The sequence below is a fragment of the Arthrobacter sp. 05N429 genome, from assembly GCF_056397045.1.
The window spans coordinates 1-57,533 of the sequence record NZ_JBFTMQ010000014.1 but is presented as its reverse complement, the minus strand read 5'-3'; the positions used below and the strand labels follow the sequence as shown (position 1 = coordinate 57,533).

49 protein-coding genes, 1 tRNA gene and 2 pseudogenes (1 of these 52 running past the window's edge) are annotated in these 57,533 nt (G+C 66.3%); 17 read left to right on the top strand and 35 right to left on the bottom strand.

All coding sequences use genetic code 11. The features are described from left to right. The 11 genes and pseudogenes from ftsW to dinB all read right to left on the bottom strand — a co-directional run. Window positions 1-853 (bottom strand): annotated as a pseudogene (gene ftsW, locus AC1DF4_RS17335) (putative lipid II flippase FtsW) (its annotated part extends 473 nt beyond the left edge of the window); the annotation flags it as partial. A 2-nt stretch (window positions 854-855) separates the two neighbouring features. Then, window positions 856-2,457, bottom strand: a complete 1,602-nt coding sequence (gene murD / locus AC1DF4_RS17330) for a UDP-N-acetylmuramoyl-L-alanine--D-glutamate ligase (protein ID WP_476914039.1) — start codon at window positions 2,455-2,457, stop codon at window positions 856-858. Then, window positions 2,439-3,548, bottom strand: a complete 1,110-nt coding sequence (gene mraY / locus AC1DF4_RS17325; RefSeq protein WP_476914038.1) for a phospho-N-acetylmuramoyl-pentapeptide-transferase — start codon at window positions 3,546-3,548, stop codon at window positions 2,439-2,441. The genes murD and mraY overlap by 19 nt, the downstream gene beginning before the upstream one ends. Further along, the gene (locus tag AC1DF4_RS17320) at window positions 3,545-5,023 is read right to left on the bottom strand and encodes a UDP-N-acetylmuramoyl-tripeptide--D-alanyl-D-alanine ligase (RefSeq protein WP_476914037.1); all 1,479 of its coding nucleotides are present in this window, start codon (window positions 5,021-5,023) and stop codon (window positions 3,545-3,547) included. Before AC1DF4_RS17320 ends, mraY begins: the two co-directional genes overlap by 4 nt. Window positions 5,024-5,029: 6 nt before the next feature. Then, complete coding sequence (locus tag AC1DF4_RS17315) at window positions 5,030-6,688, bottom strand: UDP-N-acetylmuramoyl-L-alanyl-D-glutamate--2,6-diaminopimelate ligase (protein ID WP_476914036.1); 1,659 nt, start codon at window positions 6,686-6,688, stop codon at window positions 5,030-5,032. A gap of 124 nt (window positions 6,689-6,812) precedes the next feature. Continuing rightward, on the bottom strand, window positions 6,813-8,609 hold the full coding sequence (locus AC1DF4_RS17310; protein ID WP_476914035.1) for a peptidoglycan D,D-transpeptidase FtsI family protein: 1,797 nt from the start codon (window positions 8,607-8,609) through the stop codon (window positions 6,813-6,815). A gap of 41 nt (window positions 8,610-8,650) precedes the next feature. After that, window positions 8,651-9,358, bottom strand: coding sequence for a cell division protein FtsL (ftsL, locus tag AC1DF4_RS17305; RefSeq protein WP_476914034.1), 708 nt, complete (start codon window positions 9,356-9,358; stop codon window positions 8,651-8,653). Continuing rightward, entirely contained in the window at window positions 9,355-10,353 is a 999-nt protein-coding gene (gene rsmH, locus AC1DF4_RS17300) for a 16S rRNA (cytosine(1402)-N(4))-methyltransferase RsmH (RefSeq protein ID WP_476914033.1), read from the bottom strand. Before rsmH ends, ftsL begins: the two co-directional genes overlap by 4 nt. Before the next feature lie 197 nt (window positions 10,354-10,550). Continuing rightward, window positions 10,551-10,979 carry a division/cell wall cluster transcriptional repressor MraZ gene (gene mraZ, locus AC1DF4_RS17295; RefSeq protein WP_056431195.1) on the bottom strand — a complete coding sequence of 143 codons (429 nt, stop codon included), beginning with the start codon at window positions 10,977-10,979 and terminating at the stop codon, window positions 10,551-10,553. 431 nt (window positions 10,980-11,410) lie between these two features. Beyond that, on the bottom strand, window positions 11,411-11,785 hold the full coding sequence (locus tag AC1DF4_RS17290; protein WP_476914032.1) for a DUF3040 domain-containing protein: 375 nt from the start codon (window positions 11,783-11,785) through the stop codon (window positions 11,411-11,413). Between the two features lie 276 nt (window positions 11,786-12,061). Then, window positions 12,062-13,324 (bottom strand): DNA polymerase IV, encoded by a 1,263-nt coding sequence (gene dinB, locus AC1DF4_RS17285; protein WP_476914031.1) that lies wholly within the window; start codon window positions 13,322-13,324, stop codon window positions 12,062-12,064. Window positions 13,325-13,398: 74 nt separating this feature from the next. Here dinB and AC1DF4_RS17280 point away from each other — a divergent pair, with 74 nt between their 5' ends. Then, complete coding sequence (locus tag AC1DF4_RS17280; RefSeq protein WP_476914030.1) at window positions 13,399-13,932, top strand: hypothetical protein; 534 nt, start codon at window positions 13,399-13,401, stop codon at window positions 13,930-13,932. Further along, window positions 13,929-15,023, top strand: coding sequence for a polyprenyl synthetase family protein (locus tag AC1DF4_RS17275; protein ID WP_476914029.1), 1,095 nt, complete (start codon window positions 13,929-13,931; stop codon window positions 15,021-15,023). The genes AC1DF4_RS17280 and AC1DF4_RS17275 overlap by 4 nt, the downstream gene beginning before the upstream one ends. 110 nt (window positions 15,024-15,133) lie before the next feature. Here AC1DF4_RS17275 and AC1DF4_RS17270 read toward each other — a convergent pair whose 3' ends face one another. Then, window positions 15,134-15,487, bottom strand: coding sequence for an Rv2175c family DNA-binding protein (locus AC1DF4_RS17270; RefSeq protein ID WP_024367566.1), 354 nt, complete (start codon window positions 15,485-15,487; stop codon window positions 15,134-15,136). 297 nt (window positions 15,488-15,784) lie between these two features. Here AC1DF4_RS17270 and AC1DF4_RS17265 point away from each other — a divergent pair, with 297 nt between their 5' ends. After that, entirely contained in the window at window positions 15,785-17,197 is a 1,413-nt protein-coding gene (locus tag AC1DF4_RS17265) for a lytic transglycosylase (RefSeq protein WP_476914028.1), read from the top strand. 118 nt (window positions 17,198-17,315) lie between these two features. Next, complete coding sequence (locus tag AC1DF4_RS17260) at window positions 17,316-19,442, top strand: Stk1 family PASTA domain-containing Ser/Thr kinase (RefSeq protein WP_476914070.1); 2,127 nt, start codon at window positions 17,316-17,318, stop codon at window positions 19,440-19,442. 97 nt (window positions 19,443-19,539) lie between these two features. Here the strand turns inward: AC1DF4_RS17260 and AC1DF4_RS17255 are convergent, their stop codons facing one another. Further along, complete coding sequence (locus AC1DF4_RS17255) at window positions 19,540-20,913, bottom strand: class II 3-deoxy-7-phosphoheptulonate synthase (protein WP_476914069.1); 1,374 nt, start codon at window positions 20,911-20,913, stop codon at window positions 19,540-19,542. A gap of 154 nt (window positions 20,914-21,067) precedes the next feature. Further along, window positions 21,068-21,811 carry a lysophospholipid acyltransferase family protein gene (locus AC1DF4_RS17250; protein WP_476914027.1) on the bottom strand — a complete coding sequence of 248 codons (744 nt, stop codon included), beginning with the start codon at window positions 21,809-21,811 and terminating at the stop codon, window positions 21,068-21,070. A gap of 111 nt (window positions 21,812-21,922) precedes the next feature. Here AC1DF4_RS17250 and AC1DF4_RS17245 point away from each other — a divergent pair, with 111 nt between their 5' ends. From AC1DF4_RS17245 to AC1DF4_RS17235, 3 genes are read left to right on the top strand one after another with little or no spacing between them, the layout of a single operon-like run. Next, complete coding sequence (locus tag AC1DF4_RS17245; protein WP_476914026.1) at window positions 21,923-22,732, top strand: alpha/beta hydrolase; 810 nt, start codon at window positions 21,923-21,925, stop codon at window positions 22,730-22,732. Next, window positions 22,729-23,532, top strand: a complete 804-nt coding sequence (locus AC1DF4_RS17240) for an alpha/beta hydrolase (protein WP_476914025.1) — start codon at window positions 22,729-22,731, stop codon at window positions 23,530-23,532. The genes AC1DF4_RS17245 and AC1DF4_RS17240 overlap by 4 nt, the downstream gene beginning before the upstream one ends. After that, window positions 23,525-24,211 carry a hypothetical protein gene (locus AC1DF4_RS17235; protein WP_476914024.1) on the top strand — a complete coding sequence of 229 codons (687 nt, stop codon included), beginning with the start codon at window positions 23,525-23,527 and terminating at the stop codon, window positions 24,209-24,211. Before AC1DF4_RS17240 ends, AC1DF4_RS17235 begins: the two co-directional genes overlap by 8 nt. On the opposite strand, the gene AC1DF4_RS17230 is transcribed toward AC1DF4_RS17235, so the two are convergent. Beyond that, window positions 24,208-25,311: an ROK family glucokinase gene (locus tag AC1DF4_RS17230; protein ID WP_476865366.1), complete on the bottom strand. Its 1,104-nt coding sequence runs from the start codon at window positions 25,309-25,311 to the stop codon at window positions 24,208-24,210. The genes AC1DF4_RS17235 and AC1DF4_RS17230 overlap by 4 nt on opposite strands. A 232-nt stretch (window positions 25,312-25,543) precedes the next feature. Here AC1DF4_RS17230 and AC1DF4_RS17225 point away from each other — a divergent pair, with 232 nt between their 5' ends. After that, window positions 25,544-27,364: an AMP-dependent synthetase/ligase gene (locus AC1DF4_RS17225; protein ID WP_476914023.1), complete on the top strand. Its 1,821-nt coding sequence runs from the start codon at window positions 25,544-25,546 to the stop codon at window positions 27,362-27,364. A 175-nt stretch (window positions 27,365-27,539) separates the two neighbouring features. Here AC1DF4_RS17225 and AC1DF4_RS17220 read toward each other — a convergent pair whose 3' ends face one another. After that, the gene (locus AC1DF4_RS17220) at window positions 27,540-30,935 is read right to left on the bottom strand and encodes a pyruvate carboxylase (RefSeq protein WP_476914022.1); all 3,396 of its coding nucleotides are present in this window, start codon (window positions 30,933-30,935) and stop codon (window positions 27,540-27,542) included. A gap of 335 nt (window positions 30,936-31,270) precedes the next feature. Between AC1DF4_RS17220 and AC1DF4_RS17215 the strand changes: the two genes are divergently transcribed. Further along, on the top strand, window positions 31,271-32,122 hold the full coding sequence (locus AC1DF4_RS17215; protein WP_476914021.1) for a ParA family protein: 852 nt from the start codon (window positions 31,271-31,273) through the stop codon (window positions 32,120-32,122). A 129-nt stretch (window positions 32,123-32,251) separates the two neighbouring features. Here AC1DF4_RS17215 and AC1DF4_RS17210 read toward each other — a convergent pair whose 3' ends face one another. From AC1DF4_RS17210 to gcvH, 5 genes are all read right to left on the bottom strand, one after another. Beyond that, a complete protein-coding gene (locus AC1DF4_RS17210; protein ID WP_346924652.1) occupies window positions 32,252-32,848 on the bottom strand; it encodes a MerR family transcriptional regulator in 597 nt (198 codons plus the stop codon). A gap of 262 nt (window positions 32,849-33,110) precedes the next feature. Then, the gene (locus tag AC1DF4_RS17205; RefSeq protein WP_426976985.1) at window positions 33,111-33,614 is read right to left on the bottom strand and encodes a bifunctional nuclease family protein; all 504 of its coding nucleotides are present in this window, start codon (window positions 33,612-33,614) and stop codon (window positions 33,111-33,113) included. Further along, window positions 33,614-34,330: a transcriptional regulator FtsR gene (ftsR, locus tag AC1DF4_RS17200; protein WP_476914020.1), complete on the bottom strand. Its 717-nt coding sequence runs from the start codon at window positions 34,328-34,330 to the stop codon at window positions 33,614-33,616. The genes AC1DF4_RS17205 and ftsR overlap by 1 nt, the downstream gene beginning before the upstream one ends. A 23-nt stretch (window positions 34,331-34,353) precedes the next feature. Continuing rightward, on the bottom strand, window positions 34,354-34,830 hold the full coding sequence (locus AC1DF4_RS17195) for an FHA domain-containing protein (RefSeq protein ID WP_476914019.1): 477 nt from the start codon (window positions 34,828-34,830) through the stop codon (window positions 34,354-34,356). A gap of 153 nt (window positions 34,831-34,983) precedes the next feature. Further along, window positions 34,984-35,370 carry a glycine cleavage system protein GcvH gene (gene gcvH, locus AC1DF4_RS17190; protein WP_224049232.1) on the bottom strand — a complete coding sequence of 129 codons (387 nt, stop codon included), beginning with the start codon at window positions 35,368-35,370 and terminating at the stop codon, window positions 34,984-34,986. 145 nt (window positions 35,371-35,515) lie between these two features. Here gcvH and AC1DF4_RS17185 point away from each other — a divergent pair, with 145 nt between their 5' ends. Together AC1DF4_RS17185 and AC1DF4_RS17180 are read left to right on the top strand one after the other, a co-directional pair. Further along, window positions 35,516-36,385 carry an Fpg/Nei family DNA glycosylase gene (locus AC1DF4_RS17185; RefSeq protein WP_476914018.1) on the top strand — a complete coding sequence of 290 codons (870 nt, stop codon included), beginning with the start codon at window positions 35,516-35,518 and terminating at the stop codon, window positions 36,383-36,385. Window positions 36,386-36,539: 154 nt separating this feature from the next. Next, the gene (locus AC1DF4_RS17180) at window positions 36,540-37,136 is read left to right on the top strand and encodes an adenylate kinase (RefSeq protein WP_476914068.1); all 597 of its coding nucleotides are present in this window, start codon (window positions 36,540-36,542) and stop codon (window positions 37,134-37,136) included. Between the two features lie 56 nt (window positions 37,137-37,192). Here AC1DF4_RS17180 and AC1DF4_RS17175 read toward each other — a convergent pair. The 10 genes from AC1DF4_RS17175 to AC1DF4_RS17130 all read right to left on the bottom strand — a co-directional run bounded on the left by AC1DF4_RS17175 (window position 37,193) and on the right by AC1DF4_RS17130 (window position 47,099). Then, window positions 37,193-37,269 (bottom strand) — tRNA-Pro (locus AC1DF4_RS17175). Window positions 37,270-37,418: 149 nt separating this feature from the next. Beyond that, on the bottom strand, window positions 37,419-38,969 hold the full coding sequence (gene der, locus AC1DF4_RS17170; protein WP_476914017.1) for a ribosome biogenesis GTPase Der: 1,551 nt from the start codon (window positions 38,967-38,969) through the stop codon (window positions 37,419-37,421). Next, window positions 38,966-39,682: a lysophospholipid acyltransferase family protein gene (locus AC1DF4_RS17165; RefSeq protein ID WP_476914067.1), complete on the bottom strand. Its 717-nt coding sequence runs from the start codon at window positions 39,680-39,682 to the stop codon at window positions 38,966-38,968. The genes der and AC1DF4_RS17165 overlap by 4 nt, the downstream gene beginning before the upstream one ends. 61 nt (window positions 39,683-39,743) lie before the next feature. Then, window positions 39,744-40,472, bottom strand: coding sequence for a (d)CMP kinase (gene cmk, locus AC1DF4_RS17160; protein WP_476914016.1), 729 nt, complete (start codon window positions 40,470-40,472; stop codon window positions 39,744-39,746). Next, window positions 40,472-41,581, bottom strand: a complete 1,110-nt coding sequence (locus AC1DF4_RS17155; protein ID WP_476914015.1) for a prephenate dehydrogenase — start codon at window positions 41,579-41,581, stop codon at window positions 40,472-40,474. Before AC1DF4_RS17155 ends, cmk begins: the two co-directional genes overlap by 1 nt. Before the next feature lie 2 nt (window positions 41,582-41,583). After that, a complete protein-coding gene (locus AC1DF4_RS17150; RefSeq protein ID WP_476914014.1) occupies window positions 41,584-42,861 on the bottom strand; it encodes a pseudouridine synthase in 1,278 nt (425 codons plus the stop codon). Window positions 42,862-42,972: 111 nt separating this feature from the next. Beyond that, window positions 42,973-43,554 (bottom strand): SMC-Scp complex subunit ScpB, encoded by a 582-nt coding sequence (gene scpB, locus AC1DF4_RS17145; protein ID WP_476914066.1) that lies wholly within the window; start codon window positions 43,552-43,554, stop codon window positions 42,973-42,975. 110 nt (window positions 43,555-43,664) lie between these two features. Then, window positions 43,665-44,519 (bottom strand): segregation and condensation protein A, encoded by an 855-nt coding sequence (locus tag AC1DF4_RS17140; protein WP_476914013.1) that lies wholly within the window; start codon window positions 44,517-44,519, stop codon window positions 43,665-43,667. An 8-nt stretch (window positions 44,520-44,527) separates the two neighbouring features. Continuing rightward, a complete protein-coding gene (locus AC1DF4_RS17135) occupies window positions 44,528-45,427 on the bottom strand; it encodes a ParA family protein (RefSeq protein ID WP_056431118.1) in 900 nt (299 codons plus the stop codon). Between the two features lie 304 nt (window positions 45,428-45,731). Beyond that, the gene (locus AC1DF4_RS17130; protein ID WP_476914012.1) at window positions 45,732-47,099 is read right to left on the bottom strand and encodes a cation:dicarboxylate symporter family transporter; all 1,368 of its coding nucleotides are present in this window, start codon (window positions 47,097-47,099) and stop codon (window positions 45,732-45,734) included. Window positions 47,100-47,238: 139 nt separating this feature from the next. On the opposite strand from AC1DF4_RS17130, the gene AC1DF4_RS17125 reads away from it, so the two are divergent. Together AC1DF4_RS17125 and AC1DF4_RS17120 are read left to right on the top strand one after the other, a co-directional pair. Then, window positions 47,239-48,939: a sensor histidine kinase gene (locus AC1DF4_RS17125; protein WP_476914011.1), complete on the top strand. Its 1,701-nt coding sequence runs from the start codon at window positions 47,239-47,241 to the stop codon at window positions 48,937-48,939. Continuing rightward, complete coding sequence (locus tag AC1DF4_RS17120) at window positions 48,936-49,649, top strand: response regulator (RefSeq protein ID WP_476914010.1); 714 nt, start codon at window positions 48,936-48,938, stop codon at window positions 49,647-49,649. Before AC1DF4_RS17125 ends, AC1DF4_RS17120 begins: the two co-directional genes overlap by 4 nt. 5 nt (window positions 49,650-49,654) lie before the next feature. On the opposite strand, the pseudogene AC1DF4_RS17115 reads toward AC1DF4_RS17120, so the two are convergent. After that, window positions 49,655-49,957: pseudogene (locus AC1DF4_RS17115) on the bottom strand (recombinase family protein); the annotation flags it as partial. A 206-nt stretch (window positions 49,958-50,163) separates the two neighbouring features. On the opposite strand from AC1DF4_RS17115, the gene AC1DF4_RS17110 reads away from it, so the two are divergent. Further along, window positions 50,164-51,162, top strand: a complete 999-nt coding sequence (locus AC1DF4_RS17110; RefSeq protein ID WP_476914009.1) for a hypothetical protein — start codon at window positions 50,164-50,166, stop codon at window positions 51,160-51,162. A gap of 42 nt (window positions 51,163-51,204) precedes the next feature. On the opposite strand, the gene AC1DF4_RS17105 is transcribed toward AC1DF4_RS17110, so the two are convergent. Next, window positions 51,205-51,879, bottom strand: a complete 675-nt coding sequence (locus AC1DF4_RS17105; protein WP_476914008.1) for an HAD family hydrolase — start codon at window positions 51,877-51,879, stop codon at window positions 51,205-51,207. Between the two features lie 419 nt (window positions 51,880-52,298). On the opposite strand from AC1DF4_RS17105, the gene AC1DF4_RS17100 reads away from it, so the two are divergent. Then, window positions 52,299-52,676 (top strand): hypothetical protein, encoded by a 378-nt coding sequence (locus AC1DF4_RS17100; protein WP_476914007.1) that lies wholly within the window; start codon window positions 52,299-52,301, stop codon window positions 52,674-52,676. Window positions 52,677-52,851: 175 nt separating this feature from the next. On the opposite strand, the gene AC1DF4_RS17095 is transcribed toward AC1DF4_RS17100, so the two are convergent. Both AC1DF4_RS17095 and AC1DF4_RS17090 read right to left on the bottom strand, forming a co-directional pair. Then, entirely contained in the window at window positions 52,852-53,301 is a 450-nt protein-coding gene (locus AC1DF4_RS17095) for a hypothetical protein (RefSeq protein ID WP_476914006.1), read from the bottom strand. Between the two features lie 1,566 nt (window positions 53,302-54,867). After that, window positions 54,868-55,428, bottom strand: coding sequence for an AAA family ATPase (locus AC1DF4_RS17090; protein ID WP_476914005.1), 561 nt, complete (start codon window positions 55,426-55,428; stop codon window positions 54,868-54,870). A gap of 169 nt (window positions 55,429-55,597) precedes the next feature. Here AC1DF4_RS17090 and AC1DF4_RS17085 point away from each other — a divergent pair, with 169 nt between their 5' ends. Both AC1DF4_RS17085 and AC1DF4_RS17080 read left to right on the top strand, forming a co-directional pair. Then, window positions 55,598-56,209 (top strand): DinB family protein, encoded by a 612-nt coding sequence (locus tag AC1DF4_RS17085; protein WP_476914004.1) that lies wholly within the window; start codon window positions 55,598-55,600, stop codon window positions 56,207-56,209. Window positions 56,210-56,438: 229 nt separating this feature from the next. Then, a complete protein-coding gene (locus AC1DF4_RS17080) occupies window positions 56,439-57,515 on the top strand; it encodes an IS110 family RNA-guided transposase (protein WP_476914003.1) in 1,077 nt (358 codons plus the stop codon). Window positions 57,516-57,533 lie beyond the last annotated feature (18 nt).

Below are 57,533 nucleotides of genomic sequence, written 5' to 3'. Positions count from 1 at the left end.
CCGCGCAGGTCTGACCGGACCAGGACAGGATCCGGCACATCCGGTTAGGGCTGGTGATGGCCAAAACCGCCGTGCCCACGGCGATGAAGGCGCCCGCGATGCCGAAAAGGTACAGCCGCACCCCGGCGAAGAACAGTGCGGCGGCCGTGATCATCATGACGATCATGGCGGTGCCGAGGTCGTTGCCCACCAGGATGAGGCCGATCACTCCGGCAGCTCCCGGGAGCACCACGGGGACCAGGGCATGCCATGCCCGGGAGAGCAGCTTGGCCTTGCGGTCCAGGACCGTGGCCATCCACAAGGCAAGCGCCAGTTTGGCCGCCTCGGAAGGCTGGAACGTGAACGGCCCGACGTCGATCCAGTTCTTGTTGCCGAGGGCGCTGCGGCCGACCAGCAGCACCAGCACCAGCAGGACGAAGGCCGCGATGATGGCGATCCAGGCACCGCGCTTGAGCCAGACGACGTTGACCCGAGAGAGCAGGAACATGCCGAAAAGGCCGATCCCGGCGAACAGCCCCTGCTTAAGGGCTGCCGTGTAAGGCGACTCCCCCGCTGCGATAGCCTCGACGCTGGAGGCCGAGAGCACCATCATGATGCCGATCGCCGTCAGCGCGAGGGTGGAGCCCAGGATCAGGTAGTACGTGGAGCCGTTGCGGGACTTGCCCGTTCCTTCGAGGGCAGACCAGAACCCCCGGTACCAGCCCCGGACCTTGCGGCCCGCTGCTTGCACGCCGGCTGGAGCCGGGGCGGCGGGAGGCCGGGTTGCCGGCGACGATGTTGCCGACGACGGTGTTCCGGACGGCTTGGTTGCAGCCGAAGAGGCCGCGGGGGAACGTGTGGGCGTGCTGACCATAGTTACTCCTTGCTGGTCTGAGCCTGCCCTTCCACGAGCTCGCGGACAGCTTCAATGAAGGCGTCGCCACGGTGAGCGTAGGAAGAGAACTGGTCCATGGATGCAGCCGCCGGGGCCAGGAGCACTGTGTCCCCGGAGGCGGCAAGCTGCGCCGCCGAGGCAACAGCCCGAGCCATCACAGTCTCGCCGAAGATCGGTGAGGGTCCTGCTTCGGCGTCGGCCGTCCCGGCAGTCTGCACCTGTTCAGTTTCGCCCTTCCCCTCACCGATCACGGGGACATCCGGCGCGTGTCGCTGCAGCGCGGAGCGCAGATCGCCGGAGTCCGCCCCGATCAGGACCACGGCCTTGAGCCGGCGCGCGTGCTCCTGGACGAGCGCGTCGTAGTTCACGCCTTTGGAGAGCCCGCCCGCGATCCACACGACGTCCTCGAACGCGGAGAGCGATGCCGCGGCCGCATGCGGGTTGGTGGCTTTGGAGTCATTGACCCAGAGGACGCCGTCGTGCCGGGCAACGACCTGGATGCGGTGGTCCCCCGGCAGGTAGTTCAGCAGACCCTTGCGGACGGCGGCCGGTTCGACGCCGTAAGCCCGGACCAACGCTGCCGCGGCCAGGGCATTGGCCACCATGTGCCGCGGAGCCACGGCGCCAAGGTCGGACACGGCCGCAAGTTCCGCGGCGCTGTCCTTGCGCTCGGCGATGAACGCGCGGTCCACCAGCAGTCCCTCGACGACGCCGAGCATGCTGACGGCCGGCGTGACGGTGGTGAAGGCCACCGCGCGGCAGCCTTCGACGACGTCGGCTTCTTCGACCATGCGTTCGGTTTCGATCTGCTCAGCGTTGTAGACGCAAGCCTTCTGGGTGTTTTCGTAAACCTTTGCCTTGTCCGCCAGGTAGGACGCGTAGGAGCCGTGCCAGTCCACGTGGTCCTCGGCGACGTTCAGGCAGACGCTCGCCACCGGGGAAACGGACTCGCTCCAGTGCAGCTGGAAGCTGGAGAGCTCGACGGCGAAGACGTCGTAGTCCACCGGATCGCGCAGGGCGTCAAGGATCGGTGTGCCGACGTTGCCGACGGCGATCGCCTTGAGCCCGGCGGCCTGCAGCATCGATTCGGTCAGCCCGACGGTGGTGGTCTTTCCGTTGGTGCCGGTGATGGTGAGCCAGTCCGCGGTCTTGCGTCCCTTGCGTTCCCGGACCCGCCACGCGAGTTCGACGTCGCCCCAGACAGGGATGTGGGCCCTCGCGGCTGCGGCGAGCAGGGCCTGGTCCGGCCGCCAGCCCGGGGAGGTGACGATCAGGTCCGGCTTTACACCGTCGATTTTCGGGACAGTCTCCACGGCGTCCTCGCCCAGCAGGACATCCACGGCCCCGACGATGCGAAGGGTGTCTGCCTGTGCCTGCGCCGTGGTGCCGGTGGCTGCGTCCACGACGACCACGCGGGCGCCAAGTTCGATCAGCGTGTCCGCGGCGGCGAAGCCGGAGACACCGATGCCGGTGACGACGACCCGCAGACCGGCCCAGTCGGAGTCCCAGGTGACCAGGTCCTGGAGCCTGGGTGAGGTGGTGAGGGGCGCGGGAATAGGACCAGTCACAGCAGTACCACCCATTCGGCGTAGAAGATGCCCAGTCCGGCGGCGACAAAGAGGCCACACAGAATCCAGAACCGGACGACGACGGTGACTTCCGCCCAGCCTTTGAGTTCAAAGTGGTGCTGGAGCGGGGCCATCTTGAAGAATCTCTTGCCCTTGGTGAGCTTGAAGTAGCCGACCTGGATGATCACCGAGAGGGTGATGAGCACGAAGAGGCCGCCGATGAAGGCGAGCAGCAGCTCGGTCCGGGACAGGATCGCGAAGCCGGCGACGGCGCCGCCGATGGCCAGAGACCCGGTGTCCCCCATAAAGATCTTGGCCGGTGAGGTGTTCCACCACAGGAAGCCCACCAAGGCCGCGCTGAGGATGGCGGCGAGCAGGGCAAGGTCCAGCGGGTCACGGACCGTGTAGCAGCCGGAGCCTGCCTGCCGCGGCGAACCGCAGGACTGGTTGCTCTGCCAGATGCCCATCAGGGTGTAGGCGCCGAACACCATGATGGAGGCGCCGGCGGCGAGTCCGTCCAGGCCGTCCGTGAGGTTCACGCCGTTGGTGGCGGCGGTGATGATCAGGTTGGACCACAGCACGAAGAGGATGGTGCCCAGGAGCGTGCCGGCGAAGGCCAGGTTCAGCCACGGGATGTCGCGGACCAGGGAGATCTGGTACGACGCGGGCGTCACGCCGTTCTCGTCCGGGAAATAGAGGGCGAGGATCGCGAAGATGATGCCTACGGCGGCCTGCAGGATCAGCTTGGCCTTGGCATTCAGGCCCAGGCTCCGCTGCTTGGAGATCTTGATGAAGTCATCCAGGAATCCGACCAGCCCCATGCCGACCATCAGGAACAGCAGCAGCAGGGCCGAGGCGGACGGGCCCGGCGACGCCGGGTTGATCAGCCACATGATCAGGTGCGTGATGCCGTAGCTCGCGAGCACCGCCAGGACGACGACGGTGCCTCCCATCGTGGGGGTGCCGCGCTTGGTGTGGTGGGTGGTGGGTCCGTCATCCCGGATGAATTGCCCGTAGCTCTTCCGGACCAGGAAACGGATGAAGAGCGGGGTGCCCAGGAAGGCAAACAGCAAGGCCAGTCCAGCGCCCATCAGCAGTGCAATCACAGCAGCGCACTCCCTTCAGTGGCGGTTCCGGCAGTGTCTGGGGGTAATGCTATCCGATCGCCCAAATGACGCAGCCCGATGCTGTTGGACGACTTGAAGAGCACCAGGTCACCGGGCTCCAGCTCCGCCTGCAGCAGTTCGTAGGCCTCGTCCGGGGTCTCGGCGAAGACGCATTCGTTGCCCCAGGACCCCTCGTTGACGGCGGAGACGTAGAGCGAGCGTGCCTCGCGTCCCACGACGACGAGCCGGGAAATATTGAGCCGCACCACCTGGGTGCCGACCGCCATGTGTTCGCGGATGGAATCGGGGCCCAGTTCGAGCATCGCGCCCAGCACGGCCCATGTCCGCCGGCCGCGGCCGAGGTCGGCGAGGGTCCGCAGCGCTGCGCGCATGGATTCCGGGTTGGCGTTGTAGGCATCGTTGATGATGGTGACGCCGTCGGCCCGCTCGGTCCGCTCCATCCGCCAGCGGCTGGCGGCCGTTTGGGCGCTGAGGGACGCGGCGATCCGCGCCGCCGGGACGCCGGCCGCGTGCGCTGCCGCCGCCGCCGCCAGCAGGTTGGCGATGTGGTGCGCGCCGATCAGCCGGGCCGTGACGTGCTGCCCGGCGCTCTCACCGGGCAGGAAAAGTTCGAATTCCGGGCAGCCGCCGGCATTCAGCTCGACGCCCTCCGCACGGACCCGCCCGGCCCCTGCTGAGTCGCCGGCAGCCTGGGCGGTGTAGCCAAGGACGGTGGCCCGGGTGCGCGCGGCCATGGCGGCCACCCGCGCGTCGTCCAGGTTGAGGACGGCGGTGCCTGCGGACGGCAGTGCCTCAACGAGTTCGCCCTTGGCGCGGGCGATGTTCTCCACTCCGCCGAACTCGCCGGCGTGGGCCGTGCCGACGCCAAGGACCACTCCGATATCGGGGCGGACCATCTCCGCAAGGTAGCTGATGTGTCCTACGCCCGTGGCACCCATCTCGATCACGAGGTAACGGGTGTCGACGCCTGCCTTGAAAACAGTGAGCGGAACGCCGACTTCGCCGTTGTAGGAACCCTGCGGGGCAATTGTTGGACCCTCCGCGGCGAGAATCCCGGCCAGAAGGTCCTTGGTGGTGGTTTTCCCGGCGGAACCGGTAATGCCGATCACGGTCAGCGGTTCGCCGTCGGCCGCGCGGCTGGCACGGATCCGTCGGACGGCTTCCGCGGCGAGGGCACCCATCGCGAGGACCGAGTCCTGGACCACGACGGCGGGGTAGTTGCCCCCGGCCCCGTCGGCGACGTCGTGCTCGACGAGCGCCAGTACGGCGCCGCGGTTGAACGCGGCGGCGACGAAGTCGTGGCCGTCGGCCGTCTCCCCCGGCTTGGCCACGTAGAGGGATCCCGGTGCGGCTTCCCGGGAGTCGGTCACCACGGAGCCGGGGGTTATCCCCGGTTCCGCGGCCAGCCGGCCGTTGGTAATGTCGGCGATTTCCGCCGCGGTAAATGCAATCATGTCGGTTTAGGACTCTATCCGCTGGTCTTCGAGAACGGTGAATCCCCGAGCTGTCAAGGCGGAGCGGAGCTCCACCCTGTCGTCAAGGGCGAGGTTGACACCCTTGACTTCCTGCCACACTTCGTGGCCCCGTCCCGCGACGAGGATGGTGTCTGCCGGGCCCGCGAGTTCCACGGCTTTCCGGATGGCGGCGTCCCGGGGGTAAACCTCCAGGATGGTGCAGCCGAGGCCCTCGTGTTCCTTGGCGCCGACCGCGCCGGCCATCACGTCGGCACGGATCGCCGCGGCGTCCTCGTCGTGCGGGTCGTCGTCGCTGACGATGACGGTGTCGGCAAGGCGTGCGGCGATGGCACCCATGGCGGGGCGCTTGCCCTGGTCGCGTTGTCCGGTGGCGCCAAAGACGATGATCACGCGGGAACCCGGTTCCGGGGAACGGACTGCCTCCAGTGCCCGTGCCAAGGCGTCCGGGTTGTGGGCAAAGTCGACCACCGCGGCGGGGGCGGTGGAGACGAGCTGCATGCGGCCGGGGACGGCGACCGTGAAGGGGTCGCCCCCGTCGAGGGCCGCCTGGACGGCGTCGGCGTCGTGGCCGCCGTCGAGCACCATGACCGTTGCCAGCGCGGCGTTGGCCACGTTGAAGCTGCCGGGCAGCCCGGTGTGGACGCGCAGTTCCGTGCCGCTGCTGTGGCGGAGGGTGAAGTCCGTGCCGAGTCCGCGCGGGGCCGGGTTGGTGACCGTCCAGTCCGCCGCTGCCGGCGTCCCTGCCGCCGCGCCGGCGCCGTGGGTGGCCAGTGTGGTGACCGGGATGCCGGCGGTGGCGGCCAGCGTTCGGCCCCAGTCGTCGTCAACTGTCACGACGGCGCGGCGGGCCCGTTCCGGGGTGAAGAGCCGCGCCTTGGTCTGGAAGTACTCGTCCATGCTTCCGTGCAGGTCGAGGTGGTCCTGGGTCAGGTTGGTGAAGCCGGCGACGTCGAATACGACCCCGTCCACGCGGTGGAACGAGACGGCGTGCGAGGAGACCTCCATGGAGGCGGCGTCGAGGCCGCGTTCCCGCATCAGAGCCAGCAGGGCGTGGACATCGGTGGATTCGGGTGTCGTGAGGAGGCTGGGAATCGGCGCGCCGCCGGCCAGGATCTCGATGGTGCCGATCAGTCCCGTCTTCTGCCCGAGGGCCTGCAGCAGGGCGTTGATGAAGTACGTGGTGGTGGTTTTGCCGTTGGTACCCGTGACGCCGAAAAGGGCCGGGGTCTGCTCATCCTGGGGGCGGCTCTGGTAAATCAGGGCCGAGAGGCCGCCCACGAGGCTTCGGGGTTCCTCTGCCAGGAGCACCGGAACGGCAATGTCGTGCGAGAACGCAAGCAGGCGCGCGCCGGCGTCGTCAGTCAGGACGGCTGCCGCTCCGGCCTCCACCGCCTGGGAGACAAAGTCGGCACCGTGCCGGCTCGCACCGGGCAGTGCGACGTACAGGTCGCCGGGCAGCACGGCGCGGGAATTCAGGGAGATCCCGGTGACCAGGACAGAGCCGGAAGCACCGGGGACAACGACGCCGATCGACTCGCCGATGGTGGCCAGCGGCACGGCAGCCACCGCAGAGGGCCGGAAGCCCGCAGTGGATCCGGGACCGGACGGCGCGGCGGAAGCGCCGGGGGCATTCTGATCTGACAAGTGGATCTCCGTTGGTGGTGCTGGCGGATCTGGCGCTGCGCGCGGAGGAACACTCCGGCCCGCAGGCTCATTTTCCCGGTACAGGTTCGTGGTGGACGGGCTGGTGCTGGTTCTCTCGCGGGTGCTACTTGGCGTACTGCGGCAACCGGACGGGCTCTCCGGTGGACGGCGGGACGTTATACGTCCGCAGCGCCTGGCTCAACACGGACCGGAAAACCGGTCCGTTCGAGATTCCGTAGATATCGCCTTTGGGCCGTTGCAGGACCACTTCAACAATAAACCGCGGATCGTCCATCGGCGCCATCCCCACCATTGACGCCGTGAAGCCGCAGAACCCGGCGGTGCCGTCGTCGCACGGCGATTGCGAGGTGCCGGTCTTTGCCCCGACCCGGTAGCCGTCCAGCCCCGCTTCCTTGATCTGGCCCTCCGTAACGGCGCTCTCGAGGATGTCCCGGACCTGCCGGGCGGTGTCCGGGGAGACAATTTGCCGGGAATCCTGCGCCGGCACTTTCTCCTCTGTGCCGTCGGGGGTGATGTAGCTGTCGATCAGCCGCGGCTGGAGCATCACGCCGTTGTTGCCGATGCTTTGGAAGGCCCGGACGGTCTGAAGCGTGGACTGAGAGACGCCCTGGCCGAACAGCACGGTGTACTCCTGGCGGCCGTCCCATTGCTCGTGCGGCGTCAGGATGCCCGTGGCTTCGGCGGGAAGGCCAATATCCGGCGCCTCGCCGATGCCGAACTTCCTCAGCCAGTCGTAGCGTTGCTCCTTGCTGAGCCGCTGGCCGGCCATGACGGTGCCGGTGTTCATGGACCAGCCAAGGATCCCGGCCAGGGTCCGGTCTTCGGTGCCGTGGGTGAAGGAGTCGTTAAACGTCTGCCCGTCGACGGTGTACGAGGGCGGGATGGTGAACTTCTCCAGCGGGCTCGACTTACCCTCCTCGATCAACGCCGCGGCCGTGATCATCTTCTCCACCGAGCCGGGCTCGTAGGCGGCCGTGACGGCACGGACACCGCGGTCTTTCGCATCGACCTTGCCCGGATCGTTGGGGTCCGGGGAGTTGGTGTCCGCCATGGCGATGATATTGCCGGTCTTGATGTCCTGCACGATGACGACGCCCCACTCGGCACTGAGTTTGTCCCGCTGGCTTTGGATCGCCTGCTGGGCGAAGTACTGGAGATCCGAGTTCAGGGTGAGCTTGATGTCCTTGCCGTTCACGGCGGGGGTCAGCTGGTCCACTCCGACCGGGATGCGGAGCCCGTCGGCACCGATCTCGAAGAGCCGCTTGCCGGGAGTGCCTTTCAGGATCTCGTCCTGCGTTTGCTCGAGGCCGGCCTGGCCGGTTGTGCCGTCCCTCAGGAAGCCCACAATCCCGCCGGCCACCGAGCCGTTTGGGTACACCCGCTTGCTGGTGCCAACAGTGACGATGCCGGGGATCTGGAGTTTGGAGATGCGGTCCTCGACGTCGGGCTTCACGTCTTTGGCGACGATGTAGTACGGCTGGTTCCCGGTGAGGGCATCCTTGAGCGTGGAATTCTCCATGCCCAGCAGCGCGGCGAGCTCGGTGATGCCCTGGTCCCGGGACACCTTAACGAGCTCTTCCGTGGTCTCGTCGAAGCGCCGGAACGACTCGGTCTTGGTGTTGACTCTCTGGTCCACAACGACGTTGTAGCGGATCACGCTGCTGGCAAGGACAGTGCCGTTGGCGTCCAGGATGCTGCCGCGCTCGGCCGGGAGTTCGACCGGTGTGAGCCGGTTCTGGAGGGCGGCCTCGGCCATGCCTCCGACGTCGAGGCCCTGGACGAGGAAGAGCTTTCCGCCGACGACCAGGAGGAGCGTCAGCATGACGCCAAGGCCCAGGCGCAGCCGCCGGGTCGCGCTCGGCGCTTTCGCCTTGCGTGCCTTGCCGGTGTTCTGCGCCACGATGTTTCCTTGCTGCTTGCCTGGCTGGTGGTCCGTCCTGCTTACTGTCCCGGGACCTTCTGCGCGGGGGCAGGAACGGAGCCGCCGTGGAGTTCGACTGCGGGTGCGGCGGGGGCGGGTGCAGCCGGGGCCGGTACAGCCTCGGACGCGGGTTCCTCGGCTGCCGGCGCTGCGGCGGCCGGGGTGGTTGCCGCGGCAGCTGGGTCGGCGGCTGCCGGCTTGCGGTTCGCGAGGGGCTCATTGACGGTGGCGGGCGGAACAACAGTGAGCTGGCCCGCGACGGCCGGGGCGGCGATGACGGCGCCGGGGGCGTCGCCCTTCACCGCCGGCTTGGCCTTGCCCGTGACGGTCAGGGTGGACAGATCGATCTGGCCCTTGCCGGTGGAGGTGACCATGCCCAGCTCGGTGGCCTTCGCCGCCAGGTTCTGCGGGGCGTCGAAGTTCTGCACCTGCTGGGTCAGGTCCTGGTTCTGCTTTGTCAGGGTGGACTGCTGGCTCCGCAGCTGCACCAGCTGGTACTGCGCGGTCGAGACGGAGATGTTCAGGACCAGCACTGCCATGAGGGCGACGGCGAGGAGGCCGAAGCACAGCACAACGAACGGTGCGCGCCGTTTCCGCGGGGCCGACTGGACCAGGGACAGCGGAGTGCGCGCCTTCCGGGAGGGACCGGTACCGGGGGTGATCCCGGGGAGGGCGCGGGCCGTGGCGCCTGTGGCAACGGGGAATCTGCTGACAGCGGCGGTGCTCATACGGCCCTCCTGGCTTTGATGCGTTCCACGGCGCGGAGCCTGGCGGAAGCAGCGCGTGGATTTTCGGCGATTTCGGCGGCGGTGGGCACTTCGGTGCCCTTCGTCAGGGTTTTCAGTTCCGCCTTGTGCTCTTCCAGCTCCACAGGGAAGCCGAGGGGCGCGGAGGATTTGGAACCGGCCTGGAAGAAGCCCTTGACGATCTTGTCTTCCAGCGAGTGGTAGGACATAACGACGACGCGGCCGCCGACGGCGATCGCGTCGATGGCAGCGGGGATGGCGCGTTCCAGGACGTCGAGTTCCTCGTTGACCTCAATCCGGAGCGCCTGGAAGGTGCGTTTGGCGGGATGTCCGCCGGATTTGGCGGCACCGGCGGGGACTACATCGCGGATCTGCTCGACGAGTTCGCCCGTCGTGGTGAAGGGCTTCCCGGCGCGTGCGGTGACAATCCGGTTGGCGATGCGGCCGGCGAACTTCTCCTCGCCCCACTTCCGGATGATCCGGACCAGGTCCTCTTCGCTGTAGTTGTTGACGACGTCGGCGGCGGTTTGGCCGCGGCTCGTGTCCATGCGCATGTCCAGCGGGGCGTCAAAGGAGTAGGCGAAGCCGCGTTCGCGTTCGTCCAGCTGGAGCGAGGAGACCCCGAGGTCCATCAGGACTCCGTGGACCTCCGCGAAGCCGAGGTCCGCCAGGACGTCGGGGATTTCGTCGTACACGGCGTGCACCAGGTCGGTCCGGTTGGCGAAGGGCTTGAGCCGCTCCCCCGCCAGGGCCAGTGCTTCCTCGTCACGGTCGATGCCGATGAGATGCAGATCCGGGAAGCGCTGCAGCATTGCCTCGGAGTGGCCGCCCATGCCCAGGGTTGCGTCGATGACCACGGGGGTCTCGCCGCGGCTGCGGGCTGCTTCGAATCCGGGTGCCAACAAATTGATGCACCGGTCTTTGAGGACCGGTACATGCCGTTCGGACGTAGGCTTCGCCTGGTCAGGGTCCGTCATGCCTGCGTCCTTTCGTGGTCCGGCTGAAATGTTGGAGTGCTGTTGCGGGCCGTGCCGGCCGCTTCTTGGTCCAGATCCCCATCCGCGCCTATCCTGCGTCCGCCTGGCTCCGGGGAAGTGAGCCAGGAAATCAGCTGGATGGGCGGCTGGAGATCTTGATCAAGAATCGTGCTGCACTGCTTGGTTCCTGTGGGGCTTCAGAGAATCCCCGGTATGGCGTCGTCGGTCTCCGAGAAGGCCGTTTCCTTTTCTGCGAGGTATTCGTTCCAGGCCTGGGCGTCCCAGATCTCAGCGCGGGTTCCTGCACCAATAACGGCGAGTTCCCTGCCGAGTCCTGCGTACTCCCGGAGCGCCGGCGGAATCGTCACGCGCCCCTGCTTGTCAGGTACCTCGTCGGAGGCTCCAGAGAGGAAGACCCGGATGTAGTCACGAGCCTGCTTGTTGGAGATTGGAGCCTCCCGCATTTGCTCGTGAACCCGGCCGAATTCCGCCTCACTGAAGACGTAGATGCAGCGTTCCTGGCCCCTTGTGAGAACCAGTCCGCCGGCAAGCTCCTCACGGAACTTCGCGGGAAGGATGATTCGACCTTTTTCGTCCAGACGCGGCGAATGTGTGCCGAGAAACACGGCCCACCGCCTGTCTGTTCGTAGGAAGCCCAACGTCCCCTGTGCTGCCACTACCCTCTTACGTCCTCCACATTACTCCACATCCCTCCACAGTCAACGACACGCCGAAGGTTTTCGCGTCAATTTGTGGGACTGACTGCCTCCAGGTTCCTTGCAATGGCAGGGATGTGGGCCCGGTGGTGCGCAGTGGAGGGACTGGGGAGGGCGGCAGCCGTCCGCTGCCGGGCATGGCCCCTGCAGCGGGCCGCGGTGGTCCTTTCGGTGTTCCTGCGGCGCGGTAGGCGGCAGGAACTCTCTGTTTAACGGCAAAAGACCCGCCGAAGCGGGTCTTTTATGCCACCTGCGGTGTCCCTGTGGTGGGGAATGGAGGGCGGGGGCTTGAAGCGGGGACCGGGAGGCCGGTACTGGGGGAACGGGCGGCCCTTCGGGGCTCAGGATTCCCCGCGGTGCCTCTCGTCCCAGCGTTCCTCAAGATTGCTCATGAACGAACTCCTGGGCTTCCCGGACTTCCGGGCCGTGCCCGCGGCTTTGGCTTTGCCGGCAGCCGAAGCGCGCATGGTGGCGTAGTAGACGCCTGCGCCCATCACGACAAAGCCCAGAACACCTACGAAGATGTTCTGGATCGTCACGCCGAAGAGCAGGAGTACGACGCCGGCCAGCGTGGCCAGGACACCGATCACCAGATGGCGGGTTGACCATGAACGTCCCGCGTCCGAGCCCATCGAGCTGGCGAACTTGGGATCGTCCTCATGCAGCTGCTTCTCAAGTTGCTCCAGCAACTTCTGTTCGTGCTCCGAGAGCGGCATCACGACCTCCTTAAGTCGGCCAACGTCCAGACTGACGCGGCCAGTGTCCCTAAACCCACAACGTGCGGGATTCGCGCGTGGTTCCCATTCGCCGTCGTTGGTCGGATGGGGTTTTCCACGGCCCCTTGCGGGGTGTTCAGCTGGTCCTGCATTAGTCCGAACGCTCGATCCAGTCGTTCCAAACCTACGTATAAATAAGGATAGTTTGTTGCGCCCTGTTCTGAAAGATGCCGAACGTCCCCTTGACTTCGTGACGGGGACTTTGGACCGCCAAGTTCAGCCCGAATTGCTTCCGGGATCCAGTAGCCGGGCCGGAAGCACCGACTTGGTGCCGAATTTCCGGGTGACCTGGTCCAGGACCTGCTCAGCCGCCCGCCAGTTGTCGTCCCTGCGGTCAAGGCTCAGCTGCAGGGGCGCCTGCGCGGCTTCCTCGAGCTGTTCGGCCCGGATGCCGACCAGCCGCACCGTCATGGGCCGGTCACCGAGCGATTCCAGCAGCTGGACAGCGACGGCGTAGAGCAGTTGGGCGCTGTCGATCGGCGTGCTGACCGTGCGGCTGCGGGTGATGGTGGAGAAGTCCGCGTAGCGCAGCTTGAGGGCCACGGTACGGGCGTGCATGCCGGCGCTGCGGAGCCGCTCAGCGGTCCGGTGCGAGAGCCGGAGCAATTCCCGGTGCAGCAGTGCCTCGTCGGCGGTGTCTACAGCAAAGGTCTCTTCGGCGCCGATGCTCTTCTCCAGCCGGACAGGGGTGACCGGGCGGGGGTCGATCCCCCACGACAGGCGGTAGACGTGCTCCCCTGACATGCCGAGGACCTTCCGCAGGGACGGCAGCGGGGACGCCGCGACGTCCGCAACTGTCCGGATGCCCATTCGGGCCAGCACGTCGACGGTCTTGGCCCCGACACCCCAGAGGGCGCTGACCGGAAGGCTGTGCAGGTAAGGGACCGTCTCCTCGGGCCCAATGAGCAGCAGTCCGTTCGGCTTGCACCGGGTGGAGGCAATCTTGGCCACGAACTTGCTGGCGGCTATTCCCACGGACGCGGTGATGCCCAACTCGCTGCGGACCCGGGTGCGGATAAGCTCACCGATCTCGCGGGGCGGGCCGAGGCGCCGGATCGCTCCCCCGACGTCGAGGAAAGCCTCATCCACGCTGAGGGGCTCCACGAGGTCGGTAATCGAACCGAAGATCTCCATGATCTGGCCGGAGACCTCGTAGTACAGCTTGTGCCTGGGCTCAATAACGACAGCGGAGGGACACATCCGCATGGCGACCACCATCGGCATGGCCGACCTGACGCCGAACTTCCGGGCCTCGTACGAGGCGGACAGCACGACCGAACGGTCCGCGGGGTAGCCCACGATAACGGGCTTTCCCACGAGTTCCGGCCGGCTGCGCAGCTCCACGGAGACAAAGAACGCGTCCATGTCCACGTGCATGATGCTGCTCCGCCGGAACTCGCGCAATTGGGCTTCGCTAAGCCGCCTGGGTGCGCCCTGGGGAGACTGCTCCCGCTGCTGTTTATCCTGGTCCGGCCCCACAACTTCAATCCTATGCCCCGGGACTGACTAAACTGGAGGCTGAATCCGGCGTCAACACCAGGAGGAAAGTCCCTGTGAAGGTATTTGGACCGCGCAACCGTGCCGCGGCAGCCGTTATGGCGGCAGGCGCGCTGATGGCTCTGGCCGCATGCACGCCCGCCAACCCCGAGACCGTTTCCTCGGGTTCCTCGTCGGCCTCGCCGGCCCCCTCCGCGTCCCAGCCCTCCACCACAGCTCCGGCCAGCCCCTCCGCCGCACCCGGCACCTCGGCCACGGTCGGCGCCATGGTTCCCGGGTTCCCGGAGAAGCTCCTGCCCGTAATGCCTGGTGCGAAGGTCGTCTCCAGCAGTTTTGACAAGACCACTGCGCCCGCCACCGTGGCGCTTGTCGGCAGCATTTCCGCGCCGTCCGCCGACGTGCTCGCCTACTACACGAAGGAACTTGAGGCACAAGGCTTCAAGGCCGTTCCGGGGGAAGCAGTGGGCGCGGTACCGTCCAAGGACTTCCTCCGCGGTGACAACGAAACGGTCAACATCTCGGTGGTGGAAACCGCCGGGGTTTCCACCTTCACGATCGGCGCAAACGTCGCCGCCGAGTCCGTCAAGTGACCCTCGCGGAGCAGCTGCGCCTGGAGCAGACCGCGTTTGTTGCCGCCGTCGCCGGAAAGCTAACCGATTTCCTCACCACCCGCCAGGCGGTGATGTCCTCGATTTCCCCGGACATTGATCCGCTGATGGGATCCATTTCGAACCTGGTCACCGGCGGAAAGCGCCTGCGGGCATTGATGTGCTACTGGGGCTGGCGCGGCGCCGGTGGTGAGGCCGGAGCCGGCGAGGTGGTGACAGCAGGCTCCGCGCTGGAGCTCTTCCAGGCCGCGGCCCTGATCCATGACGACATCATCGACCGCTCGGACACCCGCAGGGGCGGACCCAGCGTCCACCGGCGCTTTAGCGACCTGCACGAGACTCAGGGTTGGGCGTTGGACAGCGAACGGTTCGGCCACGCGGCCGCCATCCTGACCGGTGACCTGTGCCTGTCCTTCAGCGAGGAATCGTTTACCGAAATTGGGCAGAGCGCGGCGTCCGGAAGCCGGGCACGGCTGATCTTCAACCTGATGCGGGCCGAGGTGATGGCAGGACAGTACCTGGACATCCTCGAGGAAGTCGCGGGTCCCAGGCGGGACCGCGCGGGAGCCGTCAGCCGGGCCCAGTCCATCATCCGGTTCAAGTCGGCCAAGTACTCCACCGAACATCCACTGGCTTTGGGCGGCGCACTGGCCGGCGCCCACGACGAGCTGCTGCGGGGCTACTCGGCATTCGCTCTCCCGCTTGGCGAGGCTTTCCAGCTCCGCGACGACGTTCTGGGAGTCTTCGGCGACCCTGTCACCACGGGCAAACCGGCCGGAGACGATCTCCGTGAAGGCAAGCGGACCGTACTGATCGCCTTTGCACTGGACCTGGCCAGCCAGGCCGACTCCACCTTCATCGACGCGAAGCTCGGCAGCCCCGGGCTGGACGACGCAGACGTGGACGAAATCCGCCGCATCATCGTGGACTGCGGCGCACTCCAGGCCACGGAAACACTGATCGAGGAATTCGGCCGCGCAGCCTTCTCCGCCCTGGACCTCCTGCCGCTGGATGAGCTGCCTAAGACTGCGCTCCGCAAGCTGGCCGAGGCCACGGTCAGCCGCGCGGCCTGAGCCACGCAGCGACACGCACAACGCAGCGGCATTAACAAATGCGGGCCCTGCACCTCAGATTCGAGGTGCAGGGCCCGCAGTGGTTTAAGGACCGGTAAATTCCGGGGCGGCTACCAGGCCAGGGACTGCGCCCGGCGCCGGATTTCCGTTTTGCGCCCCTCGCGCAGGGCGTCGATTGGCCGGCCACGCAGCGATTCATCCGGGGTAAACAACCAGGTAATGAGTTCCTCGTCGGAATAGCCGGCGTCCGCGAGGACCACAATCGTTCCCTTAAGGCTCTCGACCGCATGACCGTCCTGAATGAATTCGGCAGGAACGCAACGGATCCGGCGTTCACCGACCCTCAATGCAGCCAACGCACGTTCATCAAGAAGCGCGTGAACCTTTGTAATCGAAACGTTCAGGAGCTGCGCGACATCGGGAAGGGGCAGCCATTCGCCCACAAGGCTTTCTACATTACTCACGGATCAAGATTGCCATGCCGGCGGGCCCTGCGCCTAGTCGACGCCCGGCTATTAAATTGCCATTCTCCGGACGCGGCTCACGGGCAGGGTGCCGCTTCCCCGGCCGACACTCCACGCGCGCGCATTTTCGGAATGTCAAACAGTTCTTGTGCTATTTGCCCATTTGTGAGACATTCACATGGATCACATTTGTAACAGTGATAACTTGAGTCACATTGGTAACACCAGTCACAGCGATAATTACGAGTAAGCCAGGCCAGACCCGCAGCGTTCGACGCTGAGAAGAGGATCTTCCCCATGACGACGTCACGTTCGCCAAAGCCCAACCCGAGGCCCAGCCTGCCGATGATTGCGGCCACGACGGCGGCACTTCCCGCCGTAGTCCTTTCTTCCTTGGCGATCGCACAGCCGGCTGCGGCGGAATCCCGCGCCCGCGCCATCCCGGCCACACTGGCCGCGGCCATGCAGGCACAGGCTCAGGGCCAGGCCGTCAGGTCGCTGGCGTCGGCCCTGATTCCGGCCGGTTCCGTTCCGGCCACTGTTCCGTCCGCGTTCCGCCCCGCCCAGGTATCCGCCCCGGCTGAGTACACGATCGCCCGCGGCGACACGATCAGCGGAATTGCCGGCAAGTTCGGTCTGGACACCTACGCGGTTCTGAAGCTGAACGGGCTGCAGGCCAACACCGTCATCTACCCGGGGCAGAAGATCAAGCTCGACGGCTCGGCTGCACCGGCCGCTCCGGCACCGGCCCCGGCAGCTCCGGCGCCGTCGGCACCTGCGGGCGGCAGCGCCTACACCGTAAAGCCGGGCGACACCCTCAGCGCGATCGCAGCCCGCCACGGCGTCAAGCTCTCAGAGGTCTTCGGCTGGAACGGGCTCAACATGCGCTCGATCATCCGCCCGGGCCAGCAGATCAAGATCGGCGGCGGCTCTACGGCACCCGCCCCGGCGGCACCTGCACCGGCAGCCCCGGCGGCGGCGCCGAGCGCCCCTGCCCCGGCCCCGGCCCCTGCGGCACCCGCATCAGGTTCGTACACCATCAAGGCCGGCGACACCCTCTCCGGCATTGCCGCCAGGAACGGCGTCAAACTCGCGGACATCCTCTCCGCAAACCGCCTGACGATGAGCAGCATCATCTACCCCGGCCAGAAGCTCGCGCTTCCGGGGTCGTCCCTCGCTCCGGCCTCAACCCCTTCCACCCCGCCGCCTGCCACGGTGACGCCGCTGGTCCCGAGCACCTTCCTCGGCTTCACCTACCCGGCCGCCGTCGTCAGCTCCGCCAACCAGAACAAGGCCCTGCTGAACGCCTCGCCGGTGCCCACCCGCGAACAGATGAAGACGATCGTGGCGGACACCGCCCGCCGTATGGGCGTTGACCCCTCGCTGGCTCTGGCCTTCGCCTTCCAGGAATCGAGCTTCGACCACCGCTCGGTCTCCCCCGCCAACGCGATCGGCACCATGCAGGTCATCCCGTCCTCGGGCCAGTGGGCCTCGGACCTCGTGGGCCGCCAGCTGAACCTGCTGGACCCTTATGACAACGCCACGGCGGGCGTCGCGATCATCCGCCAGCTGACCCGTACGAGCCCGGACCTGGACACCGCCATCGCGGGTTACTACCAGGGCCAGTACTCCGTCAGCAAGTACGGCATGTACGACGACACGAAGCAGTACGTGGAATCCATCAAGGCCCACCAGAAGAACTTCGGCTAGGAGTTCCGGCCAGCCACGCGGCGGCGTCCAGCCGCACTGGCCAAGCCCCGACGGATAACGAAACGGGTCCGAATCGCAGGTGGATTCGGACCCGTTTCCGTGCAGCGATTAGGATCGTATAGTGCAGGATTACTCGTCGGACCCTCTTGTTGGCACCCTGGTGGATGGCCGGTACCTGATTCAGTCCAGGCTCGCCAGCGGCGGGATGTCCACGGTCTACGTGGCCACCGACCGCCGGCTGGAGCGTGATGTGGCGCTGAAAGTGCTGCACCCCCACATGACCGGCGACCCCCAGTTCCTTGACCGGCTGGGCCGCGAGGCCAAAGCTGCCGCCCGGCTGTCGCACCCGCACGTCGTGGGAGTTCTGGACCAGGGCGAGGACGACCGGGTGGCCTACCTGGTGATGGAGTACATCAAGGGCCACACCCTGCGCGACGTCCTCAGGGACAAAGGCGCTCTCCCTCCGCGCCTGGCACTTGCGCTGATCGACCCCGTCGTCGAGGGGCTCGGTGCGGCCCACGACGCCGGCCTCATCCACCGCGACATCAAACCCGAGAACGTGCTGATTGCCGACAACGGGCGCATCAAGCTCGGCGACTTCGGGCTGGCCCGCGCCATTTCGACGTCGACCAGCACCGGCGCGCTGATCGGCACTGTCGCGTATCTCTCCCCCGAACTCGTGCTTGGCCGCCAGGCGGACGCGCGCAGTGACATCTACTCGGTCGGGATCATGCTCTACGAGATGATTACCGGCCGGCAGCCGTTCGACGGCGAGGTACCCATCCAGGTCGCCTACCAGCACGTCAATTCGGCCGTCGGCGCCCCCTCGGAGCAGGTTCCGGGCCTCGCCGCCGAAATCGATGAGCTGGTGCAGTGGTGCACCGCCAATGACCCCGACAAGCGCCCCGTCGACGGCAACGCCCTGCTCTCCGAACTCCGGCACATCCGGCGCAACCTGAGCGACGCCGAACTGGACCTGCAGCCCCCGGCCGCGCGTCCGGCCCTGCCGGCCGTGCCGCTTCCGCCGGCCGGACGCCCCGGCGGCGCCCCGGATCCGCTCGCCGCCAACGGCGCCACCGAAGTCATCGGCGCCCGGCAGCAGCCCACGGAATTCATCGCGCGCGGCAACAACCCGACCACCGTGATGTCCGCGGCACCCCGCCACCCCGGCTACGGCCCGCTGTCCGCGCCGGACGAAGCACCGTACGCGGCAGGCTACTACGACGACGGCGACGACGACGGCGGAGCTTCCGCCGTTCCGGCCGGCAAACGCGCGCAGCGCAAACACGACCGCGACGAGGAGAAGGCCCGCCAGCGCGCCGCGGCCACGCCGGTCCGGAGCCTGCGCGAGGGCAACCCCCGGCGCCGCGGACTGCTCTGGATCCTCGTCCTCGTCATCGCTGCACTGCTGGCCGGAGGGGCGGGCTGGTTCTTCGGGATGGGGCCGGGCTCCCCCGGCACGATCCCGGAACTCGCGAACAAGACCGTGGCCGAGGCACAGCAGCTGCTCCGCACTGCGGGGTTCCAGTCCACCACCAAAGACGTTTTCGACGACGATGTCGCCCCCGGACTGGTGGTTGCCTCTGAGCCCGCTGCCGGGGAGGTCATCCGGAAGTTCCAGCCGGTGTCCCTCGCTGTCTCCAAGGGCCCCGAGCTGTTCCCCCTGCCAGAGCTGACCGGAAAGTCCCTGGACGAGGCCAAGACGGCCCTCAACGGCGCGGGCATGGCACTGGGCAACATCTCCGAGACCTTCGATGAATCCGCGGCCGCCGGGACGGTCCTGGCGCAGGCACCGCGCAGCGGCAACCCAGTCCGGCACGGCACCCCCGTGGACCTCACTGTCTCCAAGGGACCGCAGCCCATTCCGGTGCCGGACGTGCGCGGCCAGAAGCAGGCAGACGCGGTCGCGGCCATCGAAGCTGCCGGGCTTAAAGCCGTGGTCGCCGATGAAACCGTCCACGACCGGAAGGTGCCCAAGGGCGCGGTCGTGGCGCAGGATCCGGCCTCCGGCAATCTGACCAAGGGCGGATCGGTGACGCTCACCATCTCCAAGGGACCGAAGCTCGTTGAAGTGCCAAGCTTCATCGGCAAGCAGGCCGCCGAAGCGCAGAAGGCCCTTGAGGAACTCGGCTTCACGGTCAAAATCGACAACATCCTCGGCGGATTCTTTGGTACGGTCCGCGCCCAGGACCCGGTGAACACGAGCGTCCCGGAAGGCTCCGTCGTCACGCTGACCGTGGTCTGACGGTCCCCGCCCGCACCCCGCGACAAACAGCTCCGCCCCGGCTGATGCAGCCGGGGCGGAGCTTTTTGCCGGGCGGACCCTCCGGGTCCGGTCGCCTCTAGCGCTTGGACAGGGCCCCTGCCACCAGGAAGGCCATCTCCAGGGACTGCATGTGGTTCAGCCGGGGATCGCAGACCGATTCGTAGCGGTCCAGGAACGCCTCCTGGTCCACGGGATCCGCGCCGCCAAGGCACTCGGCCACGTCGTCGCCGGTCATCTCGACGTGCAGGCCACCGGGGACTGTGCCGAGCGCATGGTGGACCTCGAAGAACCCGCGGACCTCATCAATGACGTCGTCGAAGTTCCTGGTCTTGTAGCCGTTCGGCGACGTGACCGTGTTGCCATGCATGGGGTCGGTCACCCAGAGGACCTGGGCGCCGGACGCGGTGACGCGCTCCACGATCGGGGGAAGCTTCTCGCGGATGTTGCCCGCGCCCATCCTGGTGATGAAGGTAAGGCGGCCGGGCTCGCGGTCCGGATCCAGCTTGTCGATCAGGCGCAGCGCGTCGTCGCCGCTGGTGCCCGGCCCCAGCTTGACGCCGATCGGGTTGCGCACCCGTGAGAGGAAATCGACATGCGCGTGGTCCAGTTCGCGCGTGCGCTCACCGATCCACAGGAAGTGCGCGGACGTGTCGTAGGGGAAGCCGGTGCGCGAGTCGATCCGGGTCAGGGCCCGTTCGTAGTCAAGCAGCAGGGCTTCGTGGCTGGCGTAGAACTCCACCCGCTTGAGCGCCTCGAAATCCGCGCCGCAGGACGCCATGAACTTGATGGCGCGGTCGATGTCCCGTGCCAGCGATTCGTAGCGTGCGTGGGCGGGGTTTTCCGTGAAGCCCTTGTTCCACTGGTGGACGAGCCGGAGGTCAGCGAAGCCGCCCTGGGTGAACGCGCGGATCAGGTTCAGGGTGGAAGCCGAGGTGTGGTACGCCTTGAGCATCCGGCCGGCGTCGTGCGCGCGGGATTCCGGCGTGAAGTCGTAGCCGTTGACGATGTCGCCGCGGTATGCCGGCAGCGTGACGCCTTCGCGGGTCTCGTCGTTGGAAGAACGCGGCTTGGCGAACTGCCCGGCCATGCGGCCCATCTTAATGACGGGCATCGCCGCGCCGTAGGTCAGGACCACCGCCATCTGGAGGATCGTGCGGACGCGGGCGCTGATCTTGTCCGCCGTCGCGGCCTCGAAGGTTTCGGCGCAGTCGCCGCCCTGGAGCAGGAACGCCTTTCCCTGTGCGGCGGCGGCGAGCCGTTCGCGCAGGATGTCCACTTCGCCGGCGAAGACGAGCGGCGGGAGGACGGAAAGTTCCTTGACCGAGGATTCGAAGACGGACTTATCCGACCAGTTCGGCTGCTGGGAGGCAGGAAGCTCCCGCCAGTGGTCCAGGCCGGGATAGTTCGCCGCACCGCTCTGGGCGGTGCTGGTCAGTGCGGTGCTGGTCAGTGCGGACCCCGCCAGGGGCGGGCCGCTCAGGGAACTGTTCAGGGGGGAGGCCGAAGGCGCAGATAACTCAGTCACCTTCTAAGGATAGTTGCCCCGGTGGCGATCGTCGGCCCTGCGGCGTCATTGACTGCGCCGGTTCCGTCACACGCTTCGGTCACACAGTGCCGGGCGCGGCCGGACCTGCTCCGGCGGAGCCGTCCTCGGGGACCTCTGTGGCCTTGCCGGCAAGCCGGAGCTTGACGACGGCGGCGTACTCGTCGACGTATTCCTGTCCGGAGAGCCGCATCAGTTCATACATGATCTCGTCGGTCACGGAGCGCTGGATCAGCCGGTCATCCTCCATGCCGTAGTACCGGCTGAAGTCCAGCGGCTCGCCGAAGATCATCCCGATCCGGCGGATGTTGGGCATCCGCTTGCCAATCGGCTGGACCTTGTCCGTGCCGATCATTGCGACCGGAATCACGGGGACGCGGGCCTGCAGTGCCAGCCGCGCCACCCCCACCTTGCCGCGGTACAGCCGGGAGTCCGGGCTGCGGGTGCCTTCGGGGTAGATGCCCAGGAGCGAGCCGTCCTTCAGCACGTCCATGCCGGCGTTCAGCGAGAGGGCTGATGCCGCCCCGCCGGAGCGGTCCATGGGCAGCTGGTTGGTGAGCCGGAAAAAGGTGGCCGTCAGCCGGCCCTTGATCCCCTTGCCGGTGAAGTACTCCGATTTCGCGAGGAACACGACCGGACGGGGCACCATCAGCGGCATAAAAATGGAGTCGGAGAAGGAGAGGTGGTTGGATGCCAGAATGGCGGCGCCCTCCGCGGGAACGTTGTCCAGGCCCTTGACCCAGGGCCTGAAAAGCGTCTTCAGCACCGGCCCCAGAACGAAGGTCTTCATGAACCAATAAAACACGTGGTGTACCTCTCCGGAAAGCGTCTGGCCGGCCCTGCATCGGACCCGGCCAGGACTTCAATGACACCCTACTCTAGTGAGTTTTATCGGGAACAGTGACACGATGGGCACATGACCGGAAGCAGCACTCCCCTGGCGCCCGCAGCGTTCAGTTATCCCGGCCACGGCGGCAACGCGGGCATCGGTGTGGCCATCTGCCACGGCTTCACCGGCAGCCCCCTGAGTGTCCTTCCGTGGGCCGAGCACCTGGCCCGGCAGGGCTTCGCTGTGTCCGTCCCGCTGCTCCCCGGCCATGGCACGGACTGGCGCGACCTGGCCCGCCACGGCTGGCAGGACTGGTACCGGGCCTTCGAGGACTCCTATCTGGAACTCGCCGCAAAAACCCGGTACTGCTACGTGGCGGGGCTCTCCATGGGCGGGACCATAGCCCTGCGCACCGCGGCCCGCCACCACGTCGCCGGCGTCGCCGTCGTCAACCCGGGACTGAGCTTCTACGACCGCCGGGTGCGCTACATCGGCCTGCTGAAGCACGTCCAGCGCACCACGGTTCCGGTCCAGGAGCCGAACCCGACGCCCGTCACCACCGAGGACGGTGACTACTCGCTCACCCCGCTGGAGGCCGTGCACCAGCTGAGCCGGCTCTTCAAGGCGGCGCTGCGCGATCTGCCGGCCGTCACCGCTCCGGCGCTGGTCTTCAAATCCGCGACCGACATCGTGGTTCCGCCGTCCTCAATGGAGCTGCTGCGGAAGCGGCTCAGGTCGCGGGAGCTTCAGGTGGTCAGTTTGCCGAACAGCGGCCATGTTGCCACGCTCGACGTCGATGCTCCCCTGATCTTCGGGCAGTCCGTCCAGTTCTTCCTGCAGCACGCAGCCTCCGCGCCCTCACCGGGCCGGCCCGCCACGACCCCGGAGACCCCATGACACTCCCCCCGGACCACACACCGTTCAGCAGCCCGTTCACCGGAACCGGGCCCCGCACCGGTGTCGTGATCTCGCACGGCTTTACCGGCAGCCCGCACGGCGTCAGGGACTGGGGCACGTCGCTGGCCAACGCCGGCTACGCCGTGCGGATGCCGCTGCTGCCAGGGCACGGCACCAGCTGGCAGGATCTTGCCCGGACGCGCTGGCAGGCCTGGCACGCGGCGATTGACGCCGCCTACCTTGAGCTCGCCGCGGAATGCGAGCAAGTGGTCGTGGCCGGCCTGTCCATGGGCGGGGCGCTGGCGCTGCGGATCGCCGCCAACCGTCCGGTCGCCGGCGTTGTGCTCGTCAATCCCGGACTCGTCATCGACGATCCCCGGGCACCGCTGGCGGGCATCCTCAAATTCGTGGTCAAGAGCACCCCCGCGATCGCCAACGACATCCTGAAGGAGGGCATCGACGAGGGGGCCTACTCCCGGACGCCGGTCGCCGCCGCGAACGAGCTGAACAAGATGTTCAAGGACACCGTGCGGCTGCTCCCCCGGGTCACCGCGCCGGTGCGGGTCTACCGGTCCACGGTGGACCATGTGGTCTCCGACTCGAGCATGCGGGCCCTGCGCCGCGGGCTGACCCACGCCCCGCTGGAGGTGATCCGGCTCGAAAACAGCTACCACGTCGCTACGATGGACAACGATGCGCCCGAAATCTTCCGTGGCTCGGCCGAATTCATCCGGTCACTGGCTGCGGGAAGCACTCCGGACGCTGCCCACGCCAGCCAGAAGGACACGGCAGATGACTAGACCGGATTCCAACTCTCCCGACCCCGATTCATCGGATTCCCGTGCCAACCAGGACGACGCGGTCTGGCTTGACCTGGTCGCGAGGCTGGAGGGAAGGGACCCGGGCGCTGGCCCCGGGACCCCGGAAGTCCGGGAAGCCACGGACGGCAAGGACGGCAAGGACTGCAAGGACGACAACGCCGGCGGGGACGACGTGGCGCGCCCGGAGGCATCCCCGACGGATGGCCCGCGCGTCGACAGCCCTGCAGCCCCACGGCCCTTCAGCGACTTCGACCCGCTGGGCCTTTCCACCAAGGCGCCGGTCGAACTCTCCGCCGAGGAGCGGCTGGCGCAGAGCCAGGCGGCCGGGAGGGCCACAGCCAACGCGGCCGGAGCGGATGGCCGGGAGACTGGCCCCGGGCCGCGGGACTTTGACGCCGAGGACGACGACCCGTTCATCCCCGGCGAGTTCGTGCCAGAGGAGCCGCCCAGCCTCGCCGGGGCCGACCCGATGACCGTACTGGCATGGCTGGGGGCGGTGGGCGGTCCCGTGGCGCTCCTGATGTCCGCAATGTTCTGGCGCTCCGCCCCGCTGCTGGCCATCCTCGGCATGGTGGCAGCCTTCGCGGCGTCGGTGGTCTTTCTGATCATGAAGCTGCCGGGCGAAAAAGACGAGCACGACGACGGCGCGCGCCTCTAGCTGTGCATGCGGCTGCTGACCCGGGACAGGTCCGCAGCCCCGATCAGGCCCGCATTCGGGCCAAGGGCCGCCAGCTCGATTTCCGCCGCAGGCCGGAAGCCCCGACCGGTCAGGTTCCGGGCGAAGGCCTTCCGAGCCGGGCCGACCAGCAGTTCGCCGGCATCGCAGAGTCCGCCGCCGATCACGAACTTGCCCGGATCCAGCGCGGCCGCGAGGTTGGCCAGGCCAAGTCCGAGCCACTCGCCGACATCTTCGAGCAGCTCACGGGAAGTCGGGTCCCCGGCCTTGGCCAGCTCAGTGACTATCACTCCGGTGATGCGCTCCACGTTGCCGTCCACCGCTTTGAGAAGTTCCTGGGCCACCGGGGAGTTGGCGGCGGCAAGTTCCCGGGCTTCCCGGCCGAGCGCGTTGCCGGACGCGTACTGCTCCCAGCAGCCCCGGTTGCCGCACTCGCAGCGGTGGCCGCCGGGCATGATGATCTGGTGGCCAAATTCCCCGGCCACACCGAACCGTCCGCGTTCCAAGCGCCCGTCCATCACCATGGCACCGCCGATTCCGGTTCCGAGCGTGATGCAGACCAGGCGGTTCTGGCCCTGCCCTGCGCCGAAGCGCCATTCCGCCCAGCCGGCCGCATCGGCATCGTTGGTCAGCAGCACAGGCCTGCGCAGCAGGCGCTGCAGGTTGTCCCGGAGGGGTTCGTTGCGCCACGCCAGATGCGGGCTGAACAGCACGGTGCCGCCGTCGAGGTCCATCCAGCCGGCTGCGCCAATCCCGACGGACCAGATCCGGTGGCCCGCGCCGAGCTCCTCGACGAGCTCAACAATGACCTGTTCGACCGCCCGGGGGTCATTGCCCGGAGTGGAGCGCTTGGCCTGGGAGAGGATCCTGCCCTCCGCGTCGACGACGCCGGCCGCCACCTTGGTGCCGCCAATGTCCACCCCGATGGCGAGGCCCTTCCGGCCCAGCCGCAGATGCTCGCGGAACCCCTGCGCGGCCGGCCCGGCGGCCGCGCCGGCGGCAGATCCGGCAAAGGCCCGGCGGCGCCAGGCTGCTGTCCTGCGGTACGGGCCGGGCTGCTGTCCGGGTGTAGGTGTGTGCATGGTTCCCCATCCTATTCGCCGGAGCGCCCCCGCACTGGCCGCACCACCGGGCCGCACCATAGGGCCGTCGGCCGGCGGGTTCCACTGCCCAGCCGCTGCTCGTCAGGCTGCAGCGGCGTCCACCAAACGGTAATGTTACTCGCCAGTAGGTGTGGTGGAACACACATGCCTTGAACCACATACTAGTGTTAGTCGTACCCCTCGCGGGTCTATGGATATCAAAGGAGCTAACGTGCGAGAAATCAGTGTCCCGCCCCTGGTCAACGTCCCCCCGGAATCGAACGTCACGGACCTGGTCCTGCGCCAGGCCGCCAAGGCCTCCAACCCGGCCCTGTTCTCCCGCCTCGACGCCGCCGGCCAGTGGCAGGACATCCGGGCCACCGATTTCCTGGCCGATGTTTCGCTGCTCGCCAAGGGCCTGATGGCCAGCGGCGTCGCTGCCGGCGACCGGGTAGGCATCATGTCCCGCACACGGTACGAATGGGCGCTCATTGATTTCGCCATCTGGTTCGCCGGCGCCGTCTCCGTGCCGATCTATGAGACCTCCTCCCCCTCGCAGGTTGCCTGGAACCTGGGCGATTCCGGCGCCGTCGCCGCCTTCGGCGAGTCCGCCCACCACGAGAACATCATCCGCCAGGCCGCCACCTCTGAAGACCTCACCGACCTGGCGCACGTGTGGCAGCTCGAGGGGGCCGGCCTCGACGAGGTCCGCGCCGCCGGTGCGGCCGTCAGCGACGAAGAACTCGAGGCCCGGCGCAGCCAGGCATCCCTCGCGGACCTCGCCACGATCATCTACACCTCGGGCACCACCGGCCGGCCGAAGGGCTGCGAGCTGACCCACGGCAACTTCGTTGAACTCTCCGAAAACGCCCTGGCCACCTCGCTGAACAAGATCGTCCACGAGCAGGCCAGGACCATCATGTTCCTGCCGCTCGCCCACGTTTTCGCGCGGTTCATCTCGGTGCTCGCCGTGGCCGCCGGCGTGACCGTGGCGCACACGCCCGACATCAAAAACCTCCTGCCGGACCTGCAGAGCTACAAGCCGACCTTTATCCTCGCGGTGCCGCGCGTCTTCGAGAAGGTCTACAATTCGGCCCTCACCAAGGCGGAGGACGGTGGCAAGGGCGCCATCTTCCACCGCGCCGCTGACACCGCGATCGAGTTCTCCCGCGCCCGCCAGGCCGGCAAGGTGGGCCTGGGCCTCAAGCTCAAGCACACCCTCTTCGACAAGCTCGTCTACAGCAAGCTCCGCGCCGCCATGGGCGGCGAGGTGGCACACGCCGTCTCCGGCGGCGGCCCGCTGGGCGAGCGGCTGGGGCACTTCTTCCAGGGCATCGGCATGCAGATCCTGGAGGGCTACGGTCTGACCGAGACCACGGCCCCCGTCACGGTGAACACGCCGGAGCTGATCAAGATCGGCACCGTCGGCGCCCCGATTCCCGGCAACGCCGTAAAAATCGCCGACGACGGCGAGATCCTCGCCAAGGGCGTGTGCGTCATGCGCGGCTATTACAAGCGTGATGACCTCTCCACCGAGTCCTTCGAGGACGGCTGGTTCCGCACGGGCGACATCGGACAGCTCGATGACCAGGGGTTCCTGACCATCACGGGCCGCAAGAAGGAAATCATCGTCACTGCCAGCGGCAAGAACGTGGTGCCGGCCCTGCTGGAAGACCAGATCCGCGCCGACGCGCTGGTGTCCCAGGTGCTCGTGGTGGGTGACAACCGCCCCTTCATCGGCGCGCTGGTCACCCTCGACGAGGAGGCCCTGCCCGGCTGGCTGCACCGCCACGGCCTGCCCGCCTCGACAACCCTTGCCGAAGCCACCGACAACGCGGTGGTCAAGGCCGCTGTGCAGGAACTCATCAACGGCGCCAACCAGTCGGTGTCCCAGGCCGAGGCGATCAAATCCTTCCGGATCGTGCCCGCCGACTTCACGGAAGCCTCCGGGCACCTGACGCCGTCGATGAAGGTCAAGCGCGCCCAGGTGATGAAGGACTTCGAGAACGTCATCGAGGAAATGTACGGCGCCCCGCGTCCCACCCAGGTCTAACAGCAGCACAGCAACGCGGGGTCACTTGCCGCCGGTCCGGATGGGCGGCATCTGACCCCGCGTTGCTTTAAGTAGAACCCCTCGTTGCCTTAAGAAGAAGGGTCCCTCCAGCCTCGGCCGGAAGGACCCTTCTTCGTTGTCGTGCCGTGTTGTCCGGTGTTGCGTTGCGTGGCTTCTATTCCACGACGAGCAGCAGGTCCCCGCCCTGGACCTGTTCGATCGCGCCGACGGCGAGGCGTGAGACAGTGCCGGCGACCGGCGTCGTGATGGATGCTTCCATCTTCATGGCCTCGATCGTTGCGACCGTGTCGCCGGCCTTAACCGCCTCACCGGACTTGACGGTCAGCGTGACGGCGCCGGCGAACGGTGCCGCGACGTGGCCCGGCTGGGAGGTGTCGGCGCGTTCGGCGGCCTTGACGTTGCTGACCACGGAACGGTCGCGGACCACCACCGGGCGGGACTGTCCGTTGAGCGTGCACATTACGGTGCGCATGCCCTTCTCGTCCGGCTCGGAGACCGCTTCGAGCGAGGCGATCAGGTTGACGCCCTTTTCCAGCTCGATCTCGTGCTCGGCGCCGCGCTGCAGCCCGAAGAGGTAGTCGCGGGTGTCCAGGACCGAGAGGTTCCCGTAGGTCTCGACGCTCTTCTGGTAGTCCTTGGTGGGGCCTGCGAAGAGCAGCCGGTTGAGGGTCTGCTGCACAGTCTTGGAGTCGGACTTGAGGGCGGCGCTGTCCTCGGCGCTGAGCTCGACGTCGCGGACCTTGACCGTACGGCCCTGCAGTGCCTTGGTGCGGAACGGTTCCGGCCAGCCTCCGGGCGGATCGCCCAGTTCACCGGACAGGAACCCGATCACGGAATCCGGGATGTCGTATTTCTGCGGATTCTCGTTGAAGTCGGCGGGGTCGGCATTGAGGCCCACCAGGTGCAGGGCGAGGTCGCCGACGACCTTGGAGGACGGCGTGACCTTCACGAGCCGGCCGAGGATGCGGTCCGCCGCGGTGTACATGTCCTCGATGGCCTCGAAGCGCTCACCGAGTCCCAGTGCGATTGCCTGCTGGCGCAGGTTGGAGAGCTGGCCTCCCGGGATCTCGTGCTGGTACACGCGCCCGGTGGGGCCCGGGAGCCCGGATTCGAAGGGTGCATAGACCCGGCGTACGGCTTCCCAGTACGGTTCCAGGGCACAGACACTGGCCAGGCTGAGGCCCGTGTCGCGGGGCGTGTGGGCCAGGGCCGCGACCAGAGCGGAGGCGGAGGGCTGGCTGGTGGTGCCGGCCAGCGACGCCGAGGCCACGTCCACGGCGTCCACGCCGGCGTCGACGGCGGCCAGCAGTGTTGCCAGCTGCCCGCCCGCGGTGTCGTGCGTGTGCAGGTGCACCGGGAGGTCGAAGCGTTCACGCAGCGCCGTGACGAGCCGGGCCGCGGCGGCGGGACGCAGCAGGCCGGCCATGTCCTTGATCGCCAGGATGTGCGCGCCGGCGTCGACGATCTTCTGCGCCAGCTCCAGGTAGTAGTCCAGGGTGTAGAGCGTCTCCTCCGGGTCCAGCATGTCGGCGGTGTAGCAGAGGGCCACTTCCGCGACGGCCGTGCCGGTCTCGCGGACGGCGCGGATGGCCGGGGCCATCTGGTTGACGTCGTTGAGCGCGTCGAAGATGCGGAAGATGTCGATGCCGGTGGCGGCGGCCTCGTTCACGAAGGCCACCGTGACCTCCTCCGGGTACGGGGTGTAGCCGACCGTGTTGCGGCCGCGGAGGAGCATCTGCAGGCACACGTTCGGCAGCGCCTTGCGCAGCGCAGCGAGCCGGTCCCAGGGATCCTCGCCGAGGAAGCGCAGGGCGACGTCGTACGTGGCACCGCCCCACGCCTCGACGGAGAGCAGTTCCGGGAGGAGCTTGGAGACCGCGGGGCCGGCAGCCACCAGGTCGCGGGTGCGGACCCGGGTGGCGAGCAGGGACTGGTGGGCGTCACGGAATGTGGTGTCCGTGACGGCGACGGCGTCCTGCGCGCGCAGGGCAGCCGCGAAGCCTTCCGGGCTCAGCTCCTGCAGCCGCTGGCGGGAGCCCGGCTGGGCAGCGGCGTCGTCCAGGGCGGGGAGCTTGGCGGCGGGATCGCTGTGGACCGTGAGCTCGCCGTTGGGCTTGTTCACGGTGACATCGGCGAGCCAGGTCAGCAGCTTGGTGCCGCGGTCCGCGGACACCCTGGCCTTGAGCAGTTCGGGGCGTTCGTCAATGAACGAGGTGGCCACGTTGCCCGCGATGAAGTCGGCGTCGTCCAGCACGGCCTGCAGGAAGGAGATGTTGGTGGAGACGCCGCGGATGCGGAACTCGGCGAGGGCACGGCGGGCCCGGGCCACGGCGGCCGGGTACTCGCGGCCGCGGCAGGTCAGCTTGACCAGCATCGAGTCGAAGTGCGGGCTGATCTCGGCACCGGAGTAGACGGTTCCGCCGTCGAGCCGCACGCCGGCGCCGCCGGCCGAACGGTACCCGGTGATCTTGCCGACGTCGGGCCGGAAGCCGTTGGCCGGGTCCTCCGTGGTGATGCGGCACTGCAGGGCTGCGCCCTTGAGCTGGACCGTCTCCTGGGACAGGCCGAGGTCGGCGAGGGTCTCGCCGGCGGCGATGCGCAGCTGCGCCTGGACCAGGTCGACGTCGGTGACTTCCTCGGTGACGGTGTGCTCGACCTGGATGCGCGGGTTCATTTCGATGAAGACGTGCTGGCCGGCCCGCTCCCCCACGGTGTCGACGAGGAATTCGACGGTGCCGGCGTTGACGTAGTTCAGTGCCTTGGCGAACTTCACGGCGTCGCGGTACAGCGCCTGCCGGATGCCTTCGTCAAGGTTCGGCGCGGGGGCGATCTCGATGACCTTCTGGTGGCGGCGCTGGATGGAGCAGTCGCGTTCGAAGAGGTGCATCACGTTGCCCTCCGCATCCGCCAGGATCTGGACCTCGATGTGGCGGGGGCGCAGGACGGCCTGCTCCAGGAACATGGTGGGGTCGCCGAAGGCTGCGTCGGCTTCGCGCATGGCAGCCTGCAGGGCCTCCGGCAGTGCCTCGCGGGTGTCGACGCGGCGCATGCCGCGCCCGCCGCCGCCAGCGACGGCCTTGGCGAAAATGGGGAAGCCGATCTCGTCGGCCGCCGCGATCAGTTCGTCGAGGTCCTTCGACGGCTGGCTGGACTTCAGCACCGGAACGCCGGCCTTGCGGGCAGCTTCGAGTGCTGCGACCTTGTTGCCGGCGAGTTCGAGCACTTCGGCGGGCGGGCCCACGAAGGTGATGCCGGCCGCGGCGGCGGCGCGGGCCAGGCGCGGGTTTTCGGAGAGGAAGCCGTAACCGGGGTAGATGGCATCGGCCCCGGCCTCCTTCGCGACGCGGACCACCTCGTCGACGTCGAGGTAGGCGCGCACCGGGTGGCCCTCTTCACCGATCAGATAAGCCTCGTCGGCCTTCTGGCGGTGGATGGAGTTGCGGTCCTCATGCGGGAAGACGGCTACGGTCTTGGCGCCAAGTTCGTAGCCGGCGCGGAAGGCACGGATCGCGATTTCGCCGCGATTGGCCACCAGAATCTTCGAAAACATACTTCTCCTGCATCATCGCGGGTGTATCGGTAATTGGTCACAGTGTCCAAGACCGTAACGGGCAAACACAAATTATTGTGGCGACCGTCACAGAGACCGGCGTCACGTATGCCGGATTAGGCACGTACATCAGGCAGGTACATCAGGCAGGGGCGGATCCGGCCCCGATTGAAGCTTATCCATCATCTGCCGCCCCGGCATCGGATGAGGCGGGTTTCGGCAGGGCGGCAACATATGATGAAGAGGTGGGTGGCGCATGCACGCCCCGGCTCCGGAGAACGCAGGAGCCGGCAGGACCCCGTCCCGGCAACCGGCGTTAGGTATTGGTTTTTCAAGTGCAAGTAGTCAGCATCAGCAGCCTCAAAGGCGGTGTCGGCAAGACATCGGTGACCACTGGTTTGGCGTCCGCGGCACTGGCCGCCGGCATCCCCACCCTCGTCGTCGATCTTGATCCCCACGCGGATGCGAGTACGGCCCTCGGAGTCCGGCCGGGAGACCAGCTGGACATCGGCCGGATGCTCAAGGCTCCCCGGCGGGCCAAGCTGGCCGACAACGTGGTCCCCAGCGGCTGGGTGGAACGGGCGGCCGCGAACGGCGGAGCCCCCGCCGGCACTGCGGCACCCGTCCTTGACGTCGCCGTCGGCTCCGCGTACACCGGCATCTACGACCGCCCCGACCTGGGCCGCCGCGACCTGCGCCGGCTCTCCACGGTGCTGGCCGGCGCACAGAACTACGAGCTGGTCCTTGTGGATTGCCCGCCGTCGTTGAACGGGCTCACCAGGATGGCCTGGTCCGCCAGTGACAAGGTCACCCTCGTCGCCGAACCCGGGCTCTTCTCGGTCGCAGGCACGGAACGCACCATGCGCGCCATCCAGCTGTTCCGCCAGGAATTCGCCCCGAACCTCTCCCCTGCAGGCATTGTCGCCAACCGGGTGCGCACGGGTTCCGCGGAGCACACGTTCCGACTCTCGGAGATGGAGGCCATGTTTGGCGGGCTGCTGCTGGCCCCGCACATCCCGGAGCAGGCCAACTGGCAGCAGATCCAGGGTGCCGCCCACTCCATCCACCACTGGCCGGGGGATTCGGCAAAGAACGCCGCTGCCCTGTTCGACGCGCTGCTGGCGAACCTGCTGGCCACGGACGGCGGGCAAACTGGCGCTCCGGTCCGGGAGCGCGTGCACCGCTAGAAGTGTTCGCTCGGTGCCCGCAGGTACCGCACCCTCAAATACCGCGCCGCGCAGTGTGGCATGCACGGCGAAGGCCGCCTTCCTTAGGGAAGGCGGCCTTCTCCGTTGGTTTATTCCTGGGGCCGCAGCCTACCCGATTTTGCGGGCGGCCCGGCGCTTGCTGAGTTCGTCGTCGGGAAACGACTGGTCGCTGGCGTGTTCGCTGGGAAGGGCCGCGAGGCTGCCTTCCACTTCCCGCCAGACCCGGCCGACGGCGATGCCGAAGACACCCTGTCCGCCCTGGACGAGGTCGATGACTTCGTCCGCGGAAGTGCATTCGTACACGCTGGCACCGTCGCTCATCAGGGTGATCTGGGCGAGATCTTCGACGCCGCGCTCCCGGAGGTGCTCGACGGCGGTGCGGATCTGCTGCAGTGAAACGCCGGTATCCAGGAGACGCTTGACGACTTTGAGGACCAGGATGTCGCGGAAACCGTAGAGGCGCTGGGAGCCTGAGCCGGCGGCGCCGCGGACGGCGGGCTCCACCAGCCCGGTGCGTGCCCAGTAGTCCAGCTGGCGGTACGTGATGCCGGCCGCTTTGCAGGCGGTAGGACCGCGGTAGCCCGCGTCCTCGTCCAGGACAGGGAGATCCTCGGTGAACAGCAGGCCCTGGGCACCGCTAGCGGGCACAGCTACACCAGCCGTCGCGGGCTGCTTGAGCTCGCCTGCTTCGCCTTTCGGACTCACGTGGATCCTCCTCGTCTTGGCTCCCCTGCGGAAAATGCAGCTACAACCGGCCATCCCTGGCTAAACCATTCCACGGATGGATAAAATTCATCCGTGTAATTCTGCCGGGGCTGCACCTTCCAGTGTGACCTGAGCGGCTGTTGCGTGCAATGGGAACTTGTACTTCTGACGTTAGGCCTGACGGGGCCCAAGGTCAAAGACGTTCGAGGTATTGCCGGGGCGTGTCGAAACTTTCATCCTCAACTTTAACGTTGGCGAAGCGTTAACCCGCGAAATCCTCAGGCTCGACGTCGTCGAGGAACTCGCGGAAACGGCGCAGTTCCCCTTCTTCGTCGACGGCGGGACCCGGGTGGGTGTCTTCGCCCTCGTCGTGTTCGGTGATGCGGACGCCGGCCTCTTCCATCACGGCGTCGGCGCACCAGATCCGGCATTTGGCGCGAAGGGCAAGCGCCAGCGCATCAGAGGCGCGGGAACTGACGGTGGTCCCGTTCTCGAACTGGAGCTGTCCATAGAAGATGTTGTCCTCCACAGCCACGATGTTGACGCTGACAATGCTGTGGCCGAGGGACTCGACGACGTCGACCAGCAGGTCGTGCGTCATGGGGCGCGGCGGAACGACCCCCTGCTGGGCCAGTGCGATGGCGCTGGCCTCCGGCGTGCCGATCCAGATCGGCACGTGCCGCTCCCCGTGGATCTCCTTGAGCAGGACCAGCGGCTGATTGGACGGAAGTTCAATCCGCACGCCTACGATCTCCACCTCAATCATCAGATGTCCATCCTTGAGATGCGGTCCTGGACCAGGGCCCGGTGCAGCGTCAGGCACAGCTCGCTGATCTCCCGGGCCGCCTCGGCGGCCCGGGCGTGGGACGCGGCATCCTTGCGGGAAGTCAGGGTGGCCACCGCACGCTCCACGAGTCCGAACTCGCGCTCGGCGGCGGCCTGGAAGGGCCGCAGGTGCCGCGGCTCCAGGCCGTGGTTCTCCAGCTGGACGCAGGCGCGTGCCACCTGGAGGGCGTTCTCATCGAATTTTCCGTTGACATGGCCAATCAGGCCGAAACTCAGGAGCGATTCAACCAGGGGCACGCTCGCGCCGGATTCGGCCCGGAGCTGTTCCTCGCTGAGCCGACGGACCCGGTTCTGCAGTTCGGACGCCAATTCCTCGGAGACAATCCGCGGCGAGACCGTGACGCCCGGGGGCAGGTTGTCGGGGCGTTCTCCGCGGTCGATCGCATCAAGATAATCCTTGATGACTTTTAGCGGCAGGTACTGGTCCCGCTGGAGGGACAGCACAAAGCGCAGCCGCTCGACGTCGCTCTCGGCGTACTGCCGGTAGCCGGCAGGGGTCCGCTGGGGGTTGATCAGTCCCTTTTCCTCAAGGAACCGGATTTTCGACGCGGTCATGCTCGGGAATTCATCGCTCAACTGAGCCAAGACTTCCCCGATGTTCAGAACCTGGGGTCCGCGTCGTTCCGCGTGTGCCATGGCCACAGGCAGCTACCCCGGAATCAGACGTTGCCTGCTGCGCGGGCAGGGCTCAGGTAGAAGGTAAGGCGGAACTTTCCGATCTGCACTTCGTTGCCGGACTTCAGTTCCACACTGTCGACCCGGTCGTGGTTGACGTAGGTGCCGTTCAGGCTGCCCGTGTCCACGACTTCGAAGCTGCGCGCCGTGCGGCGGAACTCGACGTGACGGCGAGACACCGTGACGTCGTCGAGGAAGATGTCGGCATCCGGGTGCCGACCCGCCGTCGTGGTGTCCGAGTCCAGCAGGAAACGGGCGCCCATGTTGGGTCCGCTGTGCGCCACCAGCAGGGCAGAGCCGTACGGCAGCGCCTCAACAGCGGTCCGCTCCTCAGCCGAAAGCTTCGGGGTGATGGTGGGTTCATCGCGGACAGGGGTGAGGTTGATCGACGTGGTCTCCGAAGCTTTCACTCCACCCGTGCCAAAACCGTCACCGGTGTTGTTGCGTTCGTGCCCAAACATTGATTCCTCCATTCGCTGCAGGTGTCCCCCCTGCAAACAACGCATGCCGTCCGGAAAGCGTGGCAAATCCGGAATTCAGCCTTCTCGATGGGCGTCTTCTGCCGGGTTTTCCCACGGCGTGTTCCAACTGCCCGGCCCGAAAAGGCCTTTGCTTTAGCCTACCTGCTGTTCGTACTCCGATGCACTGAGGAGCGACTCGACCGCGTCGGCCTCCGCAAGCTTTATTTCCATCAGCCAGCCCTCGCCGTAGGGATCTGAATTGATCAGGGCGGAATCGGTGTCCAAGGCCTCGTTGCGGGACACTACTTCACCGGAAACGGGGGCGTAGATGTCGCTGACGCTCTTGGTGGACTCGACCTCACCGACGACGTCGTTTGCCTTGATCGTGGTGCCGGCCTCCGGCATCTGGGCGTAGACGACGTCCCCCAGCGCGTCCTGGGCAAAATCGGTGATGCCCACGCGCACGACGCCGTCTGCGTTCGGGGCTGAAACCCACTCGTGTTCTGCGGTGTAGGACAGCTCTTCGGGAATGATGCTCATGACGGGCCTTTCATCGGGTCAATCACCATTGTCTTCGGCGGGCAGGTGAACTGTCCGCCGGTGAAAGTATAGGCATATCCGGCCCTGCCCGGGGAGGATTCTGCCATGATGAAGCGATGACTGAACAAGCCGAAACAGGCCGGGAATGCCCGAGCTTCCGGAGGTAGCTGCGCTGACGGACTATCTGGCCGGGCACCTGCTCGGGACTGTGGTCAGCAAGGTCCAGATCGTCTCCTTCGCGGTCCTCAAAACCGCCGATCCCCCTTTTTCCGGGCTGGAGGGCAGAGCCGTGACGGGAGTGCGCCGCTTTGGGAAGTTCGTCAGCCTGGAAGCCGACGGGCTGTATTTTGTCTTCCATCTGGCCCGGGCCGGCTGGGTCCGCTTCACCGACGCGCCCACCGGGACACCGCTAAAAATGGGCAAGGGCTACCTGGCGGCGCGGCTGTCCTTTTCCGGGAGCTCCGGCCCGCTCGGTCTCGACCTGACCGAGGCCGGCACCAAGAAGAGCCTCGCGGTGTACGTGGTCCGGGACCCGTCCGACGTCCCTGGAATCGCCGCACTGGGACCCGACCCGTTCAGTCCCGGGTTCGACGTCGATGCCCTGGCCGCGATTCTCGGTGCCAGTTCCCAGCAGATCAAGGGTGTCCTGAGGAGCCAGAGCGTGATCGCCGGGATCGGCAACGCCTACAGCGACGAGATCCTGCACGCCGCACGGTTGTCGCCCTTCGCGATTGCCAAGTCTTTGGACCGGGACGCAGTGCAGGTCCTCTACGACGCCATCCACAGCATTCTTGGGACAGCCCTGCAGGAGGCCCACGGCAAAGCGCCGAATGAACTCAAGGACGCCAAGCGGAGCCACATGAGGGTCCACGGCCGCACCGGCGAAGCATGCCCGGTGTGTGGTGACACGGTTCGGGAAGTGTCGTTTGCGGATACGGCCCTGCAGTACTGTCCGACCTGCCAGACCAAAGGAAAGATTCTCGCGGACCGCCGGACGTCCCGGTTCCTGAAATAGGCGCTTTCTGAAATAGGCGCTTCCCGAATAGGCGCGGGCGTGCAGGGTGTGGAGCCCGCCGTCGTTCCCAGCTCCCTTGCGCTGGCGCCTCCGGGCGGACACGATACAAGGACGCTTGTGTACGCCGCCATAGGGAGTTGCCTCAACGATGCGAATGCTGATTATGGGTCCCCCGGGGTGCGGCAAGGGCACCCAGGCCGAGCGACTGTCCCGGCGCCTCGGCATCACCGGGGTGTCCACCGGAGAGGTTTTCCGTGACCACGTGAAGAACCAGACGCCGCTGGGCCGGGAAGTCAGGGGGCATCTGGATGCGGGCGACCTGGTGCCCGACACCCTGACGAACCGTGTGGTGCGTGAACGCCTGAACCAGAGCGACGTCAAGGCCGGGTTCCTCCTGGACGGGTATCCCCGAAACACGGCACAGCTGGCTGAACTCGACGTCATCCTTGCCGCCAGCGGGCAGGAGCTGGACGTTGCCCTGCAATTGCGGGTTGACGACGCCGAACTCGTCCGGCGGCTGCTCCACCGCGCCGCCATGACCGGACGCAGCGACGATACCGAGGACGTCATCCGGCACCGTTTGGAGCTCTACCAGCAGGAGACAGCGCCGGTGGCCTCCGCCTACTTACAGCGCGGGATCCTCCTGAGCGTCGACGGCCTGGGAAGCGAGGATGACATCTTCGGCCGGCTGCTTGCGGCACTCCGTGAGTCCTTCCCCGAGGCGATGCCCGATGCCGCCACGGCCGGTTAAACAGCAAAGGCCGCTTCCGGATTTCTCCGGAAACGGCCTCTGACCTGCTGTTTCTATGGTCGGGCTGACAGGATTTGAACCTGCGACCCCTTGACCCCCAGTCAAGTGCGCTACCAAGCTGCGCTACAGCCCGCTGGTTCCGCCGTTCTCCGCTCCCGATGCCACCCGCTGGTATCCAGTGGATTTCATCTGAGCAGTCCGGCCGAACCACCTTGAAAAGCTTACACGATTCCGGAGGGTGCCCGTGACACTTTCAGCATGTCACGGGCAACTGTGTCGGAATTAACGCTTCTTGCCGCGCTTTTCCCGGACACGCATGTTGACCTCGATCGGCGTGCCCTCGAAACCGAAGGTCTCACGGAGCCGGCGGGTGATGAAGCGGCGGTAGCCCGGGTCCAGGAATCCGGTGGTGAAGAGCACGAACTTCGGCGGGCGGCTGGACGCCTGGGTGCCGAAGAGGATACGGGGCTGCTTGCCGCCGCGGACCGGGTGCGGGTGCGCCGCGACGAGTTCGCCAAGGAAGGCGTTGAGCCGGCCGGTGGCGATCCGCTTGTCCCAGCTTTCCAGGGCGGTGTCCAGGGCAGGAACCAGCCTGTCCTTGTGCCATCCGGTCAGCGCCGAGATGTTGACGCGCGGCGCCCAGGCCACGTGGGCCAGGTCCTGCTCGATTTCGCGTTCCAGGTAGGTGCGGCGTTCGTCGTCGAGCAGGTCCCACTTGTTGAACGCGAGAACCAGGGCCCGGCCGGATTCGATGGCCAACTGCAGGATGCGGACATCCTGCTCGCTGAGCACCTCGTCCACCGCGAGGAGCACGACGGCGACCTCGGCCTTTTCGAGGGCGCTCTGCGTACGCAGCGAGGCGTAGAAGTCGGCGCCCTGGGCCATGTGCTGGCGGCGGCGGATGCCGGCGGTGTCCACGAAGCGCCACGTGCGGCCGCCGAGTTCGATGAATTCATCGACCGGGTCACGGGTGGTGCCGGCAGTGTTGTCCACAACCACGCGCTCGGAGCCGGCCAGCTTATTCAGCAGCGAGGACTTGCCGACGTTCGGACGCCCGATCAGCGCGATCCGGCGCGGACCGCCGGAGCGCTCCAGGCCCTCGATCGTGGAGAACTCGGGCAGCGTGTCCATGACGTGGTCCAGGAGGTCGGCTACGCCGCGTCCGTGCAGTGCCGATACCGGGTACGGCTCGCCGAAGCCGAGGCCCCAGAGCGTTGCCGAGTCCGCTTCCTGCGCGAAGTCGTCCACCTTGTTGGCCACAATGATGACCGGCTTCTTGGACTTGCGGAGCATCTTCACGACGGCTTCGTCCGTGGCAGTGGCGCCAACGGCGGAGTCGACGACGAACAGCACGGCGTCGGCGAGTTCCACGGCCATCTCGGCCTGTTCGGCAACGCGGGCGTGGATGCCGCGGGCGTCGTGCTCCCAGCCGCCGGTGTCGACCACGGTGAAGTTCCGGCCGTTCCAGGTGGCCGAGTACATAACACGGTCACGCGTGACGCCGGGGGTGTCTTCCACCACGGCTTCGCGGCGGCCCAGGATACGGTTCACCAGCGTTGACTTGCCCACGTTGGGCCGGCCGATGATGGCCAGGACCGGGTCAAGCTTGACCGGGCCGTCGAAGTCCTCGTCGTCGTAGTCGCCGCTCAGGAGGGCTGCGTCGTCTTCATCCAGATCGTAATCGTCCAGGCCGGCCCGGAGGGAGGCCGCGCGGAGCTCTGCTTCCTCGTCGTCCAGGGCGGCGAGGTGCTCGGCCACCTGGTCGGTGCCGGTGGGCGTGTATTCGTCTTCGCCGGCGCCAAACGGGCCGGAGGTTTGAGTCGTATCGCTCATTGCACTTTCCTTATGGGGTGATCTGCCGGCGTCCCGGCTACTGCTTCATGACGTTCTTGCGGGGAATCCGCGTCGGGCAAGGGCTGCCCTGTTCTTTGGATCGAGTCCTGGACATGGCGGGCCAGCGCGGCGCGGATCTCGGTTCCGGCCCTGTCCATTGAAACACGCCCGGTCTCGCCGGGCCTGCGGCTGACGTTGAGGGCCCCGCCGAAGCTGACATGCAGCCGCCGGCGCAGCCGTGGAACGGCGTCGAGGTGTTCGCTGCCGGTCCGGGTGCCGAGGATGGCCACGGGGACCACGGTCGCGCCGGAGTTCAGCGCGAGCCAGGCGACGCCCTTGTTAATGGCGGAGGCTTCGCCGCTCCCCCGCGTCCCTTCGGGAAGGATCCCGACGCACCGTCCGGCATCGAGCACGTTTTTGGCGGTGAGGAGGGCCGCCCGGTCGCCCGTGCGGTCCACAGCAAGCTGGCCGGAGGCCTTGAGCACGCGGCCGAGGAAGCCTTTGAACATTTCCTTCTTGACCAGGATGTGCATGGCACGGGGCGATGCCCCGAACATCACCGGTCCGTCCAGGAAGCTGATGTGGTTGCCGGCGAAAATGACCGGACCCGCTGCCGGGACGTTGGAGCGTCCGGTGACCGAAGTCCGGTAGAGGACGTGGTTCAGGACCCAGCCAACGGGCCGGCTCCAGACGGTGGTCCACGGGGCCGGCACCGCGGCCTGGGCCGAAGACTGCGCCGGAGACTGGTCCTGGGTCTGTGCATCCTGCCTGGCGTCAGTCACGGTCGAGGCCCTGGTGGTTGGCGATGCGGTTCACGATGCTGAGTGCGGCCTCGACGGTTTCGGCGAAGTCGAGTTCCGAGGAGTCCAGCGTCACTACGCCGTCGGCGGCCCGGGTGAAGTTCACCACGGTCGAATCCTTCGCGTCGCGCTGGGTGACCTGCGCTGCGAGCTGTTCGGCGTTCTGGCTGCCGCCGAGCTGGATGCCCCGGCGGCGCAGGCGCGCCTCCTCGCTCGCCGTGAGCAGCATGCGTACTTCGGCATGCGGCGCGACGACGGTCGTGATGTCCCGGCCTTCAACCACCATGCGGCGGTGGTGCTTTTCGATCAGCACGCGCTGCCGACGGATCAGTTCAGTGCGGGCGCCAAGGGTGGTGGCGACGGCGCTGACCGCGGCGGAGATCGACGGTTCGCGGATTGCGAGGGTGACGTCGGTGCCGCCGACGCGGACATATTCCTCCAGCGGGCTGGTGCTGATTTCCAGCGGAAGGCCTTCGGCAGCGGCCTCGACGGCGGCGCCGTCGTCCAGGTCCGTGCCGCTGTCCAGGCAGTACCAGGTCAGGGCACGGTACATGGCGCCCGTGTCGAGGTACGCCAGCCTGAGCCGGCGTGCCACCTCTTTGCTGACGCTGGACTTGCCCGATCCGGACGGCCCGTCGATGGCGACGACGAGGCTCTTTCCGGGGCGGAGAATGTCCACGGTTTCGATAAGTTCCTGAGTCATTACTGGAGTACCTGCCATCCGCGGTCGTTGAGGGCTTCGATGAGCAGTTCGTGCTTGTTGGGCAGCACGGAGATTTCCACCATGCCCACGTTCTGTCCGGAGGAGTGATCCAGCCGGAGGTCCTCGAGGTTGACGCCGATCTCGCCGATCTCCGTGAGGAGCTTGGCGATCTGTCCGGGCGTGTCGTCCACCAGGACGGTCAGCCATGAGTACGCCTGCGGGGGTCCGCCGTGCTTGCCCGGGATGCGGGACTGCCCGGCGTTGCCTTCGCTGATCAGCTGGGCAAGATCGAGCCGGGCACCGGGCGCCGTCGGGTTCTCAAGTGTCCCGATGAGCCGGTTGAGGTCCTCCCGGACGCCGTGCAGGATCTCCACGACCTTCTCTGCGTTGGCGCCAAGGATCTGCACCCACAGGGTCGGGTCGCTGGCCGCGATCCGGGTGACGTCCCGCAGCCCGTTGCCGGCCAGGGACAGCGCATGCAGGGGCGTGCCCTGCAGCCGGCTGGCCACGAGGGAGGACACCACCTGCGGCACGTGCGAGACGAGCGCCACCGCCTCGTCATGTTCCTCGGCCCCGAATTCGGAGACGACCGCGCCGAGGTCACCGGCCAGCGCACGCGCCGCCTGCAGCGCCTGGGGCAGGGTCTCCTCCGAGGGGCACAGGACCCACGGCATGGAGGTAAAGAGTTCGCCGCGGGCGGCGACGGGACCGGACTTTTCGCGGCCCGCCATCGGGTGGGTGCCCACGTAGCGGCCGAGGTCGGCGCCGCGGGTGCGGAGCTCGGCCTGGATGCCGGCCTTGACGCTGGCGATGTCCACGACGGTTGCCTCGGGGTAGTCCGTGAGGGCGCGCTGGACAACGTCCGCGGTGACATCCGGCGGTGCGGCGACCACCACGAGTTCAGGCTGTTCGCCGTCGAGGCGCGCCAAAGGCAGGCCTGCGCCGATGTCGACGGCGACGGCCTGGTTGGTGGGCGAGGGGTCGGACAGGAAGACTGCCACTCCGCGGCCCCGCAGCCCCAGCCCGATGCTGGTGCCAAGGAGCCCGGTCCCCACGACCACCACCGGACCGTTGAGGTGGCCGCGGCCGTGGGTGCGAAAGGCGGACATGCCTACAGCCCTACGGATGCCAGCAGGTGGCCGACTTCCTGCTTGCCGAGGTTGCGGATGCTGCCCTGGCGCTGGTCGCCCAGGCCGATGGGGCCGACCTTCACGCGGACCAGGCGAAGCACCGGGAAACCGACGGCGTCGAACAGACGGCGGACGATCCGGTTCTTGCCCGAGTGCAGCACGACCTCGATCAGCACGTGGCCCGGGGTGGAGTCCACCAGCCGGAAGGAGTCCACCGAAGCGATGCCGTCTTCGAGTTCGACGCCGGCCTTCAGCTCGGCGCCGATGCCCTGCGGGAACGGGCCGCGGACCTGCACCAGGTAGGTCTTGGGGACTTCGTAGGAGGGGTGCGTCAGGCGGTTGGCGAGTTCGCCGTCGTTCGTCAGCAGCAGCAGTCCCTCGGTGGCGACGTCGAGGCGCCCGACGTGGAACAGGCGTTCGCCGTGGTTGTTGCGGACGAAGTCGCTGACGCAGGGACGGCCGTCCGGGTCTTCCATCGTGGAGACAACGCCCTTGGGCTTGTTGAACACCATGTAGACCATGTTCTCGTCGAGCTGGATGCGCAGACCGTCCACGTGGACCACGGCGGTCTTCGGGTCGATCCGGACGCCGAGCTCGGTGACGACCTGGCCGTCGACCTCAACACGGCCCTCGGCGATCATTTCTTCGCAGACACGACGCGAGGCGACGCCGGCCGACGCCATGACCTTCTGGAGGCGGATGCCGTCCTGGTCGTGCAGGTCAGACTGGGGCACCTCGGCGCGGGGTCCGCGCTTGCGGGCCGGCTTGCGCACGGGTCCGAGGCTCTGGCCGAAGCGTTCGCTGCCGAAGGCGCGGGAACCGGTGGCCTTGGCCGCTCCGGCACCGACGCGCGGCTTGGGCTTGAGCGCTCCCGGCGTGCCGGGGGTCTTGCCGAAGCCGGGCTTGCGGGCGGCAGCCTTGCGGGCAGCCTCCTTGCCGGAGGGCGCCTTGGACTTCCAGTCCCCGGAGGCCGGCCGGCTGGAGGGCGCGCCGTCGGGGCCCTGCAGGTCCGGATCGATGAAGGCCTCTTCGCGGGGCTTAGGGTGCTTGAAGGGGCGGTCTCCGCCGCCCTTGTAGCCTGCTCCCCCGCTGCGGCTTCCGCCCTGCGCGCCGCGGCCTGAGCCGCCCTTGTAGTCGGCTCCGCCGCTGCGGCCTGAGCCGCCCTGTGCGCCGCGGCCTGAGCCCTGCGCTGAATTTTGTCCGGCGCTGTTGCGTCCCGAACTGTTACGTGGTGAACCCTGGCGTCCCGCCTGTGTCATGACCCGTCCTTCGTTTTGTTGGCCACGGCCGCTGTCTCCCGACAGCACCCGCCGGCTGGGGCAAAAAGCTTCTGCCCCGGTGGATACTCCTGCGCAGGCAGTTGTTCCTGCCTACATTCTTCCTGAGTCGTAGAACTCTTCGATGCCTTCGAGCCCCGGAAGATGGGGTGAAAGTTGCGGCAATTCCGCCACCGAGCCGATTCCCATTCGCTCCAGGAAATACGACGTCGTGCGGTACAGGATGGCCCCGGATTCGGGATCAGTTCCCGAGTCCTCAATCAGCCCCCGCTGCGTCAGCGTCCGCACGACAGAGTCAACATTAACTCCTCGAATTGCAGACACCCGCGCCCTCGATACGGGCTGGCGGTAAGCGATGACGGCGAGCGTTTCGAGCGCCGCCTGCGTCAGCCTGGCTGTCTGTCCTTCAAGCACGAATCCGCCGACAATGTCAGCGAACTCAGCGCGCGAATAGATCCGCCAGCCTCCGGCAATACTCCGCAATTCAAAACCCCGGGCGGTGGCACTGAAGCCAGCACTATTGATAGCGAAACTGGCATCGTCCACATCCGGGGCATTAACAGTATAGCCGTTATACTCCCGTTGCAGTTCCGCGAGCAGCCCCTCGACGACGTCGACCGTCAGGTTCAGCCCCGCGGCGAGCTCGACCGCCGTCGCCGGCTGGTCGATGACCATGAGGACGGCCTCGAGGGCCGCCCGCGCGCCGCCGGGAAGGCTGCTGACGTCAGGAAGGCTGTCGACATCAGGCTGGCTTGTGGCGTCGGGGCCGGCGTCGGGTGCTTTGTTCACGGCTGCTCCTCATATTCTTCACTCAGGCTCTCGCTGCTCCAGGTGTCGCCGTCGGCGGTCCAGCGGACTGTCAGGTCCCCCAGCGGGAGCAACTGTTCGAAGGCCACGGCCTTGTCCCGGAACAGCTCCAACAGCGCCAGGAAGCGTGCCACGACGACGAGGGTGGATTCGGCGTCGGCGATCAGCGCCCGGAAGGTCAGCGGGGCGCCAAGCTGCAGCCGGTGGCCCAGCAGTTCGGCTTGTTCCTTCACGCTGACGGGAGTGCCGTGGAGGTGGGCGAGGCCGACCTCGGTGGGCGCGGCCTCCTTGGGCTTGAGCGCGGTTTCGGCCAGGCTTGCGAACTGCTGCGGAGTATGCCGCCAGAGGAGCTCCGGCAGCAGCGCCGCGAAGTGGCCCTCCAGCGCGACCTGCCGGGGATACCGCCCGGCCTCAAGCTCGAGGGTGGACCCCATCATGCCCGCCACCTGCTTGAAAGCCTTGTATTGCAGGAGCCGGGCGAAGAGGAGGTCGCGGGCTTCGAGCAGGGCGATGTCTTCCTCGTCCTCAACCTCGCCGGCCGGCAACAGCCGGGCCGCCTTGAGGTCCAGCAAGGTGGCGGCGATGACAAGGAATTCGCTGGCCTCATCAAGGGCCCACTCCTCGCCCAGTTTCTGGAGCCCTTTGATGTACTTGATGAATTCATCGGTGACGGTGGACAGCGCCACCTCGGTGATGTCCAGCTGGTGCTTGGAAATCAGGCCCAGCAGCAGATCGAACGGTCCGGTGAAGTTGGCAAGCCGGACCTCAAAGCCGGGTTTCTTGCCTGCGGGGGCGAGCTCCGGCTGAGCAGTCGGAGTGACTGTTTGCGCCACGACCCTGGCTAGGGCGCGCCGCCGCGCGAAATGAGCTCTTTGGCGAGGTTGCGGTAGGCGTCAGCGCCGATGTGGTTGCCGGCGTAGCTGGTGATGGGCTCGGCCGCGACGGTGGCGTCCGCAAACTTGATGGACCGCTTGATGACCGTCTCGAAGACCTTGTCGCCGAAGGCCTCCACGAGGCGGGAGATCACCTCGCGGCTGTGCAGGGTGCGGGCGTCGTACATGGTGGCGAGCACGCCGTCGACCTGCAGCCGGGGGTTCAGGCGGTCCTGGACCTTGTCGATGGTCTCCACGAGCAGTGCGACCGCGCGCAGGGCGAAGAACTCGCAGATGAGCGGGATGATCACGCCGTGGGCCGCGGTCAGAGCGTTGACGGTGAGCAGGCCAAGGGAGGGCTGGCAGTCGATCAGGACGACGTCGTAATCGTCCTCGACCTTCTTGAGTGCACGGTCCAGTACCTGCTCGCGGGCCACTTCGTTGACGAGCTGGACTTCCGCGGCGGAGAGGTCGATGTTGGCCGGGAGCAGGTCAACGTTTTCGACCCCGGTCTTGTGGATGGCGTCGCGGATGTCGACCTTGCGGTCCATCAGGACGTTGTAGACCGTGAGATCCAGTTCGTGGGGGTTGATGCCGAGGCCGGCGGAGAGGGCGCCCTGCGGGTCGAAATCGACGAGGAGCACGCGGCGGCCGTATTCGGCCAGCGCGGCGGCAAGGTTGATGGTGGAGGTGGTTTTACCCACTCCGCCCTTCTGGTTGACCATGGCGATGACCCGCGCGGGGCCGTGGGATGACAGCGGCGCGGGCTCCGGAAAGTCGCGTTGAGGGCGCCCGGTGGGGCCCATGACGGCGTCTTCCAGATCGAGTTCGGTGCCTTCCAGAGTTGCTGAACCCTGTTCGCTGCTCACGTATCTATCCACACTTTCGATGACGGTGATTGTCGTGCTTGATATTGCTGCCTGCTTGATCACTGGGCCTTGGAGATCAGGCGTTGGAGATCAAGCCGAGCTTATTCCTCCCAAGGTTACAGCGCCCGACACGGTATTCCACGGACCTTGACAGCGGGCAATATTTGAGCCTCAACCTTCTGGTAGAAGTCGAAGGTTGCTCCTCTGGCACAAAAAACCGCCCGGACGCCGGGAGGCGTCCGGGCGGCTTCGTTGGCCCTGATGCTTCAAATCTGCTTCAGTTCCGGCTGAACGCGGGCCTTGGTCAGACGTTCGCCAGAGCCGGGCGGGCGGGCTCAGCGGCAGCTTCCGCAGCATCATCCTGTGCACTGTGGCCGGCGATCATGGTTCGCTCGTCGAAGGGTTCGTTGCCGGCGAGGACCCGTTCGACCCGTCCGCCGTCGATCTCCTTGACCCAGGTGCCGATCAGCACGGTGGCCACGGCGTTGCCGGTGAAGTTGGTCAGGGCGCGGGCCTCGGACATGAAGCGGTCGATTCCGACGATCATGCCGACGCCGCCGAGCAGTTCCGGCTTGTGGGCCTGGAGCCCGGCAGCAAGGGTGGCCAGGCCGGCGCCAGTGACACCGGCAGCGCCCTTGGAGGCGATGATCATGAAGACCAGCAGGGAAACCTGGGCGCCGAGGTCCAGCGGGGTGCCCATGGCGTTGGCGACGAACAGGGATGCCATGGTCAGGTAGATGGCGGTGCCGTCGAGGTTGAAGGAGTAGCCCGTGGGGACCGTGACGCCGACGACCGGCTTGGACACGCCCAGGTGCTCCATCTTCGCGATCAGGCGCGGCAGTGCGGCCTCGGAGGAAGAGGTTGAGAAGATCAGCAGGTATTCGCGGCCGAGGTATTTCATCAGCTGGAAGATGCTGACGCCGGAGACGATCTTGAGCAGGCCGCCGAGGATCACCACGATGAACAGGGCGCAGGTGACGTAGAACGCGCCCATCAGGGTTGCCATGCTGAGGATGGCCTGCATGCCCGTGGCACCCACGACGGCGGCGATCGCGCCGAAGGCACCCACCGGGGCCAGCCACATGATCATGACCAGGATGCGGAAGACGAGGGCCTGGCCGTAGCCGACGGCCTTGAGGATCGGGGCGCCCTGCTTGCCCATCTGCTGGAGGGCGAAGCCAACCAGCAGCGCGGCGAGCAGAGTGGGCAGGACCGGAATGTCACCCGGAATGATGCCCAGCAGGAAGTCGACCGTGCTGTCCGTGGCCGCCTTCTTGTTCGGATCGTACGGTGCCAGCTTGAGGCCCTCGCCCGGGTGGATGAGGTTGCCGACCACGAGGCCGATGGCCAGCGCGAAGGTGGACATCACCATGAAGTAGCCCAGCGCCAGTCCGCCGACCTTGCCGACCGTGGCCGCCTTCGCGATCGAACCGATGCCCAGGACGATGGTGCAGAAGATGACCGGGCCGATCATCATCTTGATGAGTTTGATGAACCCGTCACCGAGGGGCTTCAAGGACTTGGCGAACTCGGGGAAAAGCAACCCGACCAGGGCACCCAGGATAACGGCGGCGATGACCGCGATGTAAAGATAGTGGGACTTGTCGAGCCCCTTGCGCTTCTTGACCGGCGTCGCGGCCGTGGCCGTTGACTCTCCTCGTTGAGAGGCCATGGTGTTCTCCTTGGATAGGCTGGGGACGTCGGTGCGGCACAGGCTGTGGCCCATCACGTCCGTTCTGCGTGTTCCACCATCATTGGGGATGGAGTGACGCGCATCACCGTTGCGTTCATATTGGTCATGGAAGGTGTTGATGATCCACCGCTGGAGCATCGCCCGACGGCTGTTTGTGGCCCACCTGCTGTTCATGCTGGCCCTGACGGCGGTCGTCGGCACGGCCACGTTCGTTGATGCCCGCGACCACGCCTACGACGAGGCAGGCCGGCGGATGGCCGCCGTCGCGACCACCATGGCGGACAACCCCCTCGTGCTGGACGCGGCGGACGCCGCGGATCCCACGGCCGTGCTGCAGCCGTACGCCCTCAAGGTCATGCAGGACGCCGACGCTGATTTCATCACGATCATGGCGCCGGACCGCACGCGGTGGACCCATCCCCGGGACGAGGAACTCGGCAAGCCCTACATCGGTTCCATCGATGCCGCCCTGAACGGCCAGGTCTTCACTGAGATCACATCCGGCACCCTCGGACCCTCCGTCCGCACCATCGCCCCGGTCAAGGATGCGGACGGCAGAGTGCGGGCCCTCGTCGCGGCAGGGGTTACCGTCCGCACCGTCGATATCGCTGTCTCGGGCAGGCTGCCGGCGCTGGTAGCCATCGGCCTGGCCCTGCTCGCGGGCGGATCGGCGGCGTCGTGGCTGCTGGGGCGGTACCTGCGGCAGGTCACCCGCGGCTGGGGCCCGGAACAGCTCGCCCAGCTCTTCGCCTACTACGAATCGGTCCTCCACTCCGTCCGCGAAGGCGTCATCCTGATCGATCCCAAGGGCAAGGTGGTGATGTACAACGATCAGGCCGCTGAACTGCTGGGCCTCACACCCCGCACGTCCGACGGCGACGGCGCAGCTGCCGACGGCGGGCGGCACGAGGCGCCGTCGCTCGCGGACCTCCCGTTGGCTCCCAGCCTTCGGGAGATGTTCGAATCGGGCCGGACCGCGCTTGACGAGATCCATCTGACCGGCTCGCGGATCCTCGTGGTGAACCAGGGGCCGGCCGTAGGGCCCGACTCCGCCGGCGGACGCTCGGGGGCACCGGTCTACGGGACCGTAGCCACGATCCGGGACCGCACCGAGATCGAGTCGCTCGGCAGTGAGCTGGAGACCATGCGCACGCTCTCCGATGCCCTCCGCGCCCAGACCCACGAGCACGCCAACCGGCTGCACACCATCGTGTCCCTGATGGAGCTGGGACGCGGCACGGAAGCCCTGGACTTCGCCACCCAGGACCTTGAGCTCAGCCAGCGGCTGACCGATGACCTTGTGAGCTCCATCGAGGAGCCCGTACTCGGCGCCCTCATCATGGGCAAGGCCGCCGAGGCCCACGAGCGGGGCGTCGAGCTGACTCTCAACACCGGAGGGAACGGGCACGGGCCCGCTCCTGTGACCGGGCTGGCCGTGCAGGACCTCGTGGCGATCCTGGGCAACCTGCTGGACAACGCCATCGACGCCGCGGCGGAGGCGCCTGCCCCTCGGCTCGTGGAGCTTACCGTGGAAGCTTCCGGGGATGCCCTGGAGATCACGGTGGAGGACAGCGGGCCCGGGATCGATCCGCAGGCCGTGGACGACATCTTCCGGCACGGCTTCAGCACCAAGTCCCCGGGCCCGTTCGGGCGGGGCCTCGGCCTGGCCCTGGTCCGCCAGGCGGTTCAGCGGCTCGGCGGTACCATGACCATCACGAGCCCGGCCGGGGCGCTGTTCCGCGTCACATTGCCCGCTGCTTCACCGACAGAGCCGCCGGCATCGCCCGCGGCCTCACTGACCACCGAGGGACAGCAATGAGCGACATCCGTGTACTCGTCGTCGAAGACGAGCCCATCGCCGCGGCAGCCCACGCCGCCTATGTCGGCAGGCTGGAGGGATTCACGCTGGCCGGTTCGGCCCCGGACGGGCAGTCCGCACTCCGGCTGATGACGGACTTCGCGGCGGCGGGCACCCCGGTGGAGCTGGTGCTGCTGGACATGAACCTGCCGGACCTGCACGGCCTCGACATCGCGCGGCGGATGCGTGCCGCCGGGCTGTTCGCGGACATCATCGCCATCACGGCCGTCCGGGAGTTGAACATTGTGCGGAGCGCGGTGGCCACCGGTGTGGTCCAGTACCTGATCAAGCCGTTCACGTTCGCCACGTTCGCGGACAAACTCACCAGCTACCGGCTTTTCCGGGAGCAATTGGCCTCCCCCGCCGCCGGCCATGCCGGTTCCGGGGCTTCGCAGAGCGACGTGGACCAGGCTTTCGCGAGCCTGCGGGCGCCGTCCGAGCTGCCGCTGCCCAAGGGCCTGGCCGCGTCCACGCTGGACTCGGTGCAGGACTTCATGAAGCTGCAGGCCGGAGCCGTGTCGGCCAGCGAGGTGATGGATGCCCTGGGCATGTCCCGGGTGACCGCGCGGCGCTACCTGGAATATCTCGCCGACGCCGGCACGGTCACCCGGACGGCCCGCTACGGCGCGCCGGGCCGGCCGGAGAACGAATACCGCTGGAGGCAAAACTAGGCGGACGAACCTTCCTCAGTGAGTTTGATTCCGCGGTTAGCGAGGTTATCTGCAATTTCGTGGGCATCCCGGACGGAACGGGCCAGGCGGTCAAGTTTCGTGACGACGAAGGTATCCCCCGCCCGGCACGCGGCCAGGGCTTCGCGGAGTCCGGCGCGGTTTTTGTTTGTGCCAGTAAAGCCGTGGTCAACATAGATTCGTTCAGACTCAACGCCGAGGGCAGCCAGGGCATCACGCTGCGCAGTGAGGTCTTGCGCCTCGGTGGACACGCGCGCGTAGCCGACCAGACATGGAAAATAGGGTGTCACATAGCACCCCCTCACCGATCAATTCACCGGACGGGTCTTACGGGACGCTGATGGACCCCAGCTCGCAATGATGCAGTTCAGCAGCGTGTGCGACCGGTGGAGGACCGGCTAACGGGCAGTGATGCGGGAAGTCTTTACTTCGACCGCGATTCTGTACTGGCAGCCACAACCGGGGGTCTGTCAGTCCTTCGTGTGAGACTGTGATCGTGATTGAGCGAGCAGTGGATTTTGAACGCCTCCGTTGGATGCGTTGTGGGACTTGTAGCAATGAGTGGCATGTAGATGGTGAGTGGTTGGACCGCTTTCACCAAGGAGATGAAGTTTGTCTGGAATGTGGCACCAACTGCGAGGTCGAGGGGCGGCCTGACTTTTGGACCGCGCAAGACGACCACTCCCACGATGACTCGAAGGCGCGTGAAACGTTCTGGTATCACACCTCAACGCACGCGAACTGGCCCGATCGAGCCTTCGACCCCACCGCAACTATCACGGACTTAACCAAACGAAGGTTGCAAAGAACCAGGGCCGACGGGAGAGGGCTGGAGCACTGGGCCGGACGTCAGAAGGCTAAGGCACTCCACCTCGGCACTTACGAGGCGTCGATTGAGAACATGCTCAGGCGGATGACGGACCAGGACGGTACTGACGTGCGGTTCTATCTATACCGGGTCCGCCTCCGCCACAACGCCGCCGTTGAACCCGGCGTGCATCCGGAGCGCGCCAATATCGCTGGTGACGTGCAGTTGGACGAGCTCTGCGCCGCCGGCATCGACATCCTCCGATACGTAAACACTTATGAAGACCCATCGAGCATTTCTCTCGCGGTCAGGTTTGAGGCGATCCTGGCCGTCCAAATGATCCCAATTCCTCTGGCGGTCAACGCGGCAGATACTTGGGTGAGCGCCGCCGCGGCACGACTGCTATGTGCGGCGTCGCTGTCCTCACCGCAGACAAAGACCAAGCTCGAACGCATGCAGCGGCACGGGCCCTCGGCGCTTTCTATCGAAGCGGGCAAGCTGGAAGAGGAAGTCGCTGAAATGTTGCCGTTAGGGCTTCGTGACAGGATTCATCGGTTATTTGATGAAAAGAATCTGACGGCGGATCCGGCCGCGTTCCCCGCGAAGCTGTTGGGTTTGGCTCAGCTCGTCAGGGATCCAACCGCTGTTCTCGAATTGTTCGACACCGTGCCGTCGCGAGAGGTCTGACTGCGATTTGACCTAGTGCCGCAATGCCCGGGGACAGATCCTCTAACGGACGGAATCTGCCACTGGTCCTTGTGCAAACCCGCCAACAACGGTGTCGATAACCTCTGCAGCTGTGGCCGCCGAGAAGTCCGGGGCTGCAATGTTCCTCGGCCAATCCTTGCCACGAGACACCCACCCCGTACGTAAACCTGCTGCTCTCCCGCCCGAAATGTCCGCAGTTGGGTGATCCCCAACCATCCAGCCCCCTGCCACTCCGGTCCCGAGGCGGCAGGCCGCTATTTCGAACAGCTCGGCGTCAGGCTTCTTCACGCCTTCCGCCTCAGAAATGATGACTGCATCCACGTACGGTTCAAGACCGACTGTGTCGATTTTGAGCGTCTGCTGCGCGGCGGTGCCGTTGGTGACGATGCCTATTCGCCAACCGGATTCACGGGCATTTTGGAGAGCCTGCGCGGTGGCGGAATCCAACGTCATCAGGCTCACGTGGTCGAAGAGAAGTATTTCTACGAGGGCTTCGACCCCCAGGCCGGTCTGGAATCGCTCCTCGATGGCGCGGGCCAGGGATTCCCTTGGTTCGTAACCGTCTCGGTCAGCTGCAATGAGCCATGCAGTCTCGGAGTTGGCTCTCCCAAGCGATCGAACAAAATCAGACGCCCAGAGATCAAATGCGGAGGCTCTGTCGACCAAGGTGTTGTCCAGATCCACAAGTAGCAGCATTCCCTCAGAGTACGTGCCCGTTGCCCTCGTCACCGATTCAGCCAGCTAGGAAACACTGCCCGGACCATTCTCTTCGGCGACAGGCAAAGAGGCGATTCTCCCGTCTGGCGGTTCCTGTAGCGTCGCTAAGGGGTGTGCGTATAGAGCATTTAGATCGTCCCGTAAGGCGGTCCCTCACCGGACGTCTCCACTGGTTGTGTCAATGTGCACGGTGAGGGATCCCTCACCGGACACTGGCCGGCAGGAGCGCCCGTAAGCCGGTTCCTAGACTATCGACGCCCGTCCGCCGTGTAGTCTGAGGTCTTCGATTTGGGGGAACATATGGCTCTGACACGCAACGCTCAACTTTCCTTTTTGGAGCAGTCCTCGGACCAGCGGGGTGGTTTCTTGCCGTACCGCTCCACCACGAGGACCCCCAAATGACTCGTCAGCGCGTAGTACGACTTTTGATGCTCGCTCTCGGAATACTCCTGATCGCGTGGTTCGGCTCTGTTGCCTGGAGCGCCATAGATGAAGGGGCGGTTCCATCCGACTCGGCGTTCCAAGATATTCCGCCGCCCAGCGAAGCGGGGGAGATTTCCAAGGGGTGTGGATCAGGAGGCTGTTGGCGGGAAATGGTTGTAGAAATCGAACCGCCGCAGACTGCATTGTCGCTTGCAGCCGAGATGGGGCTGGCATCGGAACGTTGCGAGCCCATGAACCTATGGACGTTGCGAAAGACCTGCACCGGGATCTCTAATGACCGCCAGGGGCTCAAGATCTACCTGCGGTATTCCCTGTTGATTTCCAAGTACTAAGAGTGAGCCGCTCGGACGGCCCTCTTGCACGTCAGAGGATCGGCTATGGGACAGGCAGCAGGTGCTAGGGCAAGTCACGCGAGCCGCGAGTTTTTCCCTACCCGAGGTAACTTTCGACGATGAAGTCTTGAAGATCGCTCAGCACGAAGCAATCGAGGGCGTCGACTGATCTGAGCTAGGGAGCCCGTGTGGGCATGGATTCCGCGTAGGCCTCCGGGACCTTCGTCTTCGCGCCAGAGATGCGTAGCGGGTTCGGGGTGCCTCGTTTCCTACGCAGCCTCTGGGCTCGGTAGTCCGCTGTTGTGAACCAGAGGCAGGCGGCGACACCGGGGAGGAACACTCCGACGGCGATGAGTCCGCGCCAATACGGTTCTCCCCCGCTCAGGGTGGGTTCCACCACGACGGCGACGCCGAGGGCGACACCACCCACCATGAACGCGAGCTGGAAGAGGTTCACCCACCAATGTTTGGGCCCATTGGGTGGCCCTCCGAGTTCGTGCTTCAGGTAACTGTGGAGCATTCCGTCCTCGGTCAGATAGAGAACGCGCGCTTCACCTCGGGCCAGAGCCTCCTTGTGTTCGGCATGTATAACCTCGTCGTGCGCCTGGTGCGGGCTAGTAGTCATGCGTTCCTCCTGGTTCTCATCCCTGACAATACGATCACAGGACTGCAAAGAAGTGGCCATAAGGGGCCTTATGGGCGGCAACCCCGCACAAGTGTCGAAAACGACTATGACGGCTGCATCCGATCATCCGGAGTAAGCCGGAGCGCACCGTCCGAGGTTCGGTTCTCGCAGCGGTGTCGTCTTTCCGCCGCCGGGAGGCCAGACCATCAGATGCAGTGTCGGCGTTTCAGTCACGGCATCCTTTTCCATAGCCAGAAGTCCATTGGTCGCACTCAGCATCGCCCGAAAGCCGATCCTCTACCGGACGCTTCGGTCAGCTAACGACTTTGATAGTGGAGTCAATGAAACCGGGGCATTCCGTCGTACTGCCAGTAGGCTCGGGGCATGTCACTACCTGGGGCAAGAAGGCCGTGGTTCCGTGGGGCCGCGCTGTTGTTGGCCGGGGCTTGTGCCCTAACAGGCCTGTCGGGCTGTGAATATGCGGATGACGGCGCTGACCCGACCTCGGCGCCTTCCAGAACCAGCCGGCCGGCACCTCCGTCGCCGCTGCCGGCGGCCCCTGAACTTGCAAACGCCGAGAATCGGAACTTCAAAGACCTCGGTCCCTTACTCGGCGCCGGGCCGAAAAGCGTCGTGCTGGAAGGTGTCGGTGGACTGGGAGGAGTCGGGTTCCGTAAGTCGGTCAGGGCGTTGGCAAAAGGACGGTACACAATTACCGCGGCCTGCGTCGGCGCCCCGAGCGCATACCTTTCAATTTCCCAGGAAGGCCTTCGGGACGGCGGCAGACTCGAATTGAGTCTCGACTGCGGAAAAGCCACAAAAGCGCAGGTCGACATCGCAACAGGGCCGGTTCAGGTCCAAGGGTTTTATCCCACCACCGGCCCCGGCATTGGCGCGGTTGCTGGTTTCTGGATGGTCCCGGTCGCCACCGGCTCCTAAAGCAGGTACGAGTTCGCGGCGACGCTCACCCCTTTGCCGTCTCCGGAAGCAGCGGTCTTGCATCAAAGCCCACTTCGTGTCTCACGTATTGGCCAGCTCTGAAGGACAACCGAACAATCAGAGGCACAGGACGATTCTTAGGATAGGTTTCTTTCACCGGGCGGGTGCCTGGGCATGGAGGGGGACCATTGCAGACATCAAACGAGGGCCCGGTAAAGGGACAGCTATCTGGGCGGCCGGCAAGAAGTACGTCAGCTGGGGAGCTCCGACACCGCCGTCCGCATTCGGCTCCGGATTTCGGAATGAAGTAAACCTCAAAAGTCGTCCTTTCGCCGCGCTTCCGAGCAACGAACGCATCAGCCAGCCGGAGACGAGGACCGGACGTGATGACATCGTCGCTGCGTGGCAGGACGCCCGATCCACCGGATGCACCTCCACACATGAGGTTGTTGTCTCCAAGTGGAACGCGCCAGTGATCGTCGTCGGACTGCTCGCGATTGTGGCAGTGATCGCCGCAGCTTTGCTGTAAGTGCCGGTCCGGACACCACTGGAGGTTCCGGAAGGGGATCCTCTTTTGGTACAACGGTGTCCAGATCGAAGGCCCGGTCGAACATGTCCCGCTGAGCGCTAGCGGACAGGTCGTTCCGCGCGGATAGCGTCGGCGATTCGAGAAACTACATCCTCCGCCGCTAGTCGAGACGTGTCGATGACGAGGTCAGCATCTTTGATCATCCATTTCTGGGCTGCTGCGTACCTCTCGAGGTGATCCAGTCTCCATTGTCTTCCGGACAACTCGACCTGGTCGTTCTCAATTCGATTCCGGAGGGTTGCCTCGTCCGCGTCCAGCACTATGTGGACCACTTGTTCGACCAGTTCACTGAAACTCGCTTTCAGTTCCGCCCAATAGTCCTGCCGCAACACGGTCTGGACCGCCACCAGGTGTTGTCCGGTATGCCGACGAATTTCGAAAGCTGTAGCTGGAACCAGCGCCCGCCAGGCCGGCAGATCCTGAAAGTCGCTGAAGGCTTGGTCCTTCAGACTGCGCATAAGCATGTAGCCGACCGCTTCGGGGTCAAACAGCCGCAGACCAGGGTGCGCTTCCACCAGTGCCTGGCCGGCAGTCGTTTTTCCCACACCGAAGGTTCCGTTGATCCAAATCATCATGTCGCCGACGATATCTTCACCCACACGCGATTGGCTGGTGGCAAAGCTCGTGTCTGAAAGCGGACAGTTAGGGCGCCCGTTCAGGGATCCCTCGGCGGGCACTTGGTCGTGGACAGCCAGCAGATGCTCCGAAGAGGAGCTTCGACCGTGCGCAGGCGCCTAACGGCATCTCGTGGGGTATAGGCTACGTGCCATGATGACCAACCAGCGCCTCAAGCCACTGCTCGAGCAGTACGACTGGGCGACGGAACGACTTCTCACTCGCCTCGCCGGGCCCACCAGCAACTCGGGTGATGACAGCGACGTCGATGTACCGGCAATGACGGACGCCGAGTACCTCTGGGAACCGGTCGCCGCGTGCTGGTCAGTACGGAGGCGCGCCGATGGGCCCGGACCGGGCGCCGTCAAGCTCATTGGCGCGGGTGAGTGGGGGCGAGACGGCGCCCCCGAAAGTCCGTGGCCTCCGCCCCTCACGACGATCGCCTGGCGGCTTGACCACATCTCCGAGACGCTGTTGGGCCGAGCCAACCACCTCGGGGGCGACCGAACGTTCGATCGAGCGACGTACGAATCACGACCAGATGCAGCCGGCGCTATCGAGAGGTTCCGTCAGGCCGCGGCCGACTGGCGGCGGGTACTACTCAGTGTCGATGAGTCCGACTATGACCGGACCGGGTTAAGCAGTTACCCGTACGGCAGCGATGCCGAGGAGACGTTTCCGTCGATCGTGTGGTGGGAGAACCAGGAGATCCTGCACCACGGAGCTGAGATCGCGCTGCTCCGCGACAAGCCAGTGAGGATGTAGGTGGCATCACCTGCTGGGTCTGACTCACCGTAAGCCTGACGCGATTTTGTTGTCCTTGGATCGATTGGTCGGCCTGGTAGGTGGTGCCGATGCATGCGAATGGCTCGGTGGCGTGACCTTATAGGAGCGTGCGCTCAAGGCGCCCATCACTGGCTTGTCCGTCCCACTCGAGCATCGTGTGCCAACTCAATGAATGAAGTTGGATGCGAACGGAAGAAGAGGTACGGCCATGACCCACATGATGATCCCCGCTGCCGGCATCGTCACAGGCGGAATCGATACGCACGGAAACACTCATCACGCCGCGGTGCTGGACCACGTCGGTCGCCAGCTCGGTGACCGGGAGTTTCCCACGACGCCCGCTGGCTACCAGGCGTTGGGCACCTGGCTGGGCCGACACGGCCAGCTCGAGCGTGTCGGGATAGAAGGTACGGGCACCTATGGTGCCGGGCTCGCCCGGTACCTTGAAGAAACCGGCGTGACAGTGGTGGAGGTCAACCGGCCCGACCGCTCAGCGCGCCGAGCGAAGGGAAAGTCCGACCCACTGGACGCGTACGCGGCGGCCCGGGCCGCGTTATCGGGTACCGCTGCGGGCCAGCCCAAGACGCGCACCGGGAGGATTGAAGCGATCCGTGCGCTTCGGGTAGCCCGTAGCGGCGCCGTCAAAGCCCGCACTCAAGCCACTAATCAGCTCAAAGCCCTGCTGATCACCGCTCCCGCCCAGCTACGGGAGCAGCTGCGCCATCTGAGCACGACCATGCTGATCACGACCTGCGCCAGGATGCGACCAATCGGCGATCTCGGCGACCCGGAGCACGCCACCAAGACCGCGCTGCGTCGCCTGGCACGCCGTCATCAACACCTCACCGAAGAAATCACTGAAGCCGACGCCGAGCTCAAGAAGCTCATCACCGTAGCCGCACCACACATGCTTGCCCTTCCTGGTGTCGGCACTGAAGTCGCCGGGCAACTACTCGTCACCGCCGGGGACAACCCCGACCGGCTACGTTCCGAAGCCGCGTTTGCGCACCTCTGCGGGGCCGCTCCTATCCCGGCCAGCAGCGGCCGAACCCACCGTCACCGACTCAACCGCGGCGGTGACCGCGCCGCCAACAACGCCCTCTACATCGTCGTTCTAGGCCGGTTGCGCTACGACGCACGCACCCGCGCCTATGCTGACCGGCGCACCCAGCAAGGCCTGTCCAAACCCGAGATCATCCGTTGCCTCAAACGCTACGTCGCGCGCGAAATCTACGCCGCTCTACAACCTGCCCACATAGCAGAAGGACCTATCAAATTCTCTTGACGATCCATAGGAGCATCG

Bases quoted from the DNA above. Each gene is read 5' to 3' on its own strand.
- AC1DF4_RS17230 (WP_476865366.1), bottom strand. From the start codon at position 25,311: ATGCACACACCTACACCCGGACAGCAGCCCGGCCCGTACCGCAGGACA.
- der (WP_476914017.1), bottom strand. From the start codon at position 38,969: ATGAGCGATACGACTCAAACCTCCGGCCCGTTTGGCGCCGGCGAAGAC.
- AC1DF4_RS17240 (WP_476914025.1), top strand. From the start codon at position 22,729: ATGACACTCCCCCCGGACCACACACCGTTCAGCAGCCCGTTCACCGGA.
- ftsL (WP_476914034.1), bottom strand. From the start codon at position 9,358: ATGAGCACCGCCGCTGTCAGCAGATTCCCCGTTGCCACAGGCGCCACG.
- AC1DF4_RS17120 (WP_476914010.1), top strand. From the start codon at position 48,936: ATGAGCGACATCCGTGTACTCGTCGTCGAAGACGAGCCCATCGCCGCG.
- AC1DF4_RS17235 (WP_476914024.1), top strand. From the start codon at position 23,525: ATGACTAGACCGGATTCCAACTCTCCCGACCCCGATTCATCGGATTCC.
- ftsR (WP_476914020.1), bottom strand. From the start codon at position 34,330: ATGGCACACGCGGAACGACGCGGACCCCAGGTTCTGAACATCGGGGAA.
- gcvH (WP_224049232.1), bottom strand. From the start codon at position 35,370: ATGAGCATCATTCCCGAAGAGCTGTCCTACACCGCAGAACACGAGTGG.
- murD (WP_476914039.1), bottom strand. From the start codon at position 2,457: ATGGGTGGTACTGCTGTGACTGGTCCTATTCCCGCGCCCCTCACCACC.
- AC1DF4_RS17150 (WP_476914014.1), bottom strand. From the start codon at position 42,861: ATGACACAGGCGGGACGCCAGGGTTCACCACGTAACAGTTCGGGACGC.
- AC1DF4_RS17100 (WP_476914007.1), top strand. From the start codon at position 52,299: ATGACTCGTCAGCGCGTAGTACGACTTTTGATGCTCGCTCTCGGAATA.
- AC1DF4_RS17125 (WP_476914011.1), top strand. From the start codon at position 47,239: ATGATCCACCGCTGGAGCATCGCCCGACGGCTGTTTGTGGCCCACCTG.
- AC1DF4_RS17220 (WP_476914022.1), bottom strand. From the start codon at position 30,935: ATGTTTTCGAAGATTCTGGTGGCCAATCGCGGCGAAATCGCGATCCGT.
- AC1DF4_RS17095 (WP_476914006.1), bottom strand. From the start codon at position 53,301: ATGACTACTAGCCCGCACCAGGCGCACGACGAGGTTATACATGCCGAA.
- AC1DF4_RS17320 (WP_476914037.1), bottom strand. From the start codon at position 5,023: ATGATTGCATTTACCGCGGCGGAAATCGCCGACATTACCAACGGCCGG.
- scpB (WP_476914066.1), bottom strand. From the start codon at position 43,554: ATGGTCATCGACCAGCCGGCGACGGCGGTCGAGCTCGCCGCGGGGCTG.
- AC1DF4_RS17245 (WP_476914026.1), top strand. From the start codon at position 21,923: ATGACCGGAAGCAGCACTCCCCTGGCGCCCGCAGCGTTCAGTTATCCC.
- AC1DF4_RS17105 (WP_476914008.1), bottom strand. From the start codon at position 51,879: ATGCTGCTACTTGTGGATCTGGACAACACCTTGGTCGACAGAGCCTCC.
- cmk (WP_476914016.1), bottom strand. From the start codon at position 40,472: ATGACTCAGGAACTTATCGAAACCGTGGACATTCTCCGCCCCGGAAAG.
- AC1DF4_RS17130 (WP_476914012.1), bottom strand. From the start codon at position 47,099: ATGGCCTCTCAACGAGGAGAGTCAACGGCCACGGCCGCGACGCCGGTC.
- AC1DF4_RS17080 (WP_476914003.1), top strand. From the start codon at position 56,439: ATGACCCACATGATGATCCCCGCTGCCGGCATCGTCACAGGCGGAATC.
- rsmH (WP_476914033.1), bottom strand. From the start codon at position 10,353: ATGACGGACCCTGACCAGGCGAAGCCTACGTCCGAACGGCATGTACCG.
- AC1DF4_RS17180 (WP_476914068.1), top strand. From the start codon at position 36,540: ATGCTGATTATGGGTCCCCCGGGGTGCGGCAAGGGCACCCAGGCCGAG.
- AC1DF4_RS17195 (WP_476914019.1), bottom strand. From the start codon at position 34,830: ATGTTTGGGCACGAACGCAACAACACCGGTGACGGTTTTGGCACGGGT.
- AC1DF4_RS17085 (WP_476914004.1), top strand. From the start codon at position 55,598: ATGATGACCAACCAGCGCCTCAAGCCACTGCTCGAGCAGTACGACTGG.
- AC1DF4_RS17185 (WP_476914018.1), top strand. From the start codon at position 35,516: ATGCCCGAGCTTCCGGAGGTAGCTGCGCTGACGGACTATCTGGCCGGG.
- AC1DF4_RS17290 (WP_476914032.1), bottom strand. From the start codon at position 11,785: ATGCCGCTCTCGGAGCACGAACAGAAGTTGCTGGAGCAACTTGAGAAG.
- AC1DF4_RS17205 (WP_426976985.1), bottom strand. From the start codon at position 33,614: ATGATTGAGGTGGAGATCGTAGGCGTGCGGATTGAACTTCCGTCCAAT.
- AC1DF4_RS17265 (WP_476914028.1), top strand. From the start codon at position 15,785: ATGACGACGTCACGTTCGCCAAAGCCCAACCCGAGGCCCAGCCTGCCG.
- AC1DF4_RS17155 (WP_476914015.1), bottom strand. From the start codon at position 41,581: ATGTCCGCCTTTCGCACCCACGGCCGCGGCCACCTCAACGGTCCGGTG.